The 46,810-nt window shown below is 68.4% G+C and carries 44 protein-coding genes, 1 tRNA gene and 9 pseudogenes; 32 read left to right on the forward strand and 22 right to left on the reverse strand.

What is annotated here, in order from left to right; genetic code table 11:
• Together AB0F82_RS38840 and AB0F82_RS38845 are read right to left on the reverse strand one after the other, a co-directional pair.
• A pseudogene (locus AB0F82_RS38840) lies at window positions 1–1,785 on the reverse strand (RHS domain-containing protein); the annotation flags it as partial.
• 858 nt (window positions 1,786–2,643) lie between these two features.
• Window positions 2,644–3,885: pseudogene (locus tag AB0F82_RS38845) on the reverse strand (putative T7SS-secreted protein); the annotation flags it as partial.
• A gap of 142 nt (window positions 3,886–4,027) precedes the next feature.
• On the opposite strand from AB0F82_RS38845, the gene AB0F82_RS34865 reads away from it, so the two are divergent.
• From AB0F82_RS34865 to AB0F82_RS34885, 5 genes are all read left to right on the forward strand, one after another.
• The gene (locus AB0F82_RS34865; RefSeq protein ID WP_362635034.1) at window positions 4,028–5,008 is read left to right on the forward strand and encodes an ATP-binding protein; all 981 of its coding nucleotides are present in this window, start codon (window positions 4,028–4,030) and stop codon (window positions 5,006–5,008) included.
• Between the two features lie 7 nt (window positions 5,009–5,015).
• Window positions 5,016–5,645, forward strand: coding sequence for a hypothetical protein (locus tag AB0F82_RS34870; protein WP_362634937.1), 630 nt, complete (start codon window positions 5,016–5,018; stop codon window positions 5,643–5,645).
• Between the two features lie 279 nt (window positions 5,646–5,924).
• Entirely contained in the window at window positions 5,925–6,593 is a 669-nt protein-coding gene (locus tag AB0F82_RS34875; RefSeq protein ID WP_362635036.1) for a helicase associated domain-containing protein, read from the forward strand.
• A 206-nt stretch (window positions 6,594–6,799) separates the two neighbouring features.
• Window positions 6,800–7,504 carry a hypothetical protein gene (locus AB0F82_RS34880; protein WP_362634940.1) on the forward strand — a complete coding sequence of 235 codons (705 nt, stop codon included), beginning with the start codon at window positions 6,800–6,802 and terminating at the stop codon, window positions 7,502–7,504.
• Between the two features lie 683 nt (window positions 7,505–8,187).
• A complete protein-coding gene (locus tag AB0F82_RS34885; RefSeq protein ID WP_362634942.1) occupies window positions 8,188–8,925 on the forward strand; it encodes a DUF4344 domain-containing metallopeptidase in 738 nt (245 codons plus the stop codon).
• A gap of 149 nt (window positions 8,926–9,074) precedes the next feature.
• On the opposite strand, the gene AB0F82_RS34890 is transcribed toward AB0F82_RS34885, so the two are convergent.
• Window positions 9,075–9,497: a hypothetical protein gene (locus AB0F82_RS34890; protein ID WP_362634944.1), complete on the reverse strand. Its 423-nt coding sequence runs from the start codon at window positions 9,495–9,497 to the stop codon at window positions 9,075–9,077.
• A gap of 2 nt (window positions 9,498–9,499) precedes the next feature.
• A complete protein-coding gene (locus AB0F82_RS34895; RefSeq protein WP_362634945.1) occupies window positions 9,500–9,628 on the reverse strand; it encodes a hypothetical protein in 129 nt (42 codons plus the stop codon).
• A gap of 236 nt (window positions 9,629–9,864) precedes the next feature.
• Between AB0F82_RS34895 and AB0F82_RS34900 the strand changes: the two are divergent.
• Window positions 9,865–10,792: pseudogene (locus AB0F82_RS34900) on the forward strand (IS5 family transposase).
• Between the two features lie 15 nt (window positions 10,793–10,807).
• Here AB0F82_RS34900 and AB0F82_RS34905 read toward each other — a convergent pair.
• The 5 genes from AB0F82_RS34905 to AB0F82_RS34925 form a co-directional block, all read right to left on the reverse strand.
• Window positions 10,808–11,104, reverse strand: a complete 297-nt coding sequence (locus tag AB0F82_RS34905; protein WP_362634948.1) for a hypothetical protein — start codon at window positions 11,102–11,104, stop codon at window positions 10,808–10,810.
• A 272-nt stretch (window positions 11,105–11,376) separates the two neighbouring features.
• Entirely contained in the window at window positions 11,377–11,700 is a 324-nt protein-coding gene (locus AB0F82_RS34910) for a hypothetical protein (protein ID WP_362634950.1), read from the reverse strand.
• Window positions 11,697–12,065 (reverse strand): DUF6247 family protein, encoded by a 369-nt coding sequence (locus tag AB0F82_RS34915; RefSeq protein ID WP_362634952.1) that lies wholly within the window; start codon window positions 12,063–12,065, stop codon window positions 11,697–11,699. The genes AB0F82_RS34910 and AB0F82_RS34915 overlap by 4 nt, the downstream gene beginning before the upstream one ends.
• 38 nt (window positions 12,066–12,103) lie before the next feature.
• Window positions 12,104–12,301 carry a type II toxin-antitoxin system Phd/YefM family antitoxin gene (locus AB0F82_RS34920; RefSeq protein ID WP_362634955.1) on the reverse strand — a complete coding sequence of 66 codons (198 nt, stop codon included), beginning with the start codon at window positions 12,299–12,301 and terminating at the stop codon, window positions 12,104–12,106.
• Between the two features lie 841 nt (window positions 12,302–13,142).
• On the reverse strand, window positions 13,143–13,451 hold the full coding sequence (locus tag AB0F82_RS34925) for a hypothetical protein (protein WP_362634958.1): 309 nt from the start codon (window positions 13,449–13,451) through the stop codon (window positions 13,143–13,145).
• A 190-nt stretch (window positions 13,452–13,641) separates the two neighbouring features.
• Between AB0F82_RS34925 and AB0F82_RS34930 the strand changes: the two genes are divergently transcribed.
• Window positions 13,642–13,986, forward strand: coding sequence for a hypothetical protein (locus tag AB0F82_RS34930; protein ID WP_362634960.1), 345 nt, complete (start codon window positions 13,642–13,644; stop codon window positions 13,984–13,986).
• 56 nt (window positions 13,987–14,042) lie between these two features.
• Here the strand turns inward: AB0F82_RS34930 and AB0F82_RS34935 are convergent, their stop codons facing one another.
• Window positions 14,043–14,534 carry a hypothetical protein gene (locus AB0F82_RS34935; RefSeq protein WP_362634963.1) on the reverse strand — a complete coding sequence of 164 codons (492 nt, stop codon included), beginning with the start codon at window positions 14,532–14,534 and terminating at the stop codon, window positions 14,043–14,045.
• Window positions 14,535–14,710: 176 nt separating this feature from the next.
• On the opposite strand from AB0F82_RS34935, the gene AB0F82_RS34940 reads away from it, so the two are divergent.
• Window positions 14,711–14,839: a hypothetical protein gene (locus AB0F82_RS34940; protein ID WP_362634966.1), complete on the forward strand. Its 129-nt coding sequence runs from the start codon at window positions 14,711–14,713 to the stop codon at window positions 14,837–14,839.
• A gap of 29 nt (window positions 14,840–14,868) precedes the next feature.
• On the opposite strand, the gene AB0F82_RS34945 is transcribed toward AB0F82_RS34940, so the two are convergent.
• Window positions 14,869–16,263: a hypothetical protein gene (locus tag AB0F82_RS34945; RefSeq protein WP_362634969.1), complete on the reverse strand. Its 1,395-nt coding sequence runs from the start codon at window positions 16,261–16,263 to the stop codon at window positions 14,869–14,871.
• Window positions 16,264–16,296: 33 nt separating this feature from the next.
• Window positions 16,297–16,719 carry a hypothetical protein gene (locus tag AB0F82_RS34950; RefSeq protein WP_362634971.1) on the reverse strand — a complete coding sequence of 141 codons (423 nt, stop codon included), beginning with the start codon at window positions 16,717–16,719 and terminating at the stop codon, window positions 16,297–16,299.
• Between the two features lie 226 nt (window positions 16,720–16,945).
• Here AB0F82_RS34950 and AB0F82_RS34955 point away from each other — a divergent pair, with 226 nt between their 5' ends.
• From AB0F82_RS34955 to AB0F82_RS34970, 4 genes are all read left to right on the forward strand, one after another.
• A complete protein-coding gene (locus AB0F82_RS34955; RefSeq protein WP_362634974.1) occupies window positions 16,946–17,542 on the forward strand; it encodes a transposase family protein in 597 nt (198 codons plus the stop codon).
• Between the two features lie 27 nt (window positions 17,543–17,569).
• Window positions 17,570–18,094: a CbrC family protein gene (locus AB0F82_RS34960; RefSeq protein WP_362634977.1), complete on the forward strand. Its 525-nt coding sequence runs from the start codon at window positions 17,570–17,572 to the stop codon at window positions 18,092–18,094.
• A gap of 87 nt (window positions 18,095–18,181) precedes the next feature.
• On the forward strand, window positions 18,182–18,733 hold the full coding sequence (locus AB0F82_RS34965; RefSeq protein ID WP_362634979.1) for a hypothetical protein: 552 nt from the start codon (window positions 18,182–18,184) through the stop codon (window positions 18,731–18,733).
• A gap of 696 nt (window positions 18,734–19,429) precedes the next feature.
• Window positions 19,430–20,272, forward strand: a complete 843-nt coding sequence (locus AB0F82_RS34970; RefSeq protein WP_362634981.1) for a hypothetical protein — start codon at window positions 19,430–19,432, stop codon at window positions 20,270–20,272.
• Window positions 20,273–20,457: 185 nt separating this feature from the next.
• On the opposite strand, the pseudogene AB0F82_RS34975 reads toward AB0F82_RS34970, so the two are convergent.
• Window positions 20,458–21,302, reverse strand: a pseudogene (locus tag AB0F82_RS34975) (IS5 family transposase).
• A 202-nt stretch (window positions 21,303–21,504) separates the two neighbouring features.
• Here AB0F82_RS34975 and AB0F82_RS34980 point away from each other — a divergent pair.
• Window positions 21,505–21,623: transfer RNA gene (locus AB0F82_RS34980), tRNA-Gly, on the forward strand.
• A gap of 435 nt (window positions 21,624–22,058) precedes the next feature.
• Here AB0F82_RS34980 and AB0F82_RS34985 read toward each other — a convergent pair.
• Together AB0F82_RS34985 and AB0F82_RS34990 are read right to left on the reverse strand one after the other, a co-directional pair.
• Window positions 22,059–22,577, reverse strand: a complete 519-nt coding sequence (locus tag AB0F82_RS34985; RefSeq protein WP_362634983.1) for a hypothetical protein — start codon at window positions 22,575–22,577, stop codon at window positions 22,059–22,061.
• Between the two features lie 627 nt (window positions 22,578–23,204).
• Window positions 23,205–23,918 (reverse strand): hypothetical protein, encoded by a 714-nt coding sequence (locus AB0F82_RS34990; protein WP_362634984.1) that lies wholly within the window; start codon window positions 23,916–23,918, stop codon window positions 23,205–23,207.
• 459 nt (window positions 23,919–24,377) lie between these two features.
• Here AB0F82_RS34990 and AB0F82_RS34995 point away from each other — a divergent pair, with 459 nt between their 5' ends.
• Window positions 24,378–26,036, forward strand: a complete 1,659-nt coding sequence (locus AB0F82_RS34995; protein ID WP_362634986.1) for a hypothetical protein — start codon at window positions 24,378–24,380, stop codon at window positions 26,034–26,036.
• Between the two features lie 329 nt (window positions 26,037–26,365).
• Here the strand turns inward: AB0F82_RS34995 and AB0F82_RS35000 are convergent, their stop codons facing one another.
• The 3 genes and pseudogenes from AB0F82_RS35000 to AB0F82_RS35010 form a co-directional block, all read right to left on the reverse strand.
• Window positions 26,366–26,629 carry a hypothetical protein gene (locus AB0F82_RS35000; RefSeq protein WP_362634988.1) on the reverse strand — a complete coding sequence of 88 codons (264 nt, stop codon included), beginning with the start codon at window positions 26,627–26,629 and terminating at the stop codon, window positions 26,366–26,368.
• Window positions 26,626–26,931 (reverse strand): DUF6247 family protein, encoded by a 306-nt coding sequence (locus AB0F82_RS35005; protein WP_362634990.1) that lies wholly within the window; start codon window positions 26,929–26,931, stop codon window positions 26,626–26,628. The genes AB0F82_RS35000 and AB0F82_RS35005 overlap by 4 nt, the downstream gene beginning before the upstream one ends.
• Before the next feature lie 634 nt (window positions 26,932–27,565).
• Window positions 27,566–27,943: pseudogene (locus tag AB0F82_RS35010) on the reverse strand (IS110 family transposase); the annotation flags it as partial.
• A gap of 573 nt (window positions 27,944–28,516) precedes the next feature.
• Here AB0F82_RS35010 and AB0F82_RS35015 point away from each other — a divergent pair.
• From AB0F82_RS35015 to AB0F82_RS35030, 4 genes and pseudogenes are all read left to right on the forward strand, one after another.
• Window positions 28,517–28,938 (forward strand): annotated as a pseudogene (locus AB0F82_RS35015) (helix-turn-helix domain-containing protein); the annotation flags it as partial.
• Between the two features lie 105 nt (window positions 28,939–29,043).
• Window positions 29,044–29,946: a DUF3626 domain-containing protein gene (locus tag AB0F82_RS35020; RefSeq protein ID WP_362635039.1), complete on the forward strand. Its 903-nt coding sequence runs from the start codon at window positions 29,044–29,046 to the stop codon at window positions 29,944–29,946.
• A protein-coding gene (locus tag AB0F82_RS35025) for an IS5 family transposase (protein ID WP_362634993.1) occupies window positions 29,933–30,735 on the forward strand; the annotation gives its coding sequence in 2 pieces (ribosomal slippage) (window positions 29,933–30,274 and window positions 30,277–30,735; 801 coding nt in all). The genes AB0F82_RS35020 and AB0F82_RS35025 overlap by 14 nt, the downstream gene beginning before the upstream one ends.
• Before the next feature lie 31 nt (window positions 30,736–30,766).
• Window positions 30,767–31,384, forward strand: coding sequence for a hypothetical protein (locus AB0F82_RS35030; protein WP_362634996.1), 618 nt, complete (start codon window positions 30,767–30,769; stop codon window positions 31,382–31,384).
• Window positions 31,385–31,531: 147 nt separating this feature from the next.
• Here the strand turns inward: AB0F82_RS35030 and AB0F82_RS35035 are convergent, their stop codons facing one another.
• Window positions 31,532–32,161, reverse strand: a complete 630-nt coding sequence (locus AB0F82_RS35035; protein WP_362634998.1) for a class I SAM-dependent methyltransferase — start codon at window positions 32,159–32,161, stop codon at window positions 31,532–31,534.
• Window positions 32,162–32,351: 190 nt separating this feature from the next.
• Here AB0F82_RS35035 and AB0F82_RS35040 point away from each other — a divergent pair, with 190 nt between their 5' ends.
• The 3 genes and pseudogenes from AB0F82_RS35040 to AB0F82_RS35050 all read left to right on the forward strand — a co-directional run bounded on the left by AB0F82_RS35040 (window position 32,352) and on the right by AB0F82_RS35050 (window position 34,975).
• Window positions 32,352–33,104 (forward strand): TnsA-like heteromeric transposase endonuclease subunit, encoded by a 753-nt coding sequence (locus AB0F82_RS35040; protein ID WP_362635001.1) that lies wholly within the window; start codon window positions 32,352–32,354, stop codon window positions 33,102–33,104.
• A gap of 4 nt (window positions 33,105–33,108) precedes the next feature.
• Window positions 33,109–34,075, forward strand: a pseudogene (locus tag AB0F82_RS35045) (IS701 family transposase); the annotation flags it as partial.
• Between the two features lie 453 nt (window positions 34,076–34,528).
• On the forward strand, window positions 34,529–34,975 hold the full coding sequence (locus AB0F82_RS35050; RefSeq protein WP_362635003.1) for a hypothetical protein: 447 nt from the start codon (window positions 34,529–34,531) through the stop codon (window positions 34,973–34,975).
• Between the two features lie 121 nt (window positions 34,976–35,096).
• Here the strand turns inward: AB0F82_RS35050 and AB0F82_RS35055 are convergent.
• The 3 genes and pseudogenes from AB0F82_RS35055 to AB0F82_RS35065 all read right to left on the reverse strand — a co-directional run.
• A pseudogene (locus tag AB0F82_RS35055) lies at window positions 35,097–35,507 on the reverse strand (transposase); the annotation flags it as partial.
• A gap of 77 nt (window positions 35,508–35,584) precedes the next feature.
• Window positions 35,585–35,983, reverse strand: coding sequence for a hypothetical protein (locus AB0F82_RS35060; protein ID WP_362635006.1), 399 nt, complete (start codon window positions 35,981–35,983; stop codon window positions 35,585–35,587).
• Window positions 35,983–36,249: a hypothetical protein gene (locus AB0F82_RS35065; protein WP_362635008.1), complete on the reverse strand. Its 267-nt coding sequence runs from the start codon at window positions 36,247–36,249 to the stop codon at window positions 35,983–35,985. Before AB0F82_RS35065 ends, AB0F82_RS35060 begins: the two co-directional genes overlap by 1 nt.
• Window positions 36,250–37,108: 859 nt before the next feature.
• Here AB0F82_RS35065 and AB0F82_RS35070 point away from each other — a divergent pair.
• From AB0F82_RS35070 to AB0F82_RS35120, 11 genes and pseudogenes are all read left to right on the forward strand, one after another.
• Window positions 37,109–37,621, forward strand: a complete 513-nt coding sequence (locus AB0F82_RS35070) for a hypothetical protein (protein ID WP_362635010.1) — start codon at window positions 37,109–37,111, stop codon at window positions 37,619–37,621.
• A 101-nt stretch (window positions 37,622–37,722) separates the two neighbouring features.
• Complete coding sequence (locus AB0F82_RS35075; protein WP_362635011.1) at window positions 37,723–38,253, forward strand: DUF5819 family protein; 531 nt, start codon at window positions 37,723–37,725, stop codon at window positions 38,251–38,253.
• 56 nt (window positions 38,254–38,309) lie between these two features.
• Window positions 38,310–39,281, forward strand: a complete 972-nt coding sequence (locus tag AB0F82_RS35080) for an HTTM domain-containing protein (protein ID WP_362635012.1) — start codon at window positions 38,310–38,312, stop codon at window positions 39,279–39,281.
• 61 nt (window positions 39,282–39,342) lie between these two features.
• Entirely contained in the window at window positions 39,343–39,738 is a 396-nt protein-coding gene (locus AB0F82_RS35085) for a thiol-disulfide oxidoreductase DCC family protein (RefSeq protein ID WP_362635015.1), read from the forward strand.
• A 14-nt stretch (window positions 39,739–39,752) separates the two neighbouring features.
• Window positions 39,753–40,589 (forward strand): serine hydrolase domain-containing protein, encoded by an 837-nt coding sequence (locus AB0F82_RS35090; RefSeq protein WP_362635017.1) that lies wholly within the window; start codon window positions 39,753–39,755, stop codon window positions 40,587–40,589.
• Window positions 40,590–40,852: 263 nt separating this feature from the next.
• Window positions 40,853–41,503 (forward strand): hypothetical protein, encoded by a 651-nt coding sequence (locus AB0F82_RS35095; protein WP_362635020.1) that lies wholly within the window; start codon window positions 40,853–40,855, stop codon window positions 41,501–41,503.
• Window positions 41,504–42,164: 661 nt separating this feature from the next.
• A pseudogene (ltrA, locus tag AB0F82_RS35100) lies at window positions 42,165–43,838 on the forward strand (group II intron reverse transcriptase/maturase); the annotation flags it as partial.
• Between the two features lie 26 nt (window positions 43,839–43,864).
• Window positions 43,865–44,158: a hypothetical protein gene (locus tag AB0F82_RS35105; RefSeq protein ID WP_362635022.1), complete on the forward strand. Its 294-nt coding sequence runs from the start codon at window positions 43,865–43,867 to the stop codon at window positions 44,156–44,158.
• Window positions 44,159–44,470: 312 nt separating this feature from the next.
• On the forward strand, window positions 44,471–45,103 hold the full coding sequence (locus tag AB0F82_RS35110; protein ID WP_362635024.1) for an SMI1/KNR4 family protein: 633 nt from the start codon (window positions 44,471–44,473) through the stop codon (window positions 45,101–45,103).
• Window positions 45,104–45,444: 341 nt separating this feature from the next.
• Window positions 45,445–46,257, forward strand: coding sequence for an SMI1/KNR4 family protein (locus AB0F82_RS35115; RefSeq protein ID WP_362635027.1), 813 nt, complete (start codon window positions 45,445–45,447; stop codon window positions 46,255–46,257).
• Window positions 46,258–46,595: 338 nt separating this feature from the next.
• The coding region (locus tag AB0F82_RS35120; RefSeq protein WP_362635029.1) for an alpha/beta fold hydrolase at window positions 46,596–46,810 on the forward strand (215 nt) is incomplete at its 3' end.

A 46,810-nucleotide genomic window follows, 5' to 3' on the forward strand; every position in this document is an offset into this window, starting at 1 on the left:
AAGCGCAGCGGCGTGTAGGCCGTGGCGTCCCGGTTCCAGGCCGTGGATCCCCACAGTGTGGAGCGGCTGCGCCAGGCCAGTCCGCCGCGCTCGTCGACGAGTTCGGCGGGCGCGCCCACCAGGTCGGTGACGATGGCGTAGAACCGCTCGTCCACCACCTCCTGGCCGGCGCCCAGGATCCGCTCCGTCTGCGCGAGCGGCTGCAGGCCGCGGTGGTCCCAGGTCACGGCGATCCCGCCGGCCTCCTGCGCCGCGGCGGCGGTCCGCTGCTCGCACAGCACGGTGCCGTCCCAGGTGAAGACCGTGCGCTCGGCCACCTCCAGGCCGTCTGGCGTCATCCGTTCCTTCGCCGTCCGCCGTCCCAGCGGGTCGTACGTGTACCGCCAGCGCGTCCCGTCCGGGGTGGTGACGGCCGTGATCCGGTCCTCGGCGTCCCACTCGTAGCGCCAGGTGTCGGGCCTGCGCGAGAGCCGGGCCTTCTGGCGGAGCACGACCCGGCCGAGGACGTCGTTCGTGGCGGACCCGGCCCGCGCCGATCAGCCGGGTGCCCTCATAGGTGCGCGGTCCGGTGGCTTCCCCGCCTCCGGGATGGGCGCCGGGCCAGTACGCGGAGGTCTGGTTGCCCACGTCGTCGTAGGCGTAGCGCTCGGTCCAGTTACCGGCGTGCACCGCCGTCACCCGGCCGCGCGGGTCGAGATCGAAGCTGCGCGGGCCGGCCAACAGATCGTCGACGCCGGTCAGGACCCCGTCGGACCGGTAGGTGTAGCCGCGGCGCTGCACCACCCCCTGCCCGGCGCCCGTGAGCCGCTGCTCCACCAGCCGGCCGGTCTCGTCCCACGCCTGGTCGAGGGTGACCGCGTCGCCGTAGGTACGGCTGAGCTCCTGGCCCGCCGCGTCGTGCGTGAAGCCGATCCGGCGGCCGGACGTGGTCAGGGCGTCGTAGCGGCCTGCGGCGTCGTACGCCCAGGCGGCGACGGCGCCCGTGGGGGTGCTCCGGCCGGTGCGGCGCCCCATGGCGTCGTAGGTGTAGGTGAGGGTGCGGCCGTCGACCGTCTCCCGGAGGATGCGGCCCGCCCGGTCCCGCCAGCCGGGTCAGCACGCTGTCCCCGCACACCGCGACGGCGAGCCGGTCGAAGACGTCGTACTCGTACGTCGTCACCGTGCCGCCCGCGTCCTTGCGGACGGTGTGCCCCAAGGCGTCGCGCTCGTACGTGATCCGCTGCCCGAGGGCGTCGGTGCGGGCGACGAGCCGGCCCGCCGGGTCGTAGGTGTACTCCCAGGTCATGCCCTGCGGGTTGCGGACCCCGGTCAGCCGCAGCTCGGCGTCGTACGTGTAAGCATGGCGCGTGCCGTCCGCGTCGGTCCGGGCGGCGAGCAGGTCGAAGTGGGTGTACTCGAAGTGCACCCCGCCGCCGTCGGAACCGTCCGTACGGGTCAGGCAGTTCCCCTCGCCGTCATACGTCCACGAGCGGCGCCGGCCGTCCGGGTCCGGTGCAGCGGCTTGCCCTCCACCGTCCATTCCATGCGGGTGACCGCCCCCAGGGGGTCGGTGACCGCCGTGACCCGCCCGAAGGCGGCCCGCTCGTACGTGGTGGTGGCGCCGAGCCGGTCGGTGACGGCGAGCGGCAGCCCGGCCCGGTCGCTGCGGATCCGCGTGACCGCCCCCTGGGGGTCGGTGACGGTGGTGCGGTGGCCGCTCTCGTCGTAGCCGAAGTGGGTGACCGTCCCGTCGGGGCGGCTGACCGCGGTGCGGTTTCCGCGCTCGTCGTAGGTCTGGTGGACGACCGATCCGTCCACGGCAACGACCTTGACCGGCCGGCCGAGGTCGTTGTACTCGGCGTGGGCCTCCCGGCCGTCGGGCCTGACGTAGGAAACCATGCGGCCCGTGTCGTCGAAGGTGCTGCGGGTGGTGTGGCCGAGCGGATCGGTGAGCGCGGTCCTCCGGCCGCCGCTGTCGTACTGGTACCGGGTGACCGCGCCGAGCGGGTCGGTCTCGGCCACCACCCGGTACCGGTCGTCGATCAGGTACTGGCGGGTATGACCTGCGGCGGTGGTCACACGCGTCACCCGGTGGCGGGTCTGCGGGTCCACGTCGTCGTAGCGGAAGGTGAGGGCGATGTGGCCCGCCTCGCCGGCCTCGGCGACACACCGGTCGAGGTCGTCGTAGGCGTACTCATAGCGGCGCTCGTTCGTATCCGTCCAGGAGGTGATGCGGGCGCGGTCGTCGTAGGTGAACCGCAGAGGCAGACCGGAGGAGTTGGTGACCTCGGTCAGGTTCCCGTCGGTGTAGCCGTACGCGAGGACGCGGCCGCCGCCGGACAGGTGCAGGGCCGTAATCCGGCCGCCTTCGGTCTCGAAGTGCAGCCGGTAGCCGCCCGAGTGGGTGAGACCCAGCGGCGTGCCGTGCTCGTCGTACTCGAAGACGACGTGGTTGCCGTTCGGATCCTCGAACTGGGCGATCGGCGCGATGCCGTTCTCGGCGCCGTCGGCCGGCGGGACGAAGCGGCGGACGGCGCCCGTCAGCGGGTCCGTCAGCGTCCAGTCGCCGTCAGGGGTGCGTGCCAGCGGGTGGCGCGGGCCCGACGCCGACACCGGCAGTACGGGCACACCGGGGGCGGGATGCGGATAGCCGACGAGGAGGCCGTCCTCGGAGACCAGGACGACGCCCTTGGCGTCGATCTCCAAGTGCTGGTCGATCGTGGAGGACCAGGTGGGGCCGAACCAGCGGCCCGCCCGGTAGCCGGACTCCGCACGGCGCGTGAACGCGAACGGGAACGTGCCGGGCAGGACCACGTCCGTCTGCGGGAGGTACATCCGGCCGGTGGCGAGGTCGACGGGGTCGGTGCCCTCACTGGCCTTGTCCGGGTCGGGCCGCTCGCCGTGGTGCGGTCCTTTCCCGTCCGTCTCCTTGCGGCCCGGGCCGTCCGTCTCCTTGCCGCCCGCGCCATCCAGGTCGTCCAGGTGCTTCGCGGCCGTGCCGGCCTTCTTCCCGGCGCCGAGGCCCTTGGTGCCGGCGAGTTCCGGGAGGAATTTGCCGACGCCTTCGGTGGGGTCCTTCATGAAGTCGTCGAGCATCTGCTTGCCCGTGCCTATGGGGTCGTTGACCGACACGATCAGGCCGGCGACCGTCGAGTTGAGGCTGGTCCGGTACTCGGCGGGGTGGGTCAGGTTGTACGGGTCGAACGGGGTGACCGCGCGGACGAAGTTGGCGAGGCCCGCCGTTCCCTTGAGGACGCCCCCGGCCAGGTGGGTTTCCGCGAGCTCCAGGTAGTCCATGCCGTCTTTGAGCTGTTCGGCGTACGAGGGCTTGGGCGGGGCGGCGTCGCGGGCCGCGCGGACCGCCGTACGGGCCGTCTCCGCGACCTCGTTGCGCTGGGTGCGCGCGGTCTGGAGCTTGTCGTCGGCCGCCTTGAACACCGGATCGGCGGGGTCGGTGAAGTCGTCGGCCGGCCGCGGCGGCAGCGTGTCCTTCTCCGCCTTCACCGCCGCCTTGTAGTCGATGATCGACTTGTAATAGGCGCTGCGCGCGTCCTGAGAGACCGTCTTGGCCCTGTTGTACTCCTCCAGGGCCTCCTTGGCCTGGCCCTGTGCCCACTCCACGGTGTCCGCGAACCGGTTGATCGCGTCGGCGGCCTTGCCGAAGGCCTCGGCCGCCTTGAACCAGCGCGGCGGCTCCTTGGCTATCGCGTCCCGGAACGCGTTCGCCGACGCGCCCTTCAGGCCGTCGCCTTCCAGGGCCTTCAGGCCGTTGCCGACGAGTGTGAACGAGAGCTCGAAGTCACTGAGGTGCGAGACCTGCGCGCGGATCTTCGACACGCTGCCGTAGACCAGCTTGTTCGGGTCCTCGGTCTGTCCGAGCTCCAGCTCGGAGACGTCCGCGCCGAGCTGGTTGGCGGCCGATCACGGAGGCCCTGAAATGGTGAACACCCGCCCACCCACCACAGCCGGCGATCCCGGCAGCAACACCACACCCGACGCCGGCCGAGCAAGGCTGTCCACGGCGGACACCATGACCGCGTCATGGCCGGTGACCACCTGGCAGGGCTGGCACCACTTCGCCACCACGGCGCCACCCGCCCCGCCACAGCCCGGCGAAGCGCCCCGCAGCCCCGACGAACGCCTCGCCTACCACTCCGCGTTCGTCACCGTCCGCACCCCCGCCATCAACACCCTCGCCACCAGCGTGCGCACCCTGATGATCCTCGGCCGCCACCAGAGCACGACCGCACGGCCCTCACTGATCGTCACCGGCCCCGCAGCAGCAGGAAAAACCACCGCCCTGCTCCACGTCGGACGCACCTGCCACCTCGCCCACACCCACCGCACCCCCAGCCCGCCCGGCCACCACCCTCAAGTTCCGGTCGCCTACGTCCTCGTCCCGCCGGGCGCCACCGCGAAGACCCTCACCGCCGAATTCGCCCGCTACCTCGGCATCCCCACCACCAGCCGCATGACCCAGGCCCAGATCACCGAAGCCGTCTGCCACACCTACAACACCGCCGGCGTCCGCCTGATCCTCATCGACGAGATCCACCGCCTCAACCCCCGCACCACCACCGGCGCCCAAGCCGCCGACCTCCTCAAAGACCTCACCGAACGCATCAGCGCCACCTTCGTCTACGCCGGCATCGACGTCACCGCAACACCCCTGTTCAGCGGGGTGCGCGGCGCCCAACTCGCCGGCCGCGCCTCCCTCATCGACTGCGGCCCCCTCCCCGCCCGCCACGGCAACCGGCACCCCTTCACCGACGTCATCACCGACTTCGAAAGCGCCCTCGACCTCCAACACCACCGCCCAGGCACCCTCCCCCGCCACGCCACCTACCTCCACCAGCGCACCGCCGGCCGCATCGGCAGCCTCACCCGCCTCATCCGCCAAGCCGCCATCACCGCCATCTGCGACGGCACCGAACACATCACCAAGAAGACACTGGAAGCCATCCAGCTCGACCACCTCGCCGAACAGGCACAGCGCCCCCGCACCCGCCGACCGTCCACACCGGCATGATGCGGACGTGAAGAAACCCAGGCATACGCCGACCGACGATGAGTCCGCTGCCCTCTGCGGCCAGGCGTGGGACGTCCTGATCCCCGCCCGGGCCGGCTACCTGGCAGAGGTCTCACCGCACTACGACGAGGTGTTCCACGACGTCGTACAACGAACCGAGCGCGCTGGCAGTCTCGGGAAGACGGACATCGCGGCCCTGGTCGTCTGGAAACGGCTTTCCGCACAAACCCGGTGGGTATCGGCGCTCATGTCCCTGCCCGACGCACATGTGCGCGAGGTCACCGAGCGTGCCGTCACCGCAGTCCGTGACACCGCCGTACCGCGCAGCCAGGCTGCCCGCACAGGACGCAGCATCATGATGGAGCTGCCCGGCTTCCGTACCGGCGACGCCCTCGCCTCGGCCGCCCTGACAGCAGCGGCACCCAGCCGGATGGCCGTCTACGACCGCCGTGTCCAACACGCCCTGGACACCCTGGGCCTCACCCTCACCAGCACACCGGGACGCTACAGCCGCTACATGCAACTCCTCGACGACCTCCTCCAACACAGCCCAGCACACACTCACGGCTGGACCGCACGCGACATCGACACCGCCCTGTACTGGACCGGCAAAAACCCCCAACCCACCGACCACTGAACCAGGAGCTACCCGCCCCGGCCCGCCCGAACGGTCCCTACAACACTCCGACACCAGAGACACCAAGCCAGGCCTACGACCAGGCACAACACGCCTGACCAGGCAAAACACACCCCGGACCATTAGACGCAGAAGCTACCCACAACACCCCCGAAAAATTCCCACTGCAACCCACACAACCCCAGGTCAGGCCCACCCGCCCCCACCAAAACCCATTCCCAACCAACACACAACCCCGCAGCTCACACCCCACCCAACACACCAACTACCCACCCCCCGATCGACACCGCCCGCGCCTACTACGAGCGGCACGGGACGCTGGCCGCCCCGCGGGGCGCGGCCATCCTGGACGTCCAGGTCGGGCAGTGGCTCACGAACATCCGCCGGCCCGGCGGGCTCGGGAAGGACCCGATGCGCGCCGAGCGGCGGGCCGCGGCGCTCGCCGCGATCGACCCCGACTGGAACCCGGCGGTGCTGGGGTGGACGGTCGACTGGCAACGCCACTACGCCTACCTCACCCAACTCCTCGCCGAAGGCGTCCGCCCGACCGCGATCGTCCCCGGCGTGACCCGCCACGGCGAAGACATCGGACGCTGGCTCGCCACCCAACGACGGGACTGGGACCGGCTGAGCGAGGAACAGCAACGCCGACTCGGCGAACTCGGCGTGACCAAGGCCCCACGCGCCCGCAAGGCGGCGGCGAAGATGGCCACGGCCGCCGGGCCGCGCGCGGGCGGTACGGCGTTCCTGAAGGGCTTTGAGGCCCTTCAGCAGTACATCGCGCGGGAGGGCGTCCTGCCGGGGCGGGCCGGTGTCCAGGAGATGCCCGACGGCGAGATTCGCCGCGTTGGGGTGTGGCTCGCCAACCAGAAACAACGCCGCGACAAGCTCGACCAGGAGCAGCGCGCCGCGCTCGCCGAACTCGGCGTCGACTGGGCGCGGCCGTGACCGAGAACGCCGGCGGACCACCACTATCCGTGGTGGTCCGCCGGTACTCCACAACGGGCCGTGGGGGGCCATGTACGACTTCCCCCGGCAGCGGTCAGGCTGCTCGCTCACCCTGCGGGTGGATCCGCCTCACAATGTGCTCCCGAGCAGGTGGGTTCCAGTATGGCTTCCGGCCTGAGAAGGCGGACGGCCCTGGAGGACGGCAGGTGTTCGAGCCACCGGTCGATCTGCTGGTGGGGAGCCGGGGGCTCGGCACTCTTCATCAGGATGGCCAGTGCGGCCTCCACGTCGCGCGTCATCTCCAGATCGGCGGCGCGGTGCCGTGTGATCCGGGCGAAGGCCTGTGCCCAACGCTGCGCCGTGCGGTCGGGGAGGCCGCAGGCGGTCAGGAAGGCGATGCACTGCTGGCGGCCGGCCGGCAGCGCCTCCCGGTTCACGATGCGCGCGGCCGAACTGACCGGCAGCAGGTGGCGCAGAAGCTGCGTCCGTGCCCGGTACCCCTGCGGGCCGTCCCGGCAGCACGTGCGAGGATCACCGAGACTTCGCCTTGTCCGCTTTCTCAGAGGCCGTACATGAACAGCAAGTTCCTCCCCTTCCGGCGCAAGCGCGGAACCAAGGTCACCTACGAGGTGACCGGCACCGGCTCCTTCGAGGTGGCCTACGCCGTCGGCGACCCTCTGAAAGGAGAGCAAAAACAGGTCAAGGCCGGCGTCACGCCGTGGAAGCAGGACGTCGTGATGTCGGGCATCGACGCGATGCCCATGCTCACGATCATCACCTCCAACCCCGAGCATCCCGACGGCTGGCTCCAGTGCACCATCTCCATCGACGGAGAACTCGCGGTGGAAGGGGCGGTGTCCTCGCGGTCAGCCAGCGCAACCTTCACGGCCCTGCCCGGCGCGACAGGCTGACGGCACGCATAAGCGCGCAGTGGCTGTCGTATGACGCGAGTTCTCTCGCGCGCCTAGGTATGGGTCTGATGAAATTTAGGAAGGCGACGGCGGCGCTGATCCGGGTGGCGGCCCAAGAGGCACGCCCGCGCGTGCTGGGGCTTCGGGCGGCGCGGCGTCGTGCCCGCGGCAGGGCCGACCAGCGGACGTAGGGGCGCAGGAGGGCCGTGTGCTGAGGGTGGCGGGCGAGGGTGCGGGCGAGGTGGCGTTCGATGAGTACCAGGTGTTCGTCCCGGTCGGGCAGCACGCCGAAGGTGACGAGGATGCCTCGGAGGTAGTCCGTGCTGTGGGCGCCGCCGCGTCCCGAATGGGCGGCGAGCGCGTCGAGATCGCCATGGGTGAGGGTTTGGCCGGAGGCAGCGTGTCGCGAAGATCCGGTCGCAGGCAGGGCACGGGCCGACGTTGGCGTGGGCGGCGAGGATCCCTTCGCATCGCCGGGCTGGCGAAGATCGCGAACATTGCCGAGGGGACGGGTCCGCCGGCTTCGCCTTCTCGTTCCGTGTGGGCGGGTGTGCCGGGGACCAGGCGGCCTCCCGAAGATCGCCCACACAGCGAACGGTCCCCCGTACGGGCGGCTCGGCGGGCACCCGCCTCCGGACGGCCGGAGGATCAGTGCGGGGACACGCGACGGGAGCCGATCAAGGATGCCGAACACCGCCGGTCGCTCGAAGAGGGCGCGCATCGTTCTGTCAGGTGTGCTGCTCCTCGCCGGGGTCGTCTCGACCGGGTGCAGCGGCGAGGCCCGGGACGCCGGGCAGGGGCCTGGAGCGGGGGCCCGCCCCCAGGCGGCGCGCTCCGGCAGGGTCACCGTCGTCTACGAGGCCCAAACGGTCAAACCGGAGGACCGGGAGGCCGTGGCACTGATCCGGAACTCCCGCGTGCTGGAGCGTACGGCCGACTGGGTGAACAGATCACTCACCCTCCCGCACGACATGGTCGTGAAGGTCACCGCTGCCGTGCCGCCCGGCGTCACCGACGCCGTCACCCAGCCCGACGGCAGGACAATCTTCGTCCCGCCACCGTTCCTGACCGAGATCGAGAAGGCCCTCGCCGACGTCGTGAAGACCGTCGAACGGCCCGCCCCGTTCCCCGCGTCCGAGTACAACGCCGGCGACCTGACTGTGCTGTCGACTGAATTCATCTTCGGCCACGAGATGGGCCATGCCCTGCAGCGCCAGCTCCGCCTGGCCAACCTCGGTCTCGAAGAGGACGCGGCGGACGGCTTCGCGTCCTTCTACACCGTCAACCAGGTCGGGCCGGGCCCGTCGCTGGCCGCCGCGATCCTCTTCGACGAGATCGCACGCAAGGAAGGCACGCCGACCCTGGAGGGCATGTCGAGCGACCACCCCGTTACCCAGCAGCGGGCCTTCAACTTCCTGTGACCTGGAGGGCAGCGACCCGAAGAAGTACCAGCAGTCCCTGGTCGACAGCGGCTATCTCCCGAAGACCCGCGCCCCCCTCTGCCCGCAGGCGTGGGCAATGCTGGACTACGGCTGGTGGACCCAGCTCCAACCCCACTTCAGCGGGGCGTTCAGGGACCGGGGTGCCGAGGAGCAGAAGAAGGCGCACGGGCGGCTGGTCGCGGAGACACAGGCTCTGGCGAAGCGCATCGACGAGATCCGCAGCGGTCAATGAGGTAAATGACGTGCACCCCGTCGATCTCGTCCGCGTAGTCGCGCAGCAGGGTTCCGGGGACTACCGCGGAATCGGCGCCGAAGCGGTGTGCAACGTCCAGCAGGCGGGTGGTGAAGTCCTCGAAGTCCAGGAGCACCTCGTCCTTCGGCCGCGCGCGGCACCGGCCCGGCCGGGGCCGGCGGTCGTATCCGGGCAGCGCGACAAGGAACATCGGCTCCACGGCCCGGTTCAGGCCCCCCTCCACCGTGGCCTTCAGGTGCGGGGTGTAGGCGGGCAGGTCCTCGACGGTGACGTCGAGGGCGTTGAACGCGGCGGTCACCGTCAGCCCCGGTCCGCCTGTGCTTTCGCCCGGAGGCCGCCCTGCGGCCCGAACGGCTCCTCGCGCACCACCGCGGCGCGCAGCGCGGCCAGGACCGCCTCCCGCGACGGATGCCCCGGGGTGACAGCCACGCCCGAGATCGTGTTCGACGCGCAGTCCCCAAACCAGGTGACCCACGGTCTGCGGACGGTGCCCTCGACATCGACCAGGACCGGGGCCTGGACGTGATCGGCCTCCCAGACCTGGTTCCGCCAGCCCCGCGGCCGGGCCAGGAACACATCGTGCTTCCGGGCCTCGCGCTCACCACCGGCTAGGAGCTGTCCGGCCGATCATGTGACTACTCGGTCCCGGATTCGTTGACAGGGGCATGGGGCGGGGTGATCTGAGTGATGCCGAGTGGGAACGGCTGCGGCCGTTCCTGCCGGTCAGCAACAGGCGTTGTGGTCGGTGGCGGGACCACCGGCAGGTGATTGACGGGATCCTTCACCGGGTCCGGACCGGCGTGCAGTGGCGTGATCTGCCCGGTTCGGCCCGTGGAAGACCGTCTATGAACGACACCGGCAGTGGTCAGCTGACGGAACCTGGGAACGCCTGCTCCAGCAGGTCCAGGCCGAGGCCGATGCGGCGGGTGAGATCGACTGGGACATCTCCGTCGACTCCACCATCGTGCGAGCGCACCAGCATGCCGCCGGCGCCCGCACCGATCCGCCGCCGACTCCCGCCTCAAAGGGGGACCTGCTGGCAGAACACCAGGACGAGACGCCGTGGCAGAGTCTCGTCGCCCGGCTGGTGGAGGTGGTGCTGGAGGTGAGGGCCTGGGCCGCTCGCGCGGCGGGTTCACGACCAAGCTCCACCTGAGCGCGGACGGCCGCTGCCGTCCGCTGTCCCTGATTGTCACGCCAGGGCAGCGAGCGGACTGTACTCAGTTCAAGCCGGTGCTGGAGAAGATCCGCGTTCCTCGACTCGGGACGGGCAGGCCCCGCAAGAAGCCGGACAGTCTCGCCGCAGACAAGGCTTACAGCAACGGGCCCCGCCGCGATTACCTGCGACGCCGCGGCATCCGGCACACAATCCCGGAGAAGACCGACAGCCAGGGCGCGCGCCTGCGCAAGGGCTCGCGCGGCGGCCGGCCACCAGGTTTCGACGAAGAGCGGTACAAGAAGCGCAACACCGTCGAGCGGGCCATCGACAAGCTCAAGCACGCCCGAGCCGCCGCCACTCGATACGACAAACGCGGCTACGTCTTCCTTGGTACGGCCACCGCGGCAGCCCTCGCGATCTGGCTCCGGACATGACCGTGCTTTTCGACGTCAGCTCACCGATGCGCCCGCAGCCAACGCCAGGCCAGAGGCCGCGAGGAAGGCTTCAAGGCTGATCACTTCGCTACCCGTGCCGTCGTCCCATTCGGCCAGGAGTTCCGAGAGGCCCTCATTCCAGGAGTCCGGTGTGTCGAGGTCAGGGCCAGGATGGCGCTCGACGCAGCCTTCACCGTGCCGGTAACGGAGGGACAGGTACTGGCCTTCCGCCGTCCAGGCATCCCACTGGGACGGGTAGGCCAGACACGTCTGCACAACCCGCACCAGCATCAGACCCTCAACTTCATCCATTCGGCGATGGTCGCGCGCCAACGGAACTCGGGCAATCGGCTTCAGAAAGGTCGACTCTGACCATGATCGGCCGGACAGCTCCTAGCCACTCGCTCAACAGCGTCCCCGCGGGCGCGGGGTCGACGAAAGTACGCGTCTCTTCTCGGAGCTGAACGTCGAACCATCCCCGCGGGCGTAGGTCGACGACAGGACGGCCCAGACCAGATCAGTGCCGGTCTCTACGCCCGGCCAACTCACATGGGGCAGGGGGCGTTGCTGGCACGGACGAACGGTCAGGCCCAGAACGCGTCGGTGACGGTGATCTGAGGGTCGGCATGGCGGCGGACGAAGGTGAAGATGAGCCAGCCCCGGCCACCGGCGAGGTCGGCGATGTGCGGGCCACCCGGACTGGTCGAGGCCAGCGGGCGGACGGTGATCCAGTGCGGCAGTGACACGTCGGCGTCGATTCCCCGGTAATAGGGATCCGGGGCGGTGATCAGCTCGGCGCGGGCTGACAGGACCAGCTGCTTGCCGTCTTGCGGCATGTTTTCGAATTCCTGGAGCGCCTCTGCCGTCCAGTCCATCTTCCAGGGCGGGAGTGGAAGCTCATCGGTCACCGCCCGGGCTCCACCACGGCCGCTTGGCGGCGTAGTCGGCTGTACTCGGCCAGGAGCCGGGCGGACTCTCCCGGGTCCTCGGACTGCGCGGCGCGGGCTTCGAGGTCACGCAGGTGGGCTTCCAGGCCTGGGTCGCGGGCGATGGCGTACTGGGTCCACCACAAGCGCATGAAGGCCGGTACCGGGGTGAGGTTGAAGGCGTCGCCGATCGCGCGGCGCCAATGCGCCTCGAAGTCCGGCAGCAGATGCGGGGCGTGTTCCTGAATGGCCAGGCGCAGAGCCTGCGGGGTGCGTTCGGGCATCGGCGGCACCTGGCGGGGCTTCTCGCCGCCGGGGCCGTCGAAGTGGATGGGCTGCGCTGTCATGGCGAAGGAACTCCTGGTCTGGCTGCGGTCCCGCCCTTTCAGGCGGCGTTCTGGCCGGCGCCGGGGGCCGACGGAGGCTGTGCCATGTACTGCTCGAACCACTCGGCCGGCACCAGGTAGGCCAGGGTCTTGCCCTTGCGGGTGATCGCGGCAGGCTCCCCCGCGATCCGGGTGCGGTCGAGGATCTCACCCATCTGCTTGCGGAGATCGATCGTCGTGTACGTCTTCGGCTCCATCCCCCCAACGTACCCCAACTATCATAGTTGCGATAGTTTACCTCCACGCACACCAACCCCCTTCCGGACATATCGCCAACGGCACCCTCGAACCATCCCCACAGACGCGGGGCAACGCCACAACCGCTCTCGTCCGCGGTGGCCACCTCCTCGGCCTGCATACCGTCGTCGCACAGCGCGCCCGCAGCCTCCCGGCTCACCCGGGCGGCGATCCGCTTCAGCACACCCGCGGCGCGCAGCGGGGCCAACGGCGCGTTCGCGGCCGTGGCGGTCAGCTGCCCGGCCGTCTCGACCGGGAGCGCGGCCAGCCGCCCGGGCAGCGGGACTGCGGCGTCGCGGACGACGGACAGGTGCGCGGTCCAGTCCGCGAGCGGTCCGGTGAGGTCGATGTCCGCTTCGTACAGGGGTTGGTCGCTGATCGTGTCCCAGTCCAGGGGTACGGGGCGGCACTGCGCCATCCGCAGGCGCAGACCGCCCGGAGGGCCTCGGCGCGCGGGCGGTGGGCCCGGCCGTCGTTGGCCGACCAGTGCATGGTCGACAGCACGTCCGAACCGCTCCCGACATCGAAGTACACAGGGCCCGGCTCGTTGCCGCCGACGAGAACGCCCGCCGCGCCCGCGTGCGCGTCCCCGAAATCCACCGTCCAGTCCCAGTCCACCAGCGGTGGGGGTGCAATACCGAAACTACGGCTCCCCGAGGCCATGGCCGAGTGCTGGCGAATCGAGCCCAGCAGGACGGCCCACATGGCCATCCCGTCCCCTCCCTCCCCCGCCTACGCATGGGTTCAGAGCGCGATGAGGATCCGCCTTGGTCCGGACAGGCCGAACTGGTGAGCGCACTGTCAGAGGCGGTGGCCCTGCGCGGCGAGCCAGCGGTGGACGGCTGACTTGTCCGAGACGCTGATGGGGGCAGGACCGTTGCGCGTGGGGCCTTCCTCCTCGTTGAACGCCGTCTGCGTCACACGAGCCGTCACCCACTCGGCCAACTCCCGGGCGGCTGCGGGCGACAGCCGGCCGCGCTTCCAGTCTTCGGCGGCCTCGTGGGCCGCCGAAGACTCGTGCGCCTCCGCCTCACGCAGCCACGCGGGCACGAGGCGCTCGACAACCTGCTCGTCCGACGGAACGCCGGACCTCTTTGTGGATTCGCTCACCAGGCCAGATTGAGGGCCCCCGCCACGACCCGCGGCCTCACCACTCCCGCTGATCCCTCCGATGGCGCACGGCAGCGCCCTCCGCGCCGTGCGGTCGACCGGCGTCAGGAGGGCGCGCGGCTCCGCTGTCCCCACACCACGGCGAGGACAGGTACCGCATCGGTTCAGAGCAGGCGGGGCCCGTGTCGATGTGACGGACCGTAACGCCGTCGCCATCGTCGCAACTCACTCACCGGTCGTTCTGCAAGAGGTGCCCGGCTCGTGTGTCTACAAGCTCAGCCTTAGCGGCGACACGTGCTGGCCACGACGGCCCCGGATCGAGACCTATGGGGAGAACGTCGGGGTACTCACCCACGAGATCTTCGGCCTGGAGGTCATGGAGTCCGGCTTCTACGCCGAGATCCGCAGAGCTGTGCGGCAGCTGGCCACCTACGAACAGGTCCTCGACCGCTTCAGCAACAAACTCGGAAGCGAGGCCAAGAGCCTCGTCCGCGTCCTCCTCGCGGAGAAGAACGACCCGGACGGTCACCTCTGATGTGGCCCCTCGAAAGACCCGCACACACCGCCGTGACGACCTACAAGCAGTGCATCTCAAGCGTCACAGAGAACGGTGAGGAGAGGCGGCGTACTCGGTTGAACAAAGCGACGCCGGCTGTAGACAGGGCTGCCCGCCTGTACCTCGACGCCGCCACCGACGGCACGCTGCATGCGCTCAAAGCGTGCTACTTCAAGGTGCCAGGCGTCGATGACAAGGACGCGGCCAAGTGGATCTATACACGCGGCATGGCCGATCAGCGTGGGCCAGGTCGCCCGATATACGACGCGCTCAAGTACTCCGCAGAGGATGAGCGGTGTCCCATGTGCGGACACCGCGATGTCAGCCAGCTCGACCACGTCATGCCCAAGAGCAGCTTCCCGGCCATCTGCGTGAACCCGCTCAACCTCGTACCGGCCTGTGGCGACTGCAATCACATCAAGAATGACCACGCGCCGTCGAGTCGCGAGACCACGCTGCTCCATCCGTACTTCGACGACATAGACGGTGACCAGTGGCTCGCGGCCCGGATCACGGATTCTGAGCACCCCATGCTGAAGTACTTCGTGTCAGCTCCGGCGGGTGGACCGAAGAACTCACGGCACGGGTCCGACACCACTTCGATGTCCTGCAGCTCGGACACCTCTACCGAGTCCAGGCCATCCGGACCCTCGCCAGCATCCAGCACTCGCTCAAGAGCCAGCACGAACGAGGAGGCGAGGCGATGGTCCGCGACTACCTCCTCGACGCTGCCGAGACCCGGCTCAGGTACCGGCTCAACGGCTGGGAAGGCGTCGCGCTCCAGACCTGGGCAGCTGATCCCTCCTTCTGCCGCGGCTCCTTCCTCAACTGACAGGTCTGGATACTGGGTGGCGGGCAGGTTCAGCCACCGACCCCGGTATCGAAGCGCTGGAACAGCGCCGGCAGGAATCGTTCCATGAGAGCTTGTGCGTCGCGGGCTTCTTCGAGTTCGTCATGGCCGAACCGGAAGACTTCATACCCCCTGAGCTTGAGATCGCGGTCGGCGGCCACCATCTCCGCGTACTTCGCGGTGTCGGGGCGCTGGCCTCGGTCGCGGGTGTAGTGCTGGGATCCGTCGACCTCGAGAACGATGCGCTGTCGGTGCGGGAGCAGAAGGAGGAAGTCCATGCGGGAGCGCAGTAGTGCCTGGGGGCCGCGTTCGCGGACGGTGCGGTGGTCCCAGTGCAGCCACACCTCGGGGAGCAGCACGGGCAGGTCGTAGACCCTGTCGCCGAGGACATGGTGGTAGGCGCCGAAGAGGTTCTGTTGGCCCGGCGAGTTTTCGGGCAGGCAGCGGTGGAGCCGTTTGTAGAGGGAGGTCTTGGCCTCGGCTTCATCCAGGATCTTGCGCGTGTCCTGCCACCAGGCCTGAAGGTCACGCCAGCGGAGGCCGTGATCTGGTGTCTGGCGGTCGTAGACCAGCTCGTTCTCTGGGTCCCCGACGATCTCGATGTCGTTATCCATCGCGTTCTTGAAGCGGATGTCGGGCTTGGTGAGGGACGCGAAGATGATGTTCTTCGGCTTCCGGTTCCCGGCGAGCCGGGTGGAGACCATGGTGAAGCGCGGGTAGCCGCCTTCAATCCCCGTTTCTCGTAGCTCGACGGCTGCACTGCGGATGTGCTCGTTGATCGTGTCCACGAGGAGCCGTTGTGTGGATTCGTCGAGGAGGACGTCGGCGGAGACCATCGCTTCGAGGAACCGGGCGAACCTGGAGTCGCCGGCCTCGAAGGCGCCCAGGTTCTCCAGAAGGATCTCTGCCGTCCAGTCCCCCGGGTTGCGAAAGACGTGCTGCTGGATGTCGCGCCTGAGGCTTGGCCCCTGGGAGCTGAAGAACGCGTCGAGGAGTGGGCTCAGCTCGTCGCCGAGCACCCAGTACCGGCTCAGCATCGCCATGAACCTGGTCTCGTTGGGTGTCATGGCGTTCAGGTCGAGGGACCGGGCCAACTCGCGCCGGATCCTCGTGGGTATCTCCGGCGGTGAGGACTCCGCCCAGAGCTCATCCTCAATCCGGAACCTCTGCTGCGGACTCCCCTGGCCCGCAGCCAAGATGCGGTTCGCCACGAGAGGGAGATCGCTGTCGGGAACCTGCGCGAAGCTCCGCTCCACGCGCTCGCCCTTGGTTCCCTCCTCAGGAACTGTCGGCATCCCCAGCTCAGCGAACGCCGCGTTCAGCCTGGCGTGCGAGTGCCCTCCGAGCCGAGCGACGACGTCGCCCACCACCTGTCGAAGGGTCGAGCGATCCCTGCTGTCGGCCATCCGTCGATCCTCGCAGAAGGGACCGACATCCAGTCAGGAATTCCGGGCGTCGGCCTCTGACGCGGCCACAAGGCGGCCACCACCTCGGTGGACACCCCGCAGGCAGTCGTCCCAGTCCGTGTGTGGCAGCCACGACTTCTCCATGAGGTGGGCCGTCCAGTCCAGGAGCTGTTCCCACGTCCGGATCTTGGCTGCGGGGATGTCGTAGGCACCGCTGCCTGGTGCGGGATCACAGCGGGTGTGGTGCGCCTGCCAGCGCACTTTCTCGGGGTAGCCGAAGATGTCGGCCCCGCTGAAGGAGAGGGATCCGTCGGCCTCGTCCGTGCGCTCCGCCTCCCAGGTACGAGCCGACTCTTCGGTACGACGGATTTCCGTCGTGTCCACCCAGAGGTATCCGTCGTCGTTGGCGATGGGCTTACGGCATCCATCACAGATCAGGTCCAGCATAGAAGCCACATCACACTCCGAGTATCGGTCCTCCGTACAGACTGCCGCAGCACCCCATCCAGGCGTGCCGGAATGCAGCGACTAGGCCTCAGTCCATGCGGTCTCACCGACGGGGCACTGAGGTCTTTCAGAGTGGCCACTGATCGGGTGACCGGTCGGCGTCCCGCAACGCACGAGGCTCCTGTGCCGTTGAGAGAGGTGTTCGACGTCTCAACTCATCAGCGCAGGAGCCTCGTTGGTTCCCTATCCTGCCTCACTCGACCTGCCTCACGCCCTGGTCGAGTGCGTAACCATGCTCATCGTCACCCGTGAGGGTGACCGCCGCTGCAAGCTCCGGCCGCACCAGCGTGCTCTCGTCGCCCTGATCTACCTCCTCGACGGAACGCTCGCCGAGTGCGACCGGGTCGGCGACAGCCGGGCCGACTTCTCCCAGAAGCACCGCCGCCACGGCGTGAACGTGCAGGTCATCGCCGATCCCGCGGGCAACCTGCTGTGGATCTCGCCCGCCCTGCCCGGGCGCACTCACGACCTCACCGCGGCCCGCACCCACCGCATCATCCGGATCTGCGAACGCCAGGGCGTGCCCGTCCTTGCCGACCGCGCCTACATCGGCGCCGGCCCCTGGGTGACCACACCGATCAGACGGCTCCCGCACCAGGACCTCAACCCGACCCAGCGGACAATCAACCGGGCCCTGTCGGCGGCACGAGCACCCGTCGAACGAAGCGTCGCGCGACTGAAGTCCTGGCGCATCTTTCGCCGAGCCCGCTGCAGTCCCAACCGCATGACCGCCATCGCCGCCGCCGTCCTCACGCTGGAGAGGCAACGCTGAAAGAGCTCACTGATACGGTCCCTGGCCGTGACAGAACTCCCCGCCTTTCCTTACCACCCGGATCCCGTGGCCACCGGTGCTGTCGTGCGCTCGCAAGCCACGTGCGCCTGCTGCGGCCAGGCGCGCGGTTACGCCTACGCGGGTCCGGTGTTCGCACTGGAGGACCTTCGGGGGCGGCTCTGTCCCTGGTGCATCGCTGATGGAAGCGCAGCAGAGCGCTTTGAGGCCCAGTTCACTGACGTGGTGGACGACGTTCCTGTGGACCGGTTGTTGAAGATCACTGGTCGCACACCCGGATTCGCCGGATGGCAGCAGGAACGCTGGCTGGTCCACTGCGGCGACGGCGCAGCATTCCTCGGAACCGCCGGCGCTGCCGAACTCGCCAACCACCCGAAAGCGCTGACTGCCCTCCGCGAAGACCTCGCAGAGACATGGCCTCCGGCCCAGATCGAGAACTACATCAGCGCCTTGGCCAAGGACAGCCAGCCGACCGCCTACCTCTTCAGGTGCCGCTCTTGCGGCACCTTCCTCGCATACTCAGACGCCACATAAGGCGGCCAACGGCAGTCTGGGGTTGAACGGCAAGCTTAGCCCGCTGTGTAGCCGGTCGATCTGACCGAACGGCGATGAGGGTGGGACGTGGAGACGCTGGTGGAGGAGGCCGTCGCGGAGGCACTTCGTGACGGGGGCAACGAGGCGATCCGCCTGTATGTCGCTGCCTGCGCCGAACGCATGGCGCCGCTGTTCGTGGGCCTGCGGGCGGGTGCGGCGGGGCGGGAAGCCGACCTCGACTTCTATGCGGAGTCCGCTCGCGATCTCTGGCGTGCTGACCGGCCGATCGCCAACGCCGCCGAGGGAGTGCGCCGGCTGGAGCGGTTCCCGGAGCTTCAGCCGAACGAGGAGGGGATCACCGATGTCGCTGACACCTACGCCTTCTTCGCCGCCCTCTGCCTGCGGTATGCCTTGCTGGCCCACGGCTCGGGAAACGCTGACAGCGCGGTGTCCTGCGGTCATGCGGCGCTCACCGCGATGGGAATGCTCGACCAGAGCGTGGCAGGTACTGGCTTCCTCGCCGAGGAACAACGGCTCCAGTCCCTCTCGCTGAGCGGCGACACCTCAAACTTGTGGGACGCGAGCGTCATGGCGGGGCGAGAGCGGTTTCGTGCTGTGTTGGGCCGCCTGCCCCGCTAGGCATGCTTGTGCGCCACCCTTGCCTGCCGCGGCGCGTACTGTCGTGCGGGAGACTCCGGCCACGCGGGCGGTCTCGCTCTCCGACAATCCCAGCCTGCCCGCGCGGCGCAGCAGGTCATCGCGGCCGCCTACCGTCCGGGCGAACTCCCGCAGCTCGCCACGGACCTGGTCCTGCGCCTGAGCGTGAAGAGCGTCGACACTGCCGCGCTCGAGGAGCGTGCGCACCAAGGCGAGCGGGTGGCCTGCCGCCGCGAGCAGGGCAGCAAGACGCTCGGGCGCGGGAGAAGCCTGCAGATCCTGGTCCTGGCCCGCCGCCTGGCCGGGGGGGCAGGAGCGCGTCGAGCCGGGAGAGCGCCTCACGCAGTTCGGCGACCGCGTGGCGGGCATCCGGCCACCTTCCTTCCTGCAAGGCGGCCGCGAGGGCGGCCACCTCATGCAGAGCCCCACCCACCGCGGCGGCCAGCTGCCACTCCAGCCCCGTCGCGGTGATCGTGGCAGTCACACGGCTGTCCATCACGCCGCTCCCTTCCCCGTCGACGTGTTCAACGAACCCGCCAATGAAAGGCTCCTGTCCAGTTCTGTACACGCCCCCGGGGCAGGGCTAGGCCGTCTCTTTCGGATCTTGCCCGTCGAGCCCGCGTCTCCCCCAGCTACCTGGGGGACCAAGATCCGGTAGAGGCGGCCTAGGGTTGGCCCATGAGCACGGCAGACGACGACCGCATCGCCCTCGACCTCCTCGACGCCCACCTGGAAGAGCTGTGGCGGGCAGCCGACGAACTCCAGCGGGGAAACCGGGCCGTCGTCCCCGAGGCACCGCGCGATCTGGCCGGGGCCGCTGCGGACGATGCGGCCACCGAACTCCTGCGGTGGGGGTACGGAGAGCTGGCCGGCATCCCGCGCTTCCCGGCCGACGTGTTCGCCCGCAGCGTCGGCGGCACCCTCATGGAGCTGCGGCGGCGCCGCAGCCCCTGGAACGCGGCGGCCCTGCGCCTGTTGGACGACCCGTACGTCTTCCTCGCCACCGGTCCGCGCCGACATGAGGACTGGGCCGAGGACGTCCTCGCCCTGATGCACCGCGAAGTCCCGGACCCGCGCGGCTGGCTGCGGATGGACGCCGACCGCACCAACAACGCCCGCAACGCCGTGCCGGCGTACCCCTTCGAACCACCGCCCGCCGCCGGGTTCCAGGACCGCCTGCACGAGCTGGAGCCGGCGGCGGCCGTCACCGCGCTCGCCGTCATGGCGGAGGAATGGGGCTGCGGCCAGCCCTTCGGGAACTGGCCTGAGCGCGATGCCCTGCTGGCCGACGCGCGGTTCCTACTGGACCGCTACGGCCCGGACGCCCGGTTCTGGACGAACGCCGTGGACGCGGCCTCGGACCCCGCCCGGGATTTCGTCCAGGCCGGCCTCAAAGGGACCAGGGTCCACGGCTTCATTACGGGCGAGTACATCAACGGCCTCGACCTGTTCGAAGAACTGGGCCTCATCGCCGTGTCCGACGACGAGGTCGGGGTCTTCTGGTCCTTCGGCGCGTACTGACGCCGACTCCCCGGGCACGCAGACCGTCCACCGCCCTCGCACGTCAATCCTAGCCCCGGCCGCGCAGCCGGCGCCCCCCGCCGAGGAAACCGCTGCTGCCCGCGAGCTCGCCCACCCACGTACGCGACTTCGACTCACTGGCCACCTGGCCTGACCGCCAAGACGACTAGGCGGTTTCCTTCGGGTCACCTGGCTGACCAGATGAAGATGGCGGCGAGGTGGAGTCCGGCGAGGTAGATAGTGGCGGTCTTGTCGTAGCGGGTGGCCAGGCCACGCCACTGCTTGAGCTTGTTGATGCAGCGCTCGACGGTGTTCCGCTGCTTGTAGGCCTCGCGGTTGAAGGCCGGCGGCCTGCCGCCACGCCTGCCGAGGCGTTTGCGGTTGGCGGTCTGGTCCGCAGGCTGCGGGATCACCGCCCGGATCCCGCGCCGCCGCAGATGACGGCGGATCGCCCGGGACGAATAGGCCTTGTCGGCCAGGACCACGTCCGGCGTGACCCTGGGACGGCCGATCCGCCGGGGCACTCGTAAACGGGCCATGACTTGGGTGAACGCCGGTGCGTCACCGGCCTGGCCAGGCGTGAGAACGAACGCCAAGGGCCTGCAGCGGGCATCGGCGGCGAGGTGGATCTTGGTGGTCAGTCCGCCGCGGGAGCGTCCGAGGGCATGGTCGTGCGGCTCGCCAGCCGGGGCCCCTTTTGACGGGCCCCGGCGGCGTGCTGGTGGGCACGGACGATGGTGGAGTCGACCGAGACGACCCAGTCGAGGTCGCCTTCGGCGTCTGCCTGCGCGAGCAGAGCGGTGAAGACCTTCTCCCACGTGCCGTCGGCGGCCCACTTCCGCAGCCGGTTGTGGGCGCCCTTCCACGACCCGAAGTACTCGGGCAGGTCCATCCACGGCGTCCCGGTCCAGTACTTGAACGCGATCGCGTCGATCACCTGCCGATGATCACGCCACCGCCCACCCCGCCGAGGTGTCCGGTCCGGCAACAACGGCTCGATCCGCGCCCACTGCGCATCAGTCAACGACACACATCAACCAACGATCCGATGATCCGAAGGAAACCGCCTAGACGGTCCCCGCGAGGTGCGCGGGCTGGCTTTGCAGGGGCTCTGGCACATCTTCTGTGGGCCCATGGCAGTGGTCTCCGGCTTCCCGGATAAAGATTCGCCCGCGGCGAACGGTGTCTCTACCCTGAGTCGCAGCGGAAGTGCGCGCATTCCCGCAGGTTGCAGTGCCGTGGCAGAGCGGCCCATTGCGATCGACGTGGGCGAGGTCCCTCCCACGGCGACTGACGGAGACGGAGCGGACCTGCTCCCATCTGTCCGCGGGTTCAAATCCCGTCGGCACTGCAACCGACCTGGACTTGGTCCAGCGCACGGACTTGCCGCATCGCGCCAAGTCCCCAAAAGTTTTGCCAGAGCCCGTTCCCATGAACAAAGCCTCAAGCGGGCAGACGCCGGCGCGGTGCCGCAGCCGTCCGGCATCAACGTACGGGGCAGGCAAAAGCCGACGCAGGCGTGGGATGGAGTGGCTGGATGCTGTCGACCGGAGCGGTGCCGGCGACGTGTGACGGCAGCCGGGCCTGCCCGCGGTCGACAGCGCCACGGGGGCCGGGAGCAGCCCGTCCAAAGGGCGGCTCCGCAGCAGTCGCTATTGCACCCCGTGTCCGCGTGCAGCCGGGCGTTGCCGCGCGGGGCGAGGGGGTGAGTCCCACCCGGACAGAGGTTCTCCCCCGGCCGATCGGGGCGACGCTCCCCGGATGACAGCAGTCCCCGACCGGCCGTTTATTCGTCCCAGGGCATGACGATCGATGCAGTGCCTTCGCGGGTCCAGGCGACGCGGCAGGTGCGGTTGTCGGCGTGGGCGCGCCATCCGTGCATCGAGGCGTCGTAGTCGGCGCTGACCAGCGCGGTTTGCACCCGCCTGGGGCGGGCGGGGGTGACGCTGTCGTCCCATTCCAGGACGTCGACCACCGGCCGACCGTCCATGACCGCCCAACCGGCGGCGGCGACCTGCCGCGCCCACGTCGGGGGTACGGAGAGCTGGACCAGGGGCTGGCCGCCGTACTCGACTTTGTAGGTGAAGAACACCTTCGGGTCGTCGCCGGTGACGGTGGACTCCACCCGGGCGGGGGGGACTTCGGGAACGCGGGAGGCGTCATGGCCTGCGGGCTCGCGTCCGGCCTTGAACGCGGGAGGCGAAGCCGGATGCGTCGCGTAGTCCATGTCGTCGAACCAGGCCTCGAAACCGGAACGCACCGCGTCCGTCACCGCCTGGCCGATCAGTTCCCTCGCCTGCCCCACCCGCACGATCCACCATCCCCTCTTCACCGTCCGGCACCGGCACCCTCCGGAGCCTCCCCGTACCGGTATGCCACACCGTCGGCGCGACGCGCCCGGGAACGGGACGAGACCACCCTTCGCAAACCCCTGCCCGACGGGGCGCACACCCGCCGGCGCCGGACCGGGAAACCGGGGGCCTACCGAAGACGGACTGCGGACTGGAACCGGGGAGGTGGGTATCGGGCCGCGGCCCCGGGTCCCTGGCCTGGGCGGCGGGTGACGTTGGGGCGGCCCGGTGGTACTGCTTGCCCCCAGAGCGCTCTGGGCACCGGGCCTCACCCGCGCACTCCCTGTCGGCACGGGCTACCCGGGACCTTAGCTTGATCGACAGCCCGCCGAGGGGGCTGCCGATCTTTTGCCCTGGCCACCCGATGCCGCCACGCGCGGCCGCACCCGACCCCAGGTCAGCCCGACGAGGGGGACGATACGCATACAGGTGGCCAGGGCTCGGGCCCGCTCCGGGCAGACCCGGGGGAACGGATAGAGCCCCCGGAGCGGTGTGCGTCCCAGCCCTTCAACGACCAGACGCACCAGCGGTTGCGCACCTCGGGCGCCGGGATCCGAAGGGCGCCTCGGCCCTCCTGGCCACTACGCGTAGGAGACCTGCTCCAGGCGCACTCCCAGAGCCATGCGGACCTCTTTGAAGGCCTCGTCTGCAGGGTCCGGCAGCCGGTAGGCGTGGCGGAGAGCCAACTGCGCCCCCTCCAGCCCGTCGAGGTTCTCGATCAGCGGGGCCTTGATGTCGGGGACGGCCGTCCGGGCCGCCCACTCCCGCAGTGAGCGCAGCGCGGTCTCGGCGTCGGCCCCGGTGGTGTTCGCCGCGTACACCGACCAGCCCCAGCTTGCGAGGAGCTCGCTGGCCTCCGACTCTGGACTGCTCCGGGACGCCCCTGCCGGCCTGTCCTTGCCCACGAACAGGCCGTATTCGCCCGCGCGGGCGAGGAAGACCACGACACGGGAGCGGTCTTCTTCTGCTGCGATGTCCTTGGCCGCGGATACGACCAGATCCCACAGCTCCCCTCGCGGTACCTGGTCCAGGCTCACCGTCTCGCTGTACCCGCCCTGTCGCATGCGGGCGGAGGTCACGTATCCGGCCCTGCCGTCGGCCTTCAGTCGCCGCAGGACCGCTCCCTCGACCTGCCGCGCAGCCTCCTGGGACGGGAGCAGCAGGGCCCGGTACAGGGCCCATCCGTCGCGCCGGTGCTGCTGGATGCGGGTGGAATTGAACGCGGCCACCCCCACCTTCCCTGCCTGGTCGGCGGCGTGGGTCATCACGTAGACGTGGGTGGGAACGGCGGACACGGTGTCTCCTTCTGCGTGGCGGCACGCGCACGGTGCGCGTCGTGGCGGCCGCCGTCAGTCGCTTCGGCGGCACCCTGGAGGGCCCGCGGTCCCATCCTGGCCGTGGCCCGGCTCGGACGTTGCCGTCTTCGGCCTATCGGCCGGCTCGACCGCGGGCATCGTGCGTTCGACGCTCAACGTGCAGCAGGGGTTCAGGGGCGGCCCGGGTCGCCGAGCGCGGGGCGCGTTCGGGCGGCGGGTTTCCGCGCGGTGGGGGCGTCCTGGGGCCGCGTGATCGATGACACAAACGGCCGCGGACCGGTGGCGCAAAGGGTCCTTTTCGCGGTCGCGCCGCCTCAAAACTCCCTCGGTGCCGGGGGGAGCGGCTCGGTAGTGTGAACGCTTCTTCGAGATCAACTCGACCGTTCGACAACACCAGGGGGGCCGGTGCGCAGTCGCCGACTCGTTCTTTCCGCTGCCGTGATCGCGGCAGGCATCGGGTTCGTGCCGGGGGGCACGGCCCAGGCCGCGGGACCGTCCGCCGACGGAGCCCACGGCATCACCTCGTCCAAGGACCTGCTCAAGAGCGCCGCGAACGCGTTCACCTTCAGCAGCCCCGCCGACCGGTCGGTGCAGAAGACCCCGCCGGCCGGCGGGAGCAAGGCCGCGGCCGCTCCGCAGGGGGCGGATGCCGCTGTGGACGGGGACCTCAAGGTCGGCCTCAGTGGCACCGCCAGCAGCGCCCGGACGATCGCCCTGAAGACCGAGATCACCAGCAACCTGGGCACGCCGCTCTCGTTCGTGATCGAGTGGGGCGACGGCACATACGGCGGCGACGTCGCCGACAGCAGCGGCACCGTGACCATGACCTCCCACCACACCTACGCCGAGGTGGGCAGCTACACGGTCAAGGTCACCGTCTACGGCCCCGACGGCGCCGCGGGCATCACGGCGACCAACGAGATGCCGTTCATCACCCCGGGCTCGGAGTTCACCCCGCACAGCCCCACCCGCCTGCTCGACAGCCGGGACGGCACGGGCGCCGGCCAGGCCGCCCAGGTGCCGGCGTGGGGCGAGACGCGGGTGAAGGTTGCCGGGAACCACGGGATCCCGGCCGACGTCGCCGCCGTGGTCCTCAACGTCACCGTCACCAACACCAGGGCCGCCGGTCACGTCCGCGCGTACGCCGACGGCACCGAGCGCCCGACCACGTCGAACGTGAACTACGCGGCCGGTGACTCGGTACCGAACCTGGTCATCGTGCCGGTCGGCAAGAACGGCTACGTGAACCTCTACAACAGCGGCGAACAGGGCGTCGACCTGATCGCCGACGTCACCGGCTACTTCACCCGCACCTCCGCCAACGGCTACACCCCGACGGACCCCACGCGCTTCGTCGACACCCGCGAGGGCCTCGGCACCCCGCAGGGCATGACCCCCGGACAGAGCCAGTTCGGCGTCCAGATCACCGGCACCCGCGGCATCCCCGCCGGCGCCAAGGCCGTGGCGCTCAACGTGACCGTCACCAACCCGCGGGCAGCCGGCCACCTGACCGTCTTCCCCAGCGGCCAGGCCGCACCGAACACGTCCAACCTGAACTTCACCGGCGGCCAGACCATCGCCAACGCAGTCATCGTCCCGGTCGGCCCGGACGGAAAGATCAACGTCCGCAACGGCGGCTGGGACCCGGCCGACGTCATCGTCGACGTCGTCGGCTACTACAGCCCCGACAGCGTGAGCGCCTACATTCCGATCCGCCCCAAGAGGGACCTCGACACCCGCGACGCCGCCCAGTGGCCCTCCGGGCCGCTGAAGCCCTACCGCTACATCTTCTCGACCTACGGCGAGGAGGACCCGACGGCCACCGCCATGGTTTTGAACACCACGGTCACCAACACCGGCGGCGCCGGACACCTCACGGTCTCCCCCGACCCCAACGCCCTCTGGCAGTACGAGAACAAGACGCACACCCCGCCGGTCGCACCGAACTCCTCGACCCTGAACTGGACGGCTGGCAAGACCGTACCGAACCTGGTCCAGGCGAGCACCGGCGCCCACGGCATCGTCGACTTCTTCAACCGCAGCGGCAACAACACCGACCTCATCATCGACATCTTCGGCATCTACGACCGGCACTGAGCAGTCCCGGCACCCCATGCCACGACGATCCGACGGCCACGGCCGCCGCCGTCGGATCTTGGCGAAGGCCTGCCGGGGCACAGGTGGCTGGCCTAGCCTGGGCGTGACGCGTGGGCCCTCAACTTGCGTGTCACAGGCGCCGCCAGAGGCTTCACCCCTCTGGCGGCGCGCGCCCCCGACCGGAGCGGTACCGCGCCCGGCCGGGCCGGGGTGGAGGAGCCGGGGCAAGCCGAGCTCCTCACCCCGGGCGCCCCGGCGCCTTCCCGAAGAACGACGGCACCCCGCCCCCGGCCTGAACGCACGGCCGGGCAACGGGGTCCCAGTACGGGTCATCCGAGCCAGATGATGTCCAGGACAGACATGCGCCGGGTGAGGCGGTTGACGGTGTAGACGACGGCCAGCTGCCCCACTGACGCGGCGCGGACGTCCTCACCCTCCGGGTCTCCGGTATTCCACTGGGGCCAGCCCCACGGGGAGCGGACCGCGATGTCCAGGACGTCACGGACCATCTCCTGGGCGGGCGCTGGGAGCCCGGTGAGGGTCTTCGCGGCCCGCGGGGACAGGCGCACCGCCCACGGTTGTTCTTCCGTCACGGGCGGCCGCCGAGGACGTCGTCGAGGTCGATGAAGTCGGAGTCGTCCTGGCCTGAGTCCATGAACGCATCCACGGCCGGGGCCGCGGCGACCCGGAGCTGCCAGGTGCGTACGACCTCGTGCAGGGGGGTGAGGCTGAAGGTGTGGCGGGCGTCGTCCAGGGCCTTGGCCCAGTCCCGTTCGAACGCCGGCACCCATGTCTCCGCGCGGCGGTCCGCGCGCAACTGCGCACGGAGTTCGGCCGCAGCCCCGGGAGAGGGCGCATACGGGGTGACAGGTGTGTGGTCGGGCTGGGCGCTCATCGACGGTTCCTCCCGGCGGCGGTTCGTACCGCAACGGTACGCGCGCCGGGAGAGCGTGGATGCCTGCATGGTCAGATCTCTCCCTGCCGGGTGAGGGTGCGGGCGAGAGCGCGGGCGTGCTGGCGCAGTGCCTCGTCCTGCGTGTTCCAGGTGGCGGCCACATGGTGGAGGAGGTGGGCCGTGGCGCGGTCGGTGTCGCTCGGGTCGCCGGTCAGGAGCCGGTCGGCGGTGGCCGCGAGGTCCGCGGCCGGGACAGCGGCCGTGTGGTCGTGGTCGGGGCCGTCGGGGCTGGTGCCGAGGACCAGGAGGTGGCGGAGGCCGCTGCGGGTCTGGACGGTGATGGTGTCCTCGCGCGGGACGTCGGGCCTGGCGACGTAGAAGTCGGGGTGGTTGAGGATCGCCGCGGCAACCGCTTCGCTCGGGACCCGGGTGGGGAGGATGTCGTCGCCGGTGGGCCCTCAGCGACGACCGCAGGCGCCTGGCCGCCAGCGCCTACATCTGGACCCTCGTCACCGAAGGCGAGCCCGACTTCGCACCCTGCCCGCCGCACATCGCCCCCGACCCCGAACGACGCGCCGTCTGGACCCGGGAGCGACACAACGTCTTCCACTGGCTCCGCACAACCGACCACCAGGTCCCACTCCTGCAGAGGCTGCAGGTCCCGGCGCATCCGTGCCTGGTCGGCGATGACGTAGGCGTCCTTCGCGTCGGTCTTGCCGTCTCCGCGGTAGCCGCGGGAGGCATGGTGGACGGTGCGGCCAGGAATGTAGAGGAGCCGCTGGCCATGGCTGGTCAGGAGAGCGATCAGCAGGGCGCCCCCGCCGGCGTTCAGGTCGACGGCCCAGGTCACCGGGCTGTCCTCGGCCAGGGCGAGGACGTCGCCTATCAGCTCCAGGAGCTCGGGCTCGTTGTTGGGCACCCGGCGCGAGAGCACCTTCGTCCCGTTCGTGTCGATCACCGTGCAGTGGTGCGCGGCCTTGCCAGCATCCGTCCCCGCCCAGAGCTGGGGCACCCGAGCCTCCCTCGTCGATCGGTTGACTGGTCCCTGCAGACGACCACGCCGACGTGTCCTTACGAAGCGATCTTGGTTCGCTCATCCCAATGAGTGGCCGTGTCGTCGCGGGGCACTGGGCGGCCAATCAGTCAAAGCCACAACCACGGCATGAGCGCTCTAAAGCCACACCCAGGCCCCTGGGTCTCCTGATCGTACGAAGGACCGGAATCAACCCGCCAACAAGGTAAGGAGCGCTTCAGTTAGCCGGTCGAGTGCCAGGCTCGTGCGAACCTGGCACGATTCACGTCATCGCCTTGGGGCGGTCAACGTCCAGCCGAGGCGAGAAGGAACTTTGATCTCTGACTACCAGCGGCGTCTGCGAGAGCAGTTTCTGTCCGTCCCTGTCGTTGCGCCGCCTGTCCCGTGGCACCCGGTCCCGAACGGGCTCATCCCTATCGGTGGCCTGCTCGGCATCGGCTTCGCTCTCGCTCCCGACGATGGCCGCGACCTAGTGCTGTGACCGGGAAGGTTCGCCGGGTTGTTCCTGGTGCTGGTTGGAAATGAGTTCTCCAAGCAGCGTGGGGAGGCGGGATGGCGAAACCGGTCCGGGTTCGCGGACTGACGGAGCAGGAGGGCCAGAAACTCCAGCACATCGTCCGGCGGGGCAGCACGAGTTCGGTGCGGTTCCGGCGGGCGATGATGCTGCTGGCTTCAGCCGGCGGCAGCACGGTCCCGGTCATAGCCCGCCTGGTCCAGGCGGACGAGGACACCGTCCGTGACGTGATCCACAAGTTCAACGAGATCGGGCTCGCATGCCTGAACCCTCGGTGGGCGGGAGGCCGTCCCCGCCTTCTCGTCGTGACGACGAGGACTTCGTCGTCCAGACGGCCACTACTCGTCCGACCGTGCTGGGCAAGCCCTTCACCCGCTGGTCGATCCGAAAACTCGCCGATCACCTGCGCAGGAACACTGCCCGGCCCGTCCGGATCGGCCGGGAGGCACTGCGGTGCTTAGAGATCGTCTCGATTGGTGATCCATCAACGCTCCGTCACGCTGGAACGGGCTGTCGGTGGACAATTCGCGTGCACCGGTTGATCAGGGTGGGGAACACTGTGCTGATGAGCTCTGCAGCCTCCCAGACAGCGCAGGAACGGGCCCTTCGGCATGTCGCGGAACTGGCGTCGGGCCCTCCGATGGACCCGGCATTGCGGGTGACCCTCAACTTCCACCCTGACCGTCTGCTGCACGGCCAGCCGATCCTGGACGCTATGGCCGAGGGCGGCGTCTACCACTCGCAGTTCGTCACGGGGACCAGCAACGGCGGCCTGACCGCGCATCCAGGCGGCGACCGGTGGCGCTGGGAGAGCCGGATCTTCGACGGGGCGTACGACGAAGCGACCGCTCATGAGCGGCCCGTCTACGGGGCGTTGAACTTCCGCCGCAAGCCGGTTGGAGGTGCCCCGCGGTTCGGCTCTGCCCACTTCCGGCTGACGGCCCAGACGCTGACGCGGAGCACGTTCTGCTACCCGGACAGTTTCCTCGAACCGTCGGATTTTGGTGTCGCGGCCCGCATGGGGCTTATCGAGCTTGCTTGCGCCGATCGTCAGGACGAGCTTGACGACTACATCGAGGCGCAGGTGCACGCGTCGGTTCAGCTGCGATGCGATGTGGAGGCGCTGGTGCTGGACCCCTGTTACCGAGGCACGACGGTCGAGGATGCGGCTCTGCGTCTTGGCTGCCCGGTGGAGTGGCATCCCGGCTTCCGACTCAGGGTTGAGGAACTTCGATGTCACCCCGACTACCGCGGTCAGGAGTATGTCGACTTGGGCACGCAGATCGCGGTCGACGGCGTGCTCGATCCTCGGATCGTCGGAGACGCTGCACGCGCCGGCCTCTGTGACCTCCAGGCGGTCAAGAAGGTGTGGCACTACCTGGCGCGATTCGGGTCTCCCTGCAAGGTCACGGACACCTCGGTGGCTCCGGCACCGATGGAGGGGGCTGTACTCGATGGCCTTCGTTGAGGGGCTGGTGCCAGAGGGACTGTGGGATTTGTTCCGGGCTGTGAGACCGCAGGTCCCCACGAGGCCGCAAGGCGGAGGCCGTCGACGGGTCGACGATCGTGCTGTGCTCGCCGCGATCATCTTTGTCGCCACGTCAGGGTGCACCTGGCGGCAGCTGCCGCCTGTCTTCGGTGCCTCATGGCAGACGGTCCACCGGCGGTTCTCCGAGTGGACCGCGGCGCGCGTGTGGGCGAAGCTCCACCGCCTGGTGCTGGACGAGCTCGGCGCCCGCGGGGAGCTGGACTGGTCGAGGTGCGCGATCGACTCCGTGAACATGCGAGCCCTCAAAGGGGGGAGCTGACAGGCCCGAATCCTGTTGATCGCGGCAAGAAAGGCTCGAAGATCCACTTGATCACAGAACGGACGGGTCTGCCCCTCTCCATCGGCATCTCCGCCGCCAACACCCACGACAGCCAGGGTCTCGAACCCCTCGTCCGAGGCATACCACCCATCCGCTCCCGCCGTGGACCGCGTCGCCGCCGTCCGGCCAAACTCCACGGAGACAAGGGCTACGACTACGACCACCTGCGGAAATGGCTCCGTTCTCGGAACATCACGCCGCGCATCGCGCGCAGGGGCATCGAATCCTCCCAGCGTCTCGGCCGTCACCGCTGGACCGTGGAGCGGACGGTGGCCTGGCTGTCCGGGTGCCGTCGTCTTCACCGCCGCTACGAACGCAAGGCCGAGCACTTCCTCGCCTTCGCCGGCATCGCCGCCACCCTCATCTGCTACCGGAGATTGACCAACTGAGACGATCTCTGAGGAGGATCAGCACACCGCTGTGGCGCTGCGCGCCCGCGGCCGGGCCGCGCACCGGGGACGGGCGGCCGCTCTCGGCGCCCCCCACCCCTCTGCCATGCGGGGCCGCCCCGACCTCCAGGCCGTTCTCGCCGCCGACTTCGAGAAGGCCGGCGGGACGCTGCGCGACTTCGCCCGCCACGTCCCGCCCGGCGGGGACCCGATCCCCCTCGCGACCGCCTGGCGCATCTCCCGCCGTCTCGCCCTGCCCGCCACCGCCGGACAGCTCGAGACGTGGATGGCGGTCTGCCGCATCCACCCGCGGATCCGGCAGGTCTACCGGGACACCTACGCGCGCGTCACCGCCGACCGGATCCACCGCCCTGTCCCCACCCGCCCCCGCAGACACCAGGGGCACTCGGTCAGCCGCACCGACAAGTGGTTGCACCTCCTTGCGCCGACGGGGTGGAGGGAACCGAAGATGCTGGCTTCCCAGCTGCCGCAGCTGATCCATGACTTCCAGGCCCTCGCCCAGGCGACCCGCACCGGGATCGATGTGAAGATCGCCAACTGGCCCAACGGGGGGCCCGTGCACCTGAGTCTCTGTCGCGAGCCCGGCATCGACTGTAGGTTCCGAATAGAGATGTCGTTGTCCAAGTGATTTGTCATCAACTTGTCGTCCGACTCGTCCAGCTGAGTCTCTACTACGGCCTGGCCCGTGATCACGTGACGGGGTCTTGGAGCCAGATGCGGATCGAGGCGACACCAACGGTGCCCTTGCAGATGAGCTCGCGTTTGTCACCCCGCTCTAGGGGAGGCGGGCCAGCAAGTGGGCGTCGAGGAAGCCCCGCTCGGAGGCCGGGTCGTGGATCAACCGGGCGACCGTGACGAGCCCAGCCCCGGCCAGCAATTCGGCGAACTGGTCCACCGGCCAGCTATAGGCAGGCGTCACCTTGTGGTCGAAGCGGACCGGCTCTGGTCCGTCGGTCGCGAAGAATGAGACCAGGAGCAGGCCCCCAGGCGCCAGGACACGTACCTGCTCGGCAAGCAGCGCGGGCAGTTCCCCGGGCGGGGTATGGATCATTGAGTAGTGGGCCAGCACGCCGCCGAGCGCGCCGTCCTCGACCGGCAGAGCCTCCATCCGCGCCTCGTCGAACCGCAGTGCCGGATGGGCCTGCCGAGCGTGGTCGATCATGGCCGGAGAGAGGTCGAGCCCGAAGGCGTCCAGTCCCAAGTCGTGCAGCATGGCCGTCAGATGTCCAGGTCCGCACCCGACGTCGGCTGCCCTCGGGATTCCCGTCCCGCGCACCAGCTCGGCGAAGGTGCCGATCATGTTCCGCGCGAACGGCTGCGTCTCCAGACGATTGGCAAACATCGACGCATACAGCTCGACGACTCCGTCGTAGGCCGCCCTGGTTTGTTCCTGGTGCCCCACCATAGGAAGGAAGCTAACACCCGCGCACCTTCGCAGCTTCTCCGGCCCCGCGCCGTCCCTCGCCCCGGCACCAGCGTCACACTGACAGTCCGCGGTCCAGCCTTTCGTTTGGTTTGTCCGCTTTTCCGCTCACGTTAGCGCTGGTGGTGGCCAGTGTCCTGGTGTCGACAACATCGGGCACGAAGGGGCGACCATGGGGACTGGTGCAGGCGACGCGGACGCGACAGATTGTCGGACGGTCCGGGTCACGTATCGGCGGGCCAACGGACGGCTGGTCGAGGCCCCGCTCGACCGGATTCCGGTGGACGAGGTCGCCGGCGGACTCCCCGTACGCGAGTTCCGTTGGTACCGGGGCCGGAAACACTATTCGGGCTGGTACCACGCCTCAACGACGGGCCGAATGGTGGCCTACGAGAGCCGGTTGGAGCTCGCCCGCATCCTGATCGCCGACTTCGCCGGTGATATCGCGCAGATCGCGGCCCAGCCCTTCCAACTGGTCGGCTCGGACGGTACGCGCGTCCGCCGCCATGTTCCCGATCTGTTCCTTGTCCACGCCGACGGTCTGGTGACCGTCGTGGACGTCAAAGCCCCCTCACGCATGAAGGATCCCAAGGTGATCGCACAGTTCGACTGGACACGCCAGGTGTGTTCGCGCCGCAGCTGGGTCTATGAGACCTGGTCGGGGGCCGAGCCTGCCGTCGTGGAGAACGTGCGCTTCCTGGCCGGCTACAGGCGCCGCGACCTGGTGGAGACCTCGCTCATCGCGCATGTGATGGAGGTCACCGCGGACCAGTCGACGATCGGCGGTGTCGAGGCCGCGCTGGCCGGACGCCACTCGTGCGAGATCGTCCGTCCGGTCGTCCTGCACCTGGTCTGGTCCGGCCAACTCGTCACCGACCTGCGTGCTCCGCTGAGCCGTGCGAGCCGCATCCGGGTGGCGGCATGAATGCGACTGGGAAGCCGACGAGGTCCTGGCCGATGTCCGTGACTATGTGGTCGAGCATCTCGGCGCTCCTGAAGCGGTCCTGATCGTGGACGACACCGGCTTCCTGAAGAAGGGTGTCCGGTCCGCCGGCGTCCAGCGCCAGTACTCCGGAACGGCGGGCCGGACTGAGAACTGCCAGGTCGGTGTCTTCCTCGCCTATGCCGGTGCTCATGGCCGCACTTTGATCGACCGCAGGCTGTATCTGCCCACGTCATGGACCGATGACCGGGAACGGTGCCGGGCCGCGGGCATCGAGGACACGGTCGCCTTCGAGACGAAGGTGGTGATGGCCAAGGCGATGGTCCGCCGGGCGATCGAGGAGAAGATTCCGTTCCGCTGGGTGACCGCGGACGCCGCCTACGGCTTTTCCAAGGGCTGGAGGACCGAGCTCGAGCGGGCCGATGTCTTCCATGTCATGGCCACCACGCGGCATGACACCGTCGTCTCCCGCTGGGCGATGGACCACCCGGTCCACGACCTGTTTCCCGGCCTTGCGAGGCAGAAGTGGAAGCGCCGTTCCTGCGGCAACGGCGCCCACGGGCCACGCGTCTACGACTGGGCCAGGGTCGAGGTCCGGCCCCTGGCACCGCGAGGACCGCCGGCACTGGGTAATCGCTCGCCGCAGCGTCAGCCGGCCGCAGGAGATCTCCTATTACATCGCCTACTGCCCGGCCGAGACCACCCTCGACGAACTGATCCGCGTCGCGGGCAGCCGGTGGGCGGTCGAGGAATGCTTCCAGACCGCCAAGCAGGAATGCGGCCTGGACGACTACCAGGTCCGCCGATATCCCGGCTGGCACCGCCACATCACCCTCGCCATGGCCGCCCACGCCTGCCTCACCGTCCTGAGGGCCCGCGAGGCCGACACGGGGAAAGCAGAAACGGATCCTCCCAGTTCATACCCCTCACCCTCCCCGAAATCCGACGCCTGATCACCCGCCTCACCCACCGCCGACCACCACCCGTCCAGCACGTCCTGCACTGGTCATACTGGCGCCGCAGACGACAGTTCCAGGCCCGCACCAGCCACTACAAACGACGCGGCCACACACCACCAGAAGCTGCCAACCAGTCAACCCAAAGACCGTTGCAGTACTAGTGCGGCAGGGCCTGGCCATCACGAGAAGGAGGATCCCATGACCTGTCGTGTCTGTCGCCACGCCATCCTCGGTGACGAGGTTGTCGCCTACATCCACCAGCAGGTCGCAGCCGCGCCGCCGCCTGACGCCGCACTGATCGAGGCCCTGAGACCGATCCTCACCAACCCCGCCTTCCCCGGAAGGGGCCCAATGTGCACCGGTCCGAACGGTCGGGGATGCCTTAAACCGCAGGTGACTGATTCCCAATGATTCGTGTCAAACCCAGTGAGCCGTAAGGTGCGGCCCATGGAATCGTTGATCGCTGCCGTCCGCGAGCAGGACGAAGCTGCCCGTTTTCTCGCTTGGCCGGGTGACTTCGACCTGGACCGAGGCGACCATGTCGAACTAGTCCACCTCGCCTCGGGCGCCGCGCTCGAAGGTTTCGCCGGCGACGGCGCCGGGGGCACGTACTTCTTCTGCGGTGAAGGTGGCGAGGACCGTCCCATCCTCTATGCCGACTCCGAGGGAGGTGCGGCTCTGGTTGCGATCGGCCTTCCCGAGCTCCTGCGGCTGCTGCTGGTCGCCCCTTGGTGGCGCGACTGCCAAGCTTTCACGGACGAGGAGAGTCGCGAGCTCGCGGCCGAGTACCTGGAGGACATGCCGGATCTCGTGGCCAGGAGAGACCGTGCCGCGGCAGCCTTGGGCCTCGACCTGCCGGCCCAGGCTGAGGTCTTGGCCCGCTTGCGGAGGTAGCTGTTCGGATGGGTGAGAACTTCGTCCTCGTCTTCACGCCGGAGGGCCACCCCTACGAGCGTCTCATCAGGAATTGAGAGACATCGCGGCAGCAAGCACGCCCCGTTCCAGGCAACAGGGATCAGCCCACGGCGAGACCGCACTGAGGTGGTAGGACGTCGAAGGTTCGCTGGTCGCGGATGGGAGCCCACATGACGTCGAGGCGTCGGCGGGCGAGGGCGAGGATCGCCTGTTTGTGGCTCTTGCCCTCGGCTCGCTTGCGATCGTAGAAGCCCTTGGACGTGGGGCAGAAGCGGGCGGCGATCTGGGCGGAGAGGTAGAAGACGCGTAGGAGTCGGCGGTGGTAGCGGTGTGGCCGTCGCATATTGCCGCTGATGCGACCGGAGTCCCGTGGGACCGGTGCGAGACCGGCGACGCCGGCGAGCCGGCCCGCGCTGCCGAAGGCGTCCATGTCTCCGCCGGTGCAGGCGATGAACTCCGCCCCCAGCAACGGGCCCATGCCGGGCATGCCAACACGGTAACGACGCCCTCTAGGCAAGTTCGAACCGCCACGGGATGCGCGCCCGGCCCGGTCCGTATCCACACCGGAGATCGTCTACCAGGAGCTTCTCAATGATCCGGATGGACGGCATGGACGCCGGTGCCTTCGTACAGCTCGGGTTCCAGGGTGAGCAGGTAGCGGCCGGCGGGGAAGTCTGCCGAGGGGCGCGCGGCATGAATGGCGTGGACGGCTGCCCAGGGGTGCCCGGCGCGCAGGAGCTCGGTGGCGGCCAGGGCGGCGGTGGTGTCGAAGGGCTCGATCTCGATGAACCGCAGGCCGTTGATGTAGGCGAGCAGGCCGGGCCGCTCGGTGTCGCCGGCGGTCAGACAGAGCACGGGCGCGTAAAGCATGCCCAGGCCGCCGGAGGCTTGGACGTAGAACGCGGCCACGGCCTCGTTGTACGGGTCCTTGGGATCGTGGAGGGCGGCGGCGGTCGTGTGATCCAGAACGACGGCGATCGGCCCCACTACGCGGCCGCCGAGTCCTGGCGGGCGCCGAGGCGCTCCAGAAGCCCGCGGGCCTTCGCCTCGGCCTCCTCGCTCGGGACGGTACCCAGCACGGAGGCGAGCTCGGCGCGCGCCTGCTCGGCGCGCTCCGCATACTCGGCCTGAGTCGGCCGGCCCTCGGCGAGCTCCTCGACGAGCTGCCGGATCGTGGTGCCCTGCTCGGTGGCCAACGCGGCCAGCCGGTCACGGGTCGCCGCACTCACCTTGATGCTCGTCTCATCTGCCATACCTCGACTCTACTCCCAGTAGAGGACCGGTGCGGAGGGTTTGGCGCCGATCGTGCCGGCCACCGTTGACAAGGCCGCCATGGTTTCCGCTGGTACCGGGTGGAGGGGGCGGTGGAGGTTGGGGCGGCGAAGTCACAGGCCCCCGCGGCGGTACTCCTTGCGCGGCCTCCCTGGCTTTCACCGGACCGTCGGCCGCAGTCGCGGGCGCCTGATCGATCTCGGCTGGCTTGGGTACCGGCACCGCGCCGGGCGGCAGGATCCGCAAGGAGCGCACGACGGTGCGCCCCACCGCCGGCTCCGCGCTTGTCGCGGACTGGCGCGGCCACCCGGCAGGGCGCCAAGCAGCGTCGCGCGGAACACCAGTTAGCTGGCCATGAATCCATGGGGGTATTTGGTGGACGCGTTCGGCACGGGCGCGCTTTGAGCCAGGGGGGCTGATTGTCGAATGTGAGGAACCATCTTTTAGCCAAGTCGATCAAGGCCACACACGCACACCTTTGAAGAATTGACCGAAAAATGTAATGCGCAAGTGAGGAATAGCATGATATGAGCCGTACGGCCACGCCGGCTACACAGCGTTACACCTTGAGGTCGGGCTCGAATCGGAGGCCACTCTGCCATTTCCTTGCATGTAGCACCGTGTCACGGGAAACCTTTCGTCCGGCGTGTTCGAGTCAGTCTGCTATCTCCTTATCCCTTGGACTGGATTGGCGATGCATGTAAATATTCGTAACGCCTCTCGAAAGAGAGGTGAGAGAAATCGAGGAGTGGTTCGGCGTGTGGCGATTGGCTTTGGAGCGGTTTAAGTGCGGCAGGTGTGCGGCATCTGGGATGCTTGCCGCTTCGGCATAACACGCTCTTGCTGCAGAAGTCGGCCCATTTTCAAGCCTTCCTGCCCGCCCGCTCGGCCCGAGTCGAATTCTGCTCGCTTGCTCCGTTCCATCGCCTCACAGTCAATTACGGAATGCGCTACCGGCCGGTAAGGGTCGGTAGCAGAAGAAATGGAGAGAGAATGAAGAAGTTAGTTACTGGGGTCGGCTTGGCGCTGGGCGGCGCCGCGCTCGTGGTGGTTACTCAGGGATCGGCGCAAGCCTCGGAAACGCCGGCGCCGGTGGCCCGTGCTGCGGCAGTGCAGGCTGAAAATCCGGACAACGCCCCGCAGAGGTTCGCCGGTCTGGGCAAGCTTGCCGGTAAGGCTGCGAAGGCCGCCGGCCGCGCTGCAGACAGGGCCACCGTGCACGGCAAGGCTGCAGCGGAGCTGGCCAGCGACGCCGCACTAGAGTCCGCCGGAAGCCTCAGCAACTTCTTCGGGGTCGCCCCCGGCAGCACGCTGCCCGACGGCTCCTCCGTGGAGACGGTTTTCGACAAGTGAGGGAACACTCTGTAGCCAGGAGGGCGGCGCTGCTTGTAGGCGTCGCCCTCCTGGGCCTTCATTTCCTTGCCGCGGCCTTTTCTCAGATGCCGTTGACTCCGATGAAGTTCCGCTACTACCACTATGCCGCCAGCTATTTGGAACCATATTTCGCTCAAAACTGGATGCTCTTCGCCCCGGACCCACTGTCCGACAACCGAGGCATCCTGGCCCGGGCTGCATGCCTGGACGGATCGACCACCGATTTCTATGACGTGACCACGCAATACGTGGAGAAGGCGCAGCAGAGCAGATTCTTCCCCTCACGCATGTCGCGACTGGTGACCGGCAGTGTGCAGCAGGTGAACGGCGGCGACCCGGTTCTGGCGCGGCTGCGGGAATCTCATAAGGATGAGACGAGGAAGGAACTTCCGCTCACGCCCTACGAAAAGACCTCACGGGAGGAGGCCGTCCGATTCCTGTCACGCTATTCCTTGACGCAGATGCCCGCGGTCTGCAGCGGAACGCCTGCGAAGGTACAGATCCGCCTCTATGTCCAGCAGTTACCACCCTGGTCGAAGCGGCACGACCCCGAGGCTGAGGACAAGGTTGACGTCCAGGACATGGAGTGGGTGGAGGTAAGAACCCTGTGAAAAAGCTGATCCCTCTTCTGGACAAGGCTGGTAGCCATCCCTATGCCGTGCTCGGGGTGAGCGGTACCCGCCTCTTGCTGGGGTTCGTCGGCTTCATGTTCTACGCGAGCCAGTACGGCGACCGAAGGTACCTCTTCGGGCCCGACAGCGTGCTCCCGTGGGGAGAATTCGTCACCAAGGTCCACGACAACGGCACCTTCAGCCTGTACACGCTCAGCAGCTCCGACCTGTGGTTCGAGGTCGTCTTCCACGTCGGGATGCTGGCCGCTCTCGCGGTGACCTGCGGTGTGGGCGGCAGGATCTCACTGGCCGTCCACTGGGCACTCCTGTGGTCGATCTACCAGCGCCAGCCCGTCCTCCTCGACGGCGGCGACAACCTGGCCTACGTCGTGCTCCCCATGCTCCTGCTGACCCGCTGCTACGACCGGTTCGCTTTCCCCACCGGCGTTGCCCGCCGTGTCGCGCAGCGCATCCCCAGCGTGCTGCGGTCACTGTCGGTACCCGTACACAATCTGGGCATCCTCGCTGTCGCCACCCAGATGTGCCTGGTGTACGTCGTCAGCGGCCTCTACAAGGTGCAGGGAAAGATGTGGCAGGACGGCACCGCCCTCTTCTACATCCTGAGAGTCTCCGAGTTCAGCCTTCCCGGCGTCTCCGACCTGGTCTACAACAACGACATCCTGGTCTTCCTCGGGACGTACTCCACGACCATATTCCTGGTCTACTTCCCCCTTGGGATCCTCGTCCCCCGGCTCCGCCCGTGGGCAGCGGTGGCCTCCATCGGTTTTCACCTGGCCATCGGCGTGCTGATGGGACTCACCAGTTTCGCCCTGACCATGATGGCGTGCGACCTCATCTTCCTGAGCGGGGCACTCGGCACCGCCCTCCAGCGGTGCTCCCAGGCGGCGCGCCGCCTGCGATCCTCCCGCCGGCCTTCCCACGAACAGTCCGGCACGGAACCACATCCGGCAGCCGGTGCCGACCGTAATGTCCCCGAGCCCGCAGCCGCCACCCCGTCCGCCACGTGACACCTGCGAGTCGCACGCCAGTCCCAACGCCGAACCGACAGCTCACGAATAGAAGGCACTCATGAGCTCAACAGCCCACCCTCAGCCCGTCCTGGCCTTCGATGGAGACTGCGGCTTCTGCCAAGCCGTCATCAACCAGATATCCGCCCGGGGCCAACCGACCCTGCGCGCCGTCCCCTGGCAGTTCCTCCCCGAAACCGCCACCCAACCGCATCGGGCCCGCCTGGATCACGAAGTCCTCCTGCTCCACCACGACCAAGTGATCGCCAGTGGGGCACAGGCCCTGGCCGAGTACCTCCGCCACTCCCCCAGCCGCCGCTGCCAACTGGCCGGGGCAGCCATCCAGGTCCCCCTCCTGCGCAACGCCGCACGACACATCTACCGTTGGGTGTCCCGCCACCGGCATCGCATGCCCGCCGGAACCCCGGCTTGCGCCGTTCCGCCCGCCCGCCCCTGAAAGGACCCGCGCCCTTGTTACGGACACGCACACCCACATGTGTCCTCACCAGCGCCGCCGCGCCCCGCACCACACATGGCCACCACCCGGACCGTTACGTCCAGATCGGTTCACTCACCAAGGTCCTCACCGGCACCGCCTTCGTCCGCATGGCCTCAGCCGGCCTGCTGGACACCGCCGACCCGGTGGAACGCTGGCTCCCAGCACCCCACGGGACCGGCATCACCCTGCAGCATCTGGCCGAGCACACCTCCGGACTCCCCCGGCAGCCTCCCGGGCTGCCGGGCAAAGACCCCTACCGCAGCTTCGACACCGCCGCCCTGCACCAACTACTGGGCACCTGCGACCAGATCACCGCCGCGCCCGCCGGTACGACCGAGGAATACTCCAACCTCGGATACGCCGCTCTCGGCGCAGCCCTGTCCGCCGCGGCCCAGCAGCCCTACGAACAACTCATCCACGACCACGTCCTCACGCCCCTGGGCATCCACGAAATCACCGCCCACCCCCCGGCGGAACGCTGCCTGCACCCGACGGGACTCTTCGGGCGCAGACGGCCCGAATGGACCCTGGACGGGGCCATCCTCCCCTCCGGCGGTCTCTGGGCGACCCCCCGCGCCACTGCCGACCTGCTCAAGGGCCTGCTCGTCGACCGGAAACTAGGGGATCCCGCACCCGCCTGGAAGACCACCGGCATAGTCACCTGGCACAACGGCGCGACCGGAACCTCCTCCACCTTCGCCGGCGCGCTACCCAACGGCGCCTGGGTCCTGATCCACCGAATCGGCGGAACCTCCAGCGACACCGACCGCATGGGCATCGAACTCCTCAGAGACCTACACGATGCTTGACACGTCCCGGTCCGCTACCAGCATGAAACTCAGGGGCGGTCATCCCTCGCACCCGTGAGCCCGACCCATTGACTGCTGAGCTGCTGTCCTTCACAGCCCCAACAGGTCGGGCCATCCCTTGCAGGCCATGGTGTCCGGCGCTCGCCTGACCTTCGGAGAGCTGGCCGAGTGCTCCGGCCTCTCCGTAGACCAGGTGGCGGCTCTGGCTACCGAGCTGGTATCCAAGGACGCGGCCTCCGTCTCCCACCCGAGGTAGGCCAGTCATGTTCGACGCCCCCGCCCCTGCCACCGTGGATCGGATGCTGGCCGCCCAGCAGTACGCCGCCGACCAGTTCGGCCTGCGAGCGACCGGCCGCCGGGTGTGGGGGTATGGGGGCCGCACCCTGTCGGGCGCTGCCGGCCCGCACTGGCTTCGCGTGGTCTGCGCCGAGGCCGGCACCGAGGGCGGCAAACTGTGGAACGGTCCATCCACCTCCCGCGCCCTACCCGCGTCGGTGCCGCGCCCCGACCTGTTCCGCATCCGGGACTGGACCACCGAGGGCTACGCCTACCGGGCCGAGCTGTACGCCTTCGCCCCCGACCCGATCGTCTCCCCGCGCCCCGTCCTCGACGAGGACCCGGGCCTGCCCGAGACGTGGTGGAAGGAGATGACGGCCGCCCTGTACGCCCTCGCCGACGTCCCGCCGCCGACGGACCGCGAGGCCGTACGCGAGGAGTACCTGCGCCGCGTCATCCCCGAGTTCACCGGCCACCAGGTCGAGGACGTCGCCTGGACCACCGCCCACGGCGACCTCCACTACCGCAACGTCACCCGCGGCCCGCACATCCTGGACTGGGAAGGCTGGTTGCGACACGAGGTCGCACAACATGAGCGGATCACGGGAAAGGAGGGTGGGCGTATGCCTGCTCCGTGATCTCGGGCTAGTACTCAATGCCCGTCCCCGCCCTGACGTGCGCTGGGAGCAATCCCAGGGTTCGAAGCTCAGGGAACATGCGAACCGCGCCCCGATCCATCCGGGGAGCGGAGGAGGGGAAGGCCGGGTGGGTGAACAGCAGTGAACCCTCGATGATGCCTCGTTACCCAGAGACCTCGGATGGATGGAAGTAATTCCGGGGTGCAGGGTCTACGCCGTGGAGGAGCGGCAGGCGGCGACCAGGGACCAACTACTGGTCGTGTGAGTACCGCTGACCTCGGGGTACAGAGGGCACCCGACCCCGGTCGCATCTCATGTGTGCGAAACGTGGAAACCCCGTCCGGGTCCGTCGCCGAAGGTTGGCGGCGGTAGGCCGACCGCAAGGGGATCTGAACTCCCGGGCGGGAACAGGATGTCCAAGAAGCGAATGCCGACAGCCGAAAGGAGTCGGGAAACTGCGGCAATGTGGTCGGCTCCTCCGCCGGCCGCCGTGGATAACCGGTCGGATACCGGGCCTGGTGCCCGGACGCGAAAGCGGGCTGACGTGGACAGGTGAGCCTTTGATGATTTTGTGTCATGGCACTGGAACCGAGGGACAAGTTAGGCACCTATGGTGAACGGACCTGAGGGTAATGAGATCGACTAGGACGCCGTAAATTGGCGTGCCTGCGAGCTCAAAGTACAGCGACTGCGGCAGAGGATTTTCAAGGCGACTCAGGAGCAGGACTGGGCGCAAGTCCGGAACCTGCAAAAGTTGATGCTGCGCAGTCGGTCGAACACGTTGTTGAGTGTGCGGCAGGCGACGCAGCGCAATGCTGGCCGCGTCACGGCTGGGGTGGATGGGGTGGTCGCTCTGACCTCCGAGGATCGGGCCAAGGTCGCGGTGCAGGTGCACCGGGGCCGGGGTACCTGGAAACCCTTGCCGGTGAAGCGGGTGTATATCCCCAAGGCCAACGGAAAGCAGCGCCCACTGGGAATTCCGGTCATTGTCGACCGGTGCCATCAAGGCCGGGTACGCAATGCGCTGGAGCCCGAGTGGGAGGCCAGGTTCGAGCACCGTTCCTACGGTTTTCGACCGGGCCGAGGCTGCCAGGACGCAATCGAGATGCTCTTCAACACGCTCCGCAAGGGCTCAACGCGGGTGTGGATCTTGGATGCGGACCTGTCAGCGGCGTTTGACAAGATCGATCACGACCGGCTGCTCTCCGCACTCGGGATGTTCCCGGGCCGGAAACAGATCGGGCAGTGGTTGAGGGCCGGGGTGTTCGAGCCCGGCAAGGGGTTCTCCCCGACCAAGGAGGGCACCTCACAAGGGGGCGTGATCAGCCCTCTGCTGTTGAACGTCGCACTGAACGGCCTGGAGAAGGCGGCCGGAGTCCGGCTCGAAACTGCCCCGTCCCTTACGGGAAAGACGCGCCCAGATTCCCCGGTACTGGTCAGATACGCCGATGACTTCGTCGTCTGCTGCTTTACCGAGCAGCAGGTGCACGAGGTCAAGGCACAGCTTGCCGAGTGGCTGAAGCCGAGGGGCCTGGCCTTCAACGAGGAGAAGACCCGAGTGGTCCACCTTGAAGACGGCTTCGACTTCCTGGGCTTCAATCTCCGCCGCTATCCGGTGGGCAAGCTGCTGATCAAGCCGAGCAAGGCCGCCGTCAAGCGGCAACGGGAACGGCTCTCGGAAGTGATGCACGGTTTGCGCGGATCGAACGAGAAGGCGGTCATCGCCAAGCTCAACCCCATCATCCGGGGCTGGGCCGCCTATTACCGAGGGGTGGTGGCTGCCGAGGTCTTCAAGGACATCGACATCCACATGTGGAAGCTGACCTACAAGTGGGCCTGCTACCGGCACCCCAAGAAGTCGAAGCACTGGATCTCCGGGCGGTACTTCGGCAAGTACAACAAGTTCAGAAACGACTACTGGGTCTTCGGTGACCGCGACAGCGGCACCTTCCTGGTCAAGTCGTCATGGACGCCGATCGTCCGACACACCCTGGTCAGGGGCGAGGCGTCACCAGACGACCCCGCCCTGACGGAGTACTGGGTCAAGCGGCGTCGCAGGATCAAGCCCGCGCTCGACAGTTACAACCTCCGCTTGCTCGACCGGCAGGAGGGGCGCTGCCCGATGTGCGGGGAAAACGTCCTGATTCCTCACCAGCCACCGCAATCCCCGTTCGAATGGGAGCGTTGGTGGCAAGTGATCGCCCGCAAGGCGATCTCTGTCGATTACCTTCGGCACACAGGGAGAATGACGTCGCGGGGCGATCAAACCCGCTTGGTACACGCCGAATGCGCACGGCGACACGCCGCTCGCATCCGACACAGCACCATCCGATGAGCGCCCTCGTGGCTTGCTTGAGCCGTGTGCATCGACGAGGTGCACGCACGGTTCTGAGGGGACCCCGGCGCAGCAATGCGCCGGGGTTACCCGGCGGCCGCGCTCCGTACGGCTACGACGCTGCCACCCTGTACCTGTACGCGCTGCTGATCCCCGAGACAGCGGCCCGCATCCGCAATGAGCTCGCCCCCGTCCTGGACCGGCCCGAGGCCCGCACCGGCCTGCTGACCGTGTGCGCCCAGGTCCTCCAGGCCCAGGACCGCATCGACTTCTACGCCGAGATCGCCAACCCCGTACGTGAGCACCTGGCCCGTCTGTAGCCGCGGCCTTCGGGGGTCCCGGCCACCGCCTTAGTGTCTGATTGATGTCCCGTCTCATTCGATCTTTGCCGGTGGCATAGCCCCTGAACTGGGCTGATGCAACGGCGAGTGGGACCGGATGGCCTCGCTGGTCTCACATCTCGTTGTCGCTCAGACGGGTTAGCCGCTGAGCGTCTCAGGTTCGGTTGCCGCTGATCTGTGTCCGCGCACGGATGCTGGTCGTCGCCTCGGTCGGTCTGGATCGTCGCCAGGCAGTGCTGTCGGAGACTCGGGTTAGGGTGAGCGGCCCGCCGTACTCAAGGAGTCTGAATCATGTCTGTTCATCCCGATGTAGAAGCCTTGCTGCGGATTGTTCCCGCAGAACATCGGGGCGAGGAACGTATCGACTGGCGTGCCGCGGAAGCCGCATTGGGCACGAGGTTGCCGAGCGACTACATGTCGTTCATGGACACATATGGTGTGGGCGACATCGCGGAGTTGGTCATCCTCCCGCCACTGTCCATCGACGTCCCCAATTTGAGCGACTGCCACATCGGAAGCATGAGCGAGGGGCTCCGCTGGGTGTGGGAGGAGGAGGGCGGTGTCCCGGGCGTTTCTGCTTGCCCGGAGGCTGTCCTGCCATGGGGGACCGGCTGCAACGCCAACGAGATGGCTTGGTTGATGACCGACGCAGACCCGAACAAATGGCCTGTCGTGGCATGGCGTCGCCAGGTTTCCTATGGAGAGTCCCGGTGGGCGATCTTCGACTGCGGCATGGTCAAGTTCCTCACACGCATGATGCTTGCGGAGTTCGACGAATGCCCGCTCGGCGACGCATCACTCTGGGGACGCCCTGGAGCGTTCGTGAGCTGGCGCGAGCAACGCCGCCGACTCGTCGCTGGGCTGGACCCCTTGACCGGGAAGCCGGACCCCTATGCCGAGATGTTCCCGATCTTCGATGAGTGACTTCAGGTCTTGCCTCGCCATCGCAGATCAGCTGGAGCCGGACGACTGGGACGGGGCCCCAACTGGGAGACCTTGAACCTCTTGGCCAGGACTGCGACGCGGGCGCCGTCGGCGTGCTGCTGGATGAGGTCCTGGATCTGGTGGTAGCCGCCGTTCCGCCCCTGACGCCGACTGAGCTCAGTGGCTGTTACTCCACCGATCTTGATGGTCGGGAGTTCGAGGCCGCCGAGTCGGTCGGGTGATCTCCTGGTCTCGCTGAGTATGGCTGCGGGACCTCCAGTCGTCGGTGTCGCCCACCCGGGCGAGCCGAGTGCCGGCGGCGGCCGGTAGGGTCTCGCGCCATGACCGACTGGACCGGGGTGCGTGATCGGGTTCTGGCTCTGGCCGCAGTGCCGGGCAGCAACGAGGTGTTCGGGGCAAGGGCGCACGGCTTTGCGCTCGATGCGCCTCTAGCCGCCGCCGAGGTGGCTGCCCTAGAGGCGTGGCTGGATGCTGATCTGCCCGAGGACTATCGCTCATTCCTACTGCATGTCGGAGCTGGCGGGGCCGGTCCGGCGTACGGCATTCTCCCGGTGCGGCGGGAGGGTTCTGCAGGCTGGCACTGGGTCGGAGAGCTCCTTGAGCAGGTCGAGCCGGGCATACTCACCGAGCTGTTTCCGGGAGGGGCGGATCCGGCGGCAACGGTCGCGGTCCTGGCTGAGCGACCGTTCCAGGAGGACTTCGACGACCTCGCCGATCTCGACGAGGCCTTTGAGTCGTGGGAGGAGCGCCTGGGCGAGGTGCAGTACGATCCGCGCCGGACAGCTGGGGCACTCGGCCTGTGTGATGAGGGCTGCGGGATGATGGTCTGGCTGGTCGTCACCGGATCGGAACGCGGTCGAATGTGGCGTGACGATCGCTGCAACGGAACGGATCTCCATCCAATGCGCGACACCGACGGCTCCCCATTGGACTTCGCCAGTTGGTACCTCGGGTGGCTCGCAGCAGCCGAGGCTGCCTGCGGCCTGGACCTTCCACCGACACCACCACCGTCATCGGCGCCCACAACGCCGCCGCCCTCCCCAGCCAACTACGATCAGGGCCTGCTCCACGACCCTTACCGGCCCAAGGCCACCACCGACCAGCCCCTCGACGTCACCACGTTAAAACCATAGCGGCTGTGAGGGAGGCCCCAGTGTCGGTCGTTGCCGCCGGGTTGAACTTGCCGAAGCGATATGCGCCGCCCGTGGAGCGGGCGGCGAGGCCCTGATCGCCGCCGCCCCTGGGCGAGTAGTAGATAGAAGGCCATCTACGACGCGGTCGCCGGAACGAACGGCGTACCCGGACAAACGGTCCAGTACAGCGTCTACCTTTCCTACACCGACGATCTCGCGGACTCCGTTCCCAGGTGGATCCAACTAGGCCGTGTATCGAAAGTGGATCAAGGTGATGGGGTGACCGTCGTTCGGGGCTAGGCTCACCGGTCTGGTGTCGATCTGAGGAGACGGACGAGTTGGCTGCTGTGGTGCTTGTTCACGGCCTGTATCACCGTTCCGAGCACTTTGCGGTGTTGGCGGAGCGGTTGCGGACCGACGGAACCGAGGTTGTTGTGCCTGAGCTCCACCGCGGCTCGTTGGCTGCTGACACCGCTGCCGTCCAGGCCGTCATCGACGCGTTGCCCGAGCCCCCGCTCGTCCTCGGCCACTCCTACGGAGGGTCGGTGATCAC

Source organism: Streptomyces virginiae (assembly GCF_040638905.1).
GTDB lineage: Bacteria > Actinomycetota > Actinomycetes > Streptomycetales > Streptomycetaceae > Streptomyces > Streptomyces virginiae_B.

What these genes read in the sequence shown, in the direction of transcription:
- AB0F82_RS34885 (WP_362634942.1), top strand. Translation starts at nt 8,188, where the DNA reads ATGCCGAACACCGCCGGTCGCTCGAAGAGGGCGCGCATCGTTCTGTCA.
- AB0F82_RS34905 (WP_362634948.1), bottom strand. Translation starts at nt 11,104, where the DNA reads ATGGATGAAGTTGAGGGTCTGATGCTGGTGCGGGTTGTGCAGACGTGT.
- AB0F82_RS34915 (WP_362634952.1), bottom strand. Translation starts at nt 12,065, where the DNA reads ATGACAGCGCAGCCCATCCACTTCGACGGCCCCGGCGGCGAGAAGCCC.
- AB0F82_RS34920 (WP_362634955.1), bottom strand. Translation starts at nt 12,301, where the DNA reads ATGGAGCCGAAGACGTACACGACGATCGATCTCCGCAAGCAGATGGGT.
- AB0F82_RS34940 (WP_362634966.1), top strand. Translation starts at nt 14,711, where the DNA reads ATGGTCCGCGACTACCTCCTCGACGCTGCCGAGACCCGGCTCAGGTAC.
- AB0F82_RS34945 (WP_362634969.1), bottom strand. Translation starts at nt 16,263, where the DNA reads ATGGCCGACAGCAGGGATCGCTCGACCCTTCGACAGGTGGTGGGCGAC.
- AB0F82_RS34970 (WP_362634981.1), top strand. Translation starts at nt 19,430, where the DNA reads ATGAGCACGGCAGACGACGACCGCATCGCCCTCGACCTCCTCGACGCC.
- AB0F82_RS35005 (WP_362634990.1), bottom strand. Translation starts at nt 26,931, where the DNA reads ATGAGCGCCCAGCCCGACCACACACCTGTCACCCCGTATGCGCCCTCT.
- AB0F82_RS35020 (WP_362635039.1), top strand. Translation starts at nt 29,044, where the DNA reads ATGAGCTCTGCAGCCTCCCAGACAGCGCAGGAACGGGCCCTTCGGCAT.
- AB0F82_RS35035 (WP_362634998.1), bottom strand. Translation starts at nt 32,161, where the DNA reads ATGGTGGGGCACCAGGAACAAACCAGGGCGGCCTACGACGGAGTCGTC.
- AB0F82_RS35040 (WP_362635001.1), top strand. Translation starts at nt 32,352, where the DNA reads ATGGGGACTGGTGCAGGCGACGCGGACGCGACAGATTGTCGGACGGTC.
- AB0F82_RS35050 (WP_362635003.1), top strand. Translation starts at nt 34,529, where the DNA reads ATGGAATCGTTGATCGCTGCCGTCCGCGAGCAGGACGAAGCTGCCCGT.
- AB0F82_RS35065 (WP_362635008.1), bottom strand. Translation starts at nt 36,249, where the DNA reads ATGGCAGATGAGACGAGCATCAAGGTGAGTGCGGCGACCCGTGACCGG.
- AB0F82_RS35075 (WP_362635011.1), top strand. Translation starts at nt 37,723, where the DNA reads ATGAAGTTCCGCTACTACCACTATGCCGCCAGCTATTTGGAACCATAT.
- AB0F82_RS35085 (WP_362635015.1), top strand. Translation starts at nt 39,343, where the DNA reads ATGAGCTCAACAGCCCACCCTCAGCCCGTCCTGGCCTTCGATGGAGAC.
- AB0F82_RS35095 (WP_362635020.1), top strand. Translation starts at nt 40,853, where the DNA reads ATGTTCGACGCCCCCGCCCCTGCCACCGTGGATCGGATGCTGGCCGCC.
- AB0F82_RS35110 (WP_362635024.1), top strand. Translation starts at nt 44,471, where the DNA reads ATGTCTGTTCATCCCGATGTAGAAGCCTTGCTGCGGATTGTTCCCGCA.
- AB0F82_RS35115 (WP_362635027.1), top strand. Translation starts at nt 45,445, where the DNA reads ATGACCGACTGGACCGGGGTGCGTGATCGGGTTCTGGCTCTGGCCGCA.